The 40,656-nt window shown below is 29.0% G+C and carries 37 protein-coding genes and 1 tRNA gene; 33 read left to right on the forward strand and 5 right to left on the reverse strand.

Going from position 1 to position 40,656, the window contains the following annotated elements; genetic code table 11:
• Positions 1–1,267: ComEC/Rec2 family competence protein (locus SOR60_RS08195; protein WP_320595661.1), on the forward strand; the 1,267-nt coding region annotated here is incomplete at its 5' end.
• Positions 1,264–2,277, forward strand: a complete 1,014-nt coding sequence (gene holA, locus SOR60_RS08200; RefSeq protein ID WP_320595662.1) for a DNA polymerase III subunit delta — start codon at positions 1,264–1,266, stop codon at positions 2,275–2,277. The genes SOR60_RS08195 and holA, both read left to right, overlap by 4 nt.
• Before the next feature lie 67 nt (positions 2,278–2,344).
• On the opposite strand, the gene rpsT is transcribed toward holA, so the two are convergent.
• Positions 2,345–2,611 (reverse strand): 30S ribosomal protein S20, encoded by a 267-nt coding sequence (rpsT, locus tag SOR60_RS08205; protein ID WP_154541110.1) that lies wholly within the window; start codon positions 2,609–2,611, stop codon positions 2,345–2,347.
• Positions 2,612–2,756: 145 nt separating this feature from the next.
• Between rpsT and lepB the strand changes: the two genes are divergently transcribed.
• The 9 genes from lepB to SOR60_RS08250 all read left to right on the forward strand — a co-directional run bounded on the left by lepB (position 2,757) and on the right by SOR60_RS08250 (position 13,966).
• Complete coding sequence (gene lepB / locus SOR60_RS08210; RefSeq protein ID WP_320595663.1) at positions 2,757–3,302, forward strand: signal peptidase I; 546 nt, start codon at positions 2,757–2,759, stop codon at positions 3,300–3,302.
• A complete protein-coding gene (lepA, locus tag SOR60_RS08215) occupies positions 3,302–5,107 on the forward strand; it encodes a translation elongation factor 4 (protein ID WP_320595664.1) in 1,806 nt (601 codons plus the stop codon). The genes lepB and lepA overlap by 1 nt, the downstream gene beginning before the upstream one ends.
• Before the next feature lie 44 nt (positions 5,108–5,151).
• Positions 5,152–6,276, forward strand: coding sequence for a radical SAM family heme chaperone HemW (gene hemW / locus SOR60_RS08220; RefSeq protein WP_320595665.1), 1,125 nt, complete (start codon positions 5,152–5,154; stop codon positions 6,274–6,276).
• 74 nt (positions 6,277–6,350) lie between these two features.
• Positions 6,351–7,355: a heat-inducible transcriptional repressor HrcA gene (gene hrcA / locus SOR60_RS08225; RefSeq protein WP_154541106.1), complete on the forward strand. Its 1,005-nt coding sequence runs from the start codon at positions 6,351–6,353 to the stop codon at positions 7,353–7,355.
• Between the two features lie 15 nt (positions 7,356–7,370).
• Entirely contained in the window at positions 7,371–7,931 is a 561-nt protein-coding gene (gene grpE, locus SOR60_RS08230) for a nucleotide exchange factor GrpE (protein ID WP_176269985.1), read from the forward strand.
• Positions 7,932–7,943: 12 nt separating this feature from the next.
• Positions 7,944–9,758: a molecular chaperone DnaK gene (dnaK, locus tag SOR60_RS08235; protein ID WP_154541105.1), complete on the forward strand. Its 1,815-nt coding sequence runs from the start codon at positions 7,944–7,946 to the stop codon at positions 9,756–9,758.
• Between the two features lie 185 nt (positions 9,759–9,943).
• The gene (dnaJ, locus tag SOR60_RS08240) at positions 9,944–11,056 is read left to right on the forward strand and encodes a molecular chaperone DnaJ (RefSeq protein ID WP_176269984.1); all 1,113 of its coding nucleotides are present in this window, start codon (positions 9,944–9,946) and stop codon (positions 11,054–11,056) included.
• The gene (mtaB, locus tag SOR60_RS08245) at positions 11,056–12,351 is read left to right on the forward strand and encodes a tRNA (N(6)-L-threonylcarbamoyladenosine(37)-C(2))-methylthiotransferase MtaB (protein WP_320595666.1); all 1,296 of its coding nucleotides are present in this window, start codon (positions 11,056–11,058) and stop codon (positions 12,349–12,351) included. Before dnaJ ends, mtaB begins: the two co-directional genes overlap by 1 nt.
• A 160-nt stretch (positions 12,352–12,511) precedes the next feature.
• Entirely contained in the window at positions 12,512–13,966 is a 1,455-nt protein-coding gene (locus tag SOR60_RS08250; RefSeq protein ID WP_320595667.1) for a carbon starvation CstA family protein, read from the forward strand.
• 51 nt (positions 13,967–14,017) lie between these two features.
• Here SOR60_RS08250 and SOR60_RS08255 read toward each other — a convergent pair.
• Positions 14,018–14,092, reverse strand: a tRNA-Thr gene (locus tag SOR60_RS08255).
• A gap of 94 nt (positions 14,093–14,186) precedes the next feature.
• On the opposite strand from SOR60_RS08255, the gene SOR60_RS08260 reads away from it, so the two are divergent.
• The 17 genes from SOR60_RS08260 to SOR60_RS08340 all read left to right on the forward strand — a co-directional run bounded on the left by SOR60_RS08260 (position 14,187) and on the right by SOR60_RS08340 (position 31,995).
• Positions 14,187–15,341: a hypothetical protein gene (locus SOR60_RS08260; RefSeq protein WP_320595668.1), complete on the forward strand. Its 1,155-nt coding sequence runs from the start codon at positions 14,187–14,189 to the stop codon at positions 15,339–15,341.
• Between the two features lie 138 nt (positions 15,342–15,479).
• A complete protein-coding gene (locus SOR60_RS08265) occupies positions 15,480–17,567 on the forward strand; it encodes a Tex family protein (protein ID WP_320595669.1) in 2,088 nt (695 codons plus the stop codon).
• Between the two features lie 3 nt (positions 17,568–17,570).
• The gene (locus tag SOR60_RS08270; RefSeq protein ID WP_154541099.1) at positions 17,571–18,059 is read left to right on the forward strand and encodes a PTS sugar transporter subunit IIA; all 489 of its coding nucleotides are present in this window, start codon (positions 17,571–17,573) and stop codon (positions 18,057–18,059) included.
• 75 nt (positions 18,060–18,134) lie between these two features.
• Positions 18,135–19,853 carry a proline--tRNA ligase gene (locus tag SOR60_RS08275; protein ID WP_320595670.1) on the forward strand — a complete coding sequence of 573 codons (1,719 nt, stop codon included), beginning with the start codon at positions 18,135–18,137 and terminating at the stop codon, positions 19,851–19,853.
• Positions 19,844–20,140, forward strand: coding sequence for a thioredoxin domain-containing protein (locus SOR60_RS08280; RefSeq protein ID WP_154541097.1), 297 nt, complete (start codon positions 19,844–19,846; stop codon positions 20,138–20,140). Before SOR60_RS08275 ends, SOR60_RS08280 begins: the two co-directional genes overlap by 10 nt.
• A gap of 9 nt (positions 20,141–20,149) precedes the next feature.
• On the forward strand, positions 20,150–21,019 hold the full coding sequence (fba, locus tag SOR60_RS08285) for a class II fructose-1,6-bisphosphate aldolase (protein WP_320595671.1): 870 nt from the start codon (positions 20,150–20,152) through the stop codon (positions 21,017–21,019).
• Positions 21,020–21,069: 50 nt separating this feature from the next.
• A complete protein-coding gene (gene rho / locus SOR60_RS08290) occupies positions 21,070–22,413 on the forward strand; it encodes a transcription termination factor Rho (protein ID WP_154541093.1) in 1,344 nt (447 codons plus the stop codon).
• A gap of 64 nt (positions 22,414–22,477) precedes the next feature.
• A complete protein-coding gene (locus SOR60_RS08295; protein ID WP_154541091.1) occupies positions 22,478–23,068 on the forward strand; it encodes a TVP38/TMEM64 family protein in 591 nt (196 codons plus the stop codon).
• 64 nt (positions 23,069–23,132) lie between these two features.
• Positions 23,133–23,339, forward strand: coding sequence for a 50S ribosomal protein L31 (gene rpmE, locus SOR60_RS08300; protein ID WP_154541089.1), 207 nt, complete (start codon positions 23,133–23,135; stop codon positions 23,337–23,339).
• A 56-nt stretch (positions 23,340–23,395) separates the two neighbouring features.
• Positions 23,396–24,187, forward strand: coding sequence for a peptide chain release factor N(5)-glutamine methyltransferase (prmC, locus tag SOR60_RS08305; protein WP_320595672.1), 792 nt, complete (start codon positions 23,396–23,398; stop codon positions 24,185–24,187).
• A 9-nt stretch (positions 24,188–24,196) separates the two neighbouring features.
• Positions 24,197–25,270 carry a peptide chain release factor 1 gene (gene prfA / locus SOR60_RS08310; protein ID WP_154541085.1) on the forward strand — a complete coding sequence of 358 codons (1,074 nt, stop codon included), beginning with the start codon at positions 24,197–24,199 and terminating at the stop codon, positions 25,268–25,270.
• A complete protein-coding gene (locus SOR60_RS08315; RefSeq protein ID WP_320595673.1) occupies positions 25,271–26,275 on the forward strand; it encodes a cation diffusion facilitator family transporter in 1,005 nt (334 codons plus the stop codon). It abuts the gene before it with no gap.
• Entirely contained in the window at positions 26,247–27,284 is a 1,038-nt protein-coding gene (locus tag SOR60_RS08320; protein ID WP_154541081.1) for an L-threonylcarbamoyladenylate synthase, read from the forward strand. The genes SOR60_RS08315 and SOR60_RS08320 overlap by 29 nt, the downstream gene beginning before the upstream one ends.
• A 10-nt stretch (positions 27,285–27,294) precedes the next feature.
• On the forward strand, positions 27,295–27,924 hold the full coding sequence (gene upp, locus SOR60_RS08325) for a uracil phosphoribosyltransferase (protein WP_154541079.1): 630 nt from the start codon (positions 27,295–27,297) through the stop codon (positions 27,922–27,924).
• A gap of 9 nt (positions 27,925–27,933) precedes the next feature.
• Positions 27,934–29,211: a UDP-N-acetylglucosamine 1-carboxyvinyltransferase gene (gene murA / locus SOR60_RS08330; RefSeq protein WP_154541077.1), complete on the forward strand. Its 1,278-nt coding sequence runs from the start codon at positions 27,934–27,936 to the stop codon at positions 29,209–29,211.
• A 1-nt stretch (position 29,212) separates the two neighbouring features.
• The gene (recD2, locus tag SOR60_RS08335; protein WP_320595674.1) at positions 29,213–31,366 is read left to right on the forward strand and encodes an SF1B family DNA helicase RecD2; all 2,154 of its coding nucleotides are present in this window, start codon (positions 29,213–29,215) and stop codon (positions 31,364–31,366) included.
• Positions 31,363–31,995, forward strand: a complete 633-nt coding sequence (locus tag SOR60_RS08340; RefSeq protein WP_154541073.1) for a ComF family protein — start codon at positions 31,363–31,365, stop codon at positions 31,993–31,995. Before recD2 ends, SOR60_RS08340 begins: the two co-directional genes overlap by 4 nt.
• 36 nt (positions 31,996–32,031) lie before the next feature.
• Here the strand turns inward: SOR60_RS08340 and scfB are convergent, their stop codons facing one another.
• From scfB to SOR60_RS08355, 3 genes are all read right to left on the reverse strand, one after another.
• Positions 32,032–33,417, reverse strand: a complete 1,386-nt coding sequence (gene scfB / locus SOR60_RS08345) for a thioether cross-link-forming SCIFF peptide maturase (RefSeq protein WP_154541071.1) — start codon at positions 33,415–33,417, stop codon at positions 32,032–32,034.
• Between the two features lie 65 nt (positions 33,418–33,482).
• Positions 33,483–33,632: a six-cysteine ranthipeptide SCIFF gene (scfA, locus tag SOR60_RS08350; protein WP_154541069.1), complete on the reverse strand. Its 150-nt coding sequence runs from the start codon at positions 33,630–33,632 to the stop codon at positions 33,483–33,485.
• A 61-nt stretch (positions 33,633–33,693) separates the two neighbouring features.
• A complete protein-coding gene (locus tag SOR60_RS08355; protein WP_320595675.1) occupies positions 33,694–35,025 on the reverse strand; it encodes an Orn/Lys/Arg family decarboxylase in 1,332 nt (443 codons plus the stop codon).
• 225 nt (positions 35,026–35,250) lie between these two features.
• Between SOR60_RS08355 and SOR60_RS08360 the strand changes: the two genes are divergently transcribed.
• The 5 genes from SOR60_RS08360 to SOR60_RS08380 form a co-directional block, all read left to right on the forward strand.
• A complete protein-coding gene (locus SOR60_RS08360; RefSeq protein WP_320595676.1) occupies positions 35,251–37,746 on the forward strand; it encodes a sulfatase-like hydrolase/transferase in 2,496 nt (831 codons plus the stop codon).
• Between the two features lie 118 nt (positions 37,747–37,864).
• Positions 37,865–38,338 (forward strand): COG2426 family protein, encoded by a 474-nt coding sequence (locus SOR60_RS08365; RefSeq protein ID WP_154541063.1) that lies wholly within the window; start codon positions 37,865–37,867, stop codon positions 38,336–38,338.
• A gap of 9 nt (positions 38,339–38,347) precedes the next feature.
• On the forward strand, positions 38,348–39,256 hold the full coding sequence (locus SOR60_RS08370; protein ID WP_154541061.1) for an LCP family protein: 909 nt from the start codon (positions 38,348–38,350) through the stop codon (positions 39,254–39,256).
• An 11-nt stretch (positions 39,257–39,267) separates the two neighbouring features.
• A complete protein-coding gene (locus SOR60_RS08375) occupies positions 39,268–39,786 on the forward strand; it encodes an adenine phosphoribosyltransferase (RefSeq protein WP_320595677.1) in 519 nt (172 codons plus the stop codon).
• A gap of 43 nt (positions 39,787–39,829) precedes the next feature.
• The coding region (locus SOR60_RS08380; RefSeq protein ID WP_320595678.1) for a glycosyltransferase family 2 protein at positions 39,830–40,656 on the forward strand (827 nt) is incomplete at its 3' end.

Genomic DNA, 40,656 nt, shown 5'->3' on the forward strand with positions numbered 1-40,656 from the left:
AATTATTTTTATAAATCCATTTGCTATATTTCATGCATCCCTAATACTTTCATATTTGGCAGGTTTCGCCATATATATAATTTATCCAAAATATAAGAATAAAGGTTCATTTATAAAGAAAAATTTGGTTTTTATAGGCTCAATTCAACTTGTTATGTTCCCGTTTTTAGTCTATTATTTCCAAAGTTTTAATTTTCTATCAATAATTACAAACTTTTTAATTGTACCTATATTTCAAATATCAGCCTATCTTATTTTTATAATAATTTTGGCATATCCATTTTTGGGAAAGTTTTTATTCATTGTATTTTGGAGTTTGGATTTTTTGATAAAATCAATAATAAATATGGCTTTATTTTTAAATTCTATAGATGTATTTAAAATTAGTTTTCCAAAAGAATCAATTCTTATATCGATTTATTTTCTAATAATTATATATCTATTTCTGGAACTTAAAAGCAAAAGACTTAAAAATTTAAGAAAATATTTAATATATTCAATTCTAATAATAGTTTTTTCTATTACTTGTGATTTAAATAGGCCTATAAGTTTTTCGATGATAGATATTGGACAAGGCGATTCCTTTATCTTAGAGACTGGAAAAGATATATATCTTTTTGATTGTGGTGAGATTTCTTTTGGTAATTATAACTCTACTGATAATATTCTCATTCCTCTTTTAAAAGCAAAGGGAATTAGAAAAATAAAGGGGGTTTTTATCTCTCATGAAGATAGTGATCATTATGGAGCTTTAGGTAAATTAAATAATGAATTTAATATAGAAAAAATCTATGTAAATAAGTATAATGTGAATTCATTTAAAAATTACAACATAGAAATATTACATGACTATGATAGACTTACTAAAAAAGATATAATAATAGATGTTCTTGAAAATTATGATGGGGAAGAAAATGAGGACTCAATGCCACTTTTACTTACAATAAAAGGAGTAAGAATACTTACTATGGGTGATTTACCTAGCAACAGGGAAGAAGTAGTTAAAAGAAAAGCCGATATTTTAAAAGTATCACACCATGGCTCTAAATCTTCTACATCAAAAGATTTTATTAATTATGTAAGGCCCGAAGTTGCTTTAATATCTGCAGGACGAAATAATGTATATAAACATCCTAGTAAGGAAGTATTAGAGAATTTAAAAGATATCAAAACTTATAATACTCAAACAGATGGATATGTAGAAATCCAATTTGTGAATGGTGGTTTTAAAGTTGAAAAATATATGAAGGGGGGATTTTTTAGATGAATTATAAGGAATTTATGAAAGCTTTCTTATCAAGTAATACAAATGGAATATATTTGATTGATTCTGAAGAAGAATACCTAAAAGAGACAATTATAGATGCAGCAAAGGATATACTAAGATATCCTGACTTTAATTACATAGAAATTAAGGGAAAAACAAGTATAGAAGAGATTCAAACAGCTATGGACACATATCCTATTATGGAAGATAAAAAAGTGATTATATGGAGAAATGTAGACTTTTCTCAAAAAAACATTAAAGAATATGAGGAAGTTAATAATAGCCTTATAAAAACAATTAATAATGTCGGAGATTTTTTAACTCTTTTAATAATACCTGATTCAAAGATTTTTAAGGGAAAATTTTATAAAAATGTCAAAAAAAATGGTCAAATAGTAGAAGTAAAAAGGCTTACTAATAATGAATTAATATATTTTATTGGAAAAAGATTCTTAAAATTTGGTAAAAAAATCAAAAAATCTCAAATAAATGATATTATAGCTAGATTTTCATATTTAAATAAAAACTCAGAGGTAGACCTTTATGAAGTTGTAAATACTATAGATAAAATTATTTCAAACTCTGATCAGATGGAAGTAAAAGACATAGATGTATCAGAACAATTAGATCAAATTCTTGATTTAAATATTTTTAATTTTACTGATGCCTTATCTATGAAAAATAGTAAAAAAGCACTTGATACATACTTTTATATGGCAAGGGATATAGATGAAATATTTAAGATTTATCATATGCTAGTAAGACATATTAGAAATCTTATAGGTATAAAGGTTTTAAGTAATAATTCTTTTAATGATTCATATATAATGAAGACACTTTCAATTTCTTTTTATGAGTTAAATAAAGATAAATCTTTCGTGAGAAATTTTACTCTTGATGAATTATTTAATATACATGATTTTTTATATAATATGGAGAGAAAACAAAAGAGCTTAGACTTTGATATGAATTTGAATATGGAAATGTTAATAAGTTCTTTTTCAAAATAAAAAAATCGACTCATTCTATTCTTTGCGACTTGTCTTAAGTCGCAAGTTTGAATGAACCGACTAAAAATTAAGCATTTAATAAATTTAATTTTTTAGCTAATCTTGAACTAGTTCTACTAGCTTGATTTTTATGAATAATGTTTTTTGCTGCTGCTTGTTTTACTTTTTTATCAACAGTTTTGAAAAGTTCATTAGCTTTGTCAGCTTCATTATTTTCTATAGCTTGTTCAAATTTTTTAACATATGTTTTAATTTCTGATTTTACAGATTTATTTCTAGCAGTTTGTCTTCTAGCTATGTCAATCCTTTTAATTGCTGATTTGATATTTGCCATTTTTTCACCCCCAATTTACTTCGACTGATTTATTTTACCATAAACTTAAGTTTTTTACAAATATTTAAGTTTTATTATATGATTTTAAAATATTTTGAACTTTTGCAATATTCGTTTATAATATTTTAGTAAGAGAGGTGTATATATGAGTGAAGAAAATTCATTAGAATTTCTTGATTGGATTAAGACAATACTGCTTGCTTTAATTTTAGCGTTTTTTATAAAAATATTTTTGCTTGATGCTACCAAGGTAGAGGGAAATTCAATGCTTAACACATTACATAGTGGTGATATGTTATTTGTAGATAAATTATCGAAGCATTTTAAAGGTTTTGATGTAGGAGATATAGTTATAATTGAAGCTCCTGACCAAGAATCTACTCTTTATATAAAAAGAATTGTTGGACTTCCAGGGGATACTGTATATATAAGTAATGGGAATGTATATATTAATGGAGAAATTTATTCAGAGCATTATATAAATACGAACGAAACTCTAACAACAAATAATAATAGTGAATGGACTTTAAATGAAGGAGAATACTTTGTTATGGGGGATAATAGACTTCCAAATGCAAGTAATGATTCAAGAAATTTTGGCCCTATTAGTGAGAATTCTATAGTTGGTCATGCTTTCTTAAGATTTTACCCTTTATATGATATTGGTTTTGTAGATAAGGAAAATAGATAATGAAGAAAAAAGAAAATATAAGAAATTTTTCTATTATAGCCCATATAGATCATGGCAAATCAACTTTAGCGGATAGATTAATTGAGGAAACTAATTCTGTTTCAAAAAGAGATATTGAAGAACAAATGCTTGATAGCATGGATCTTGAGCAAGAAAGAGGAATTACTATTAAATTAAAATCAGTAAAGTTAAATTATAGGGCTAAGGATGGAAAAGATTATGTTCTAAATCTCATAGATACTCCTGGTCATGTAGACTTTACTTATGAAGTTTCAAGATCTCTTAAGGCATGCGAAGGAGCAATTCTTGTTGTGGATGCATCACAAGGTGTAGAGGCTCAAACTTTGGCTAATACCTATCTAGCTTTAGAACAGAATCTTGAGATTTTACCAGTTTTAAATAAGATTGATTTGCCAAGTGCTAGGGTTGATGAGACAAAAGAAGAGATAGAAAATCAAATAGGTCTTGATACCGAAGGAATTCCTCTAGTTTCAGCTAAAACTGGATTAAATATTACTGATGTACTAGAAGATATAATCGAAAATATTCCAGCACCAGAAGATCATGATGATAAGCCTCTTAAGGCTTTAATTTTTGACTCTTATTATGATTCTTATAGGGGAGTAATATGCTATGTGAGAATCTTTGAAGGTTCAGTTAAGCCTGGTGATGAAATTTACATGATGGCAAGCGGAAAATCATACGAAGTTACAGCAGTTGGCTATACTATGAAAGATAGGATAGAGACAAAAGATTTAAGAAGTGGGGATGTTGGTTTTATAGAAGCCAGTATTAAAGACATAAGAAATGCAAGAGTTGGAGATACTATAACTTTAAAGAACAATAAAACAGATAAACCATTATCAGGATATAAGGAAGTTCTACCAATGGTGTATTCTGGTATTTATCCTGCAGAAGGAGAATCTTTTGCAAAACTTAGAGATTCTCTTGAAAAACTCCAAGTTAATGATGCATCTCTTGTATTTGAACAAGAAAACTCTCAAGCCTTGGGTGTAGGTCTAAGATGTGGATTTTTGGGACTTTTGCATATGGATATTATTACAGAAAGACTTGAAAGAGAGTATGACCTTGATATTATAGCTACTGCACCTTCTGTAATCTATAGGGTAAAGACTAAGGGTCATGATGAGAAAAAGTTGGAAAATCCTAATGATTTTCCATCAACTTCAGAAATTGAATATGTAAAAGAACCAATTACAATATCTGAAATTATGACTCCAAAGGATTATATAGGTCCTATAATGGAGCTTGCCCAATCAAGGCGTGGAGAGCTTATAGATATGTCCTATATTGATGAAAATAGGGTTTTAATCAAGTATAAGCTACCTTTAAATGAGGTTATATACAATTTCTTTGATTCACTTAAGTCAAGGTCAAAGGGTTATGCATCTCTTGATTATGAAGTAGCAGACTATGTAAAAAGTGATTTAATAAAACTTGATATTAAGATAAACGAAGATAGGGTAGATGCACTTTCGACCATAGTACATAAGGATTTTGCATATGAAAGAGGAAGGTCAATTGTTGAAAAACTCAAGGAACAAATACCAAGACAACAATTCGCAATTCCAATTCAAGCTACTATAGACTCTAAGGTTATAGCAAGAGAAACTGTAAAAGCACTAAGAAAAGATGTAATTGCAAAATGTTATGGTGGAGATATATCTAGAAAGAAAAAATTACTAGAAAAACAAAAAGAAGGTAAGAAGAGGATGAGACAGTTAGGAAGTGTTCAAATCCCTCAGGATGCATTCCTTGCTGTATTAAAATATGAAGATGATTAAAAAGTTAGGCTTGTCCTAGCTTTTTTTATGTAAAAGGAGGAAAAATGGAAAAAATTGGACTTTATGTACATATCCCTTTTTGCAAGAAAAAATGTTTTTATTGTGATTTCGTAGCTTATCCCAATTTGGAAAATAGGATTGATTCATACTTTGATAATTTATATAAGGAAATTGATTTATATCAAAAAAATATAAGTGTAGATATAGATTCTATATATATTGGAGGAGGAACACCTTCATATGTTGATTATAAATATATAGAGAAACTTGTAGAAAAACTTAAAAATTTTAAGGTTAAAAATCTTAAGGAATTTACTATAGAGTCAAATCCAAATTCCCTAACACTTGATAAGCTAAAAAAATATAGGGAACTTGGTATAGATAGGATATCTCTAGGAGTTCAATCATTTGATGATAAGGTATTAAAAAATGTTGGTCGTGATCATAGTAAAGAAATTATATTAAATGACATTAAAAATATAAGAAAAGTTGGATTTAAAAATCTTTCCTTAGATATGATTTTAAATCTACCAGGAGGAGACTTTAATGTAGTAAAAAAAGATTTAGAACTTATAAAAGAAATTAAGCCAGAACATATATCTTATTATTCTCTAATTTTAGAGAAGGGTTCATATTTTTATACTCTTTATAAAAAAAGAAAATTAAAGTTAATGGATGATGATCTAGAAAGGGAAATTTTTTTATATATAGAAAAGCAATTAAAAGATTTAGGATTATTTAGGTATGAAATTTCTAATTTTTCAAAAAAAGGTTTCGAATCTTACCACAATAAAAAATATTGGTCTGAGGGTGGATATCTTGCCTTAGGTCTTGGTGCATCAGGATTTTTATCGAATATTAGATACAGTAATGTAAGAAATTTTATTAAATATGAAAACTTAATAAATAGTGGAAAGTTTCCCATAGAAACTAAAGAGTTTATCTCAAAAAGTGAAAGGGAGAAAGAATATATAATCTTTAAGCTAAGGGAATGTGAAGGAATTAATTTAAAAGAATTTGAAGAAATTTTTGGTTATAGTCTTTTAAACAAGTATAGTAAAATTGTTGATAAATATTATAATCTTGGCTTTTTTAATATAGGGAAAAGCCTGAGTTTTACCCATAAAGGTTTCGACTTATCTAATGAATTTTATCTTGAAATAATCTAACTTGCAAATATAAATTTACCAAGTATACTAATATTAGCAGTCAGATATTAGGAGTGCTAAATGAGGTGAAGATAATGAACGAGAGAAAGAAAATGATACTCTTTTCCATTATAAACTCATACGTTAATCTTGGAGAGCCTATTGGTTCAAATTCATTACTTAATGAATATTCTCTAGATATATCTTCTGCAACTATTAGAAATGAGATGAGCACTCTTGAGAAGATGGGACTTCTTGAAAAGGCCCATACTTCTAGTGGTAGGTACCCATCAGATAAGGGTTACAGATTATATGTCAATTATATATTAGAAAATACACTGGATTCTAATAAAGAAGATGAAGAAAAATTAGAAAAAATTCTTGATAAAAGATATGGGAATGTTTCAAAAATTATAGATACAGCAACCTTATTACTTTCTAAGATGACTAATCTTACAGCTATATCTTACACTATAAGAAATAATATCAATAAAGTTTTAAACCTCGAACTTATTAAACTTGATTCTAATATGCTCTTATTTGTCATAGTTTATGACAATGCAAGTATTATTAGTGATAGGATTTATACCAATGTTGAAGTAAGTGAAGAGGATATAAAATACTTGTCTATAGAACTTAAAAAAAATATAGAAGGAGTCAATATTAAAGATATTTCTAAGGTGTTTAAGAGGCTTAAAGATAAAAATCTTAAAAAGTATGAATCCTTATTAGAAATTTTGGAGAATAAAATTAATAATGATTCTTTAACAGATCTTAGTAAGGAAGTAATTATAAAAGGAATTGGAAATATTTTTAATTTTAAAGAATTTGAGGATCCAATAAAGGCTAAAGAGTTTATTAAAATTTTAGATAGTAAAGATAGGATATGGGATTTGATTGAAAATTCCAATAGCAATCTTAAAATTACTATTGGAGATGAAAATGAGATAAATGAATTAAAAGACAATACAATAATAACTTCGCATTTTAATTATGATAAGGACATTGTAGGCCAAATTGGAATTATAGGAATTACAAGAATTGATTATAAGGAAGTTATTTCTGATATAAAGCTAATTTCAGATTTACTCAGTAAATAAAGGTAGGTGTTTAAGGTGGACAATGAAAAAAAGCATGATGAGAATGTTGAAAATACAGAAGAATTAGAAGAAATCGAAGCTGAAATTGTTGATGAAGATGGAGAAGTTAATGAAGCTTCAGGAGAAGATGAAGAAACTCCAAAAGAAGTCGAAGAAGAATTAATTGAAAATGAATATAAAGATAAGTATCAAAGATTATTAGCAGAGTTTTCAAATTATAAAAAAAGGGAAGAAAAGGCTAGAATAGAATTTAAAAAGTTTGCTTCATCAAAGTTAATTGAAGAGTTATTACCAGTTTTAGATAACTTTGATAGGGCACTTAAAGATACAGACAAAAATGATTCTTTTGTTAAAGGAATAGTAATGACAAGAGATTCATTATGGAAAGTTTTAGAAAAAGAAGGACTTGCGGAAATTGAATCAGATAATGTTGAATTTGATCCAAATTTCCACCACGCATTTCAAACAGAAGAAAACGAAAATTTCAAATCAAATTATATTATAGAGACATATCAAAAAGGATATACCCTTAATGATAAAGTTTTAAGACCAAGTATGGTAAAAGTTGCAAAATAGGAGGATTTATTTATGGCAAAAATTATAGGAATTGACTTAGGAACCACAAACTCAGCGGTTGCAGTACTTGAAGGTGGAGATTCAACAATAATCCCTAACTCAGAAGGTAATAGAACAACACCATCAGTTGTAGCATTTACAAAAGATGGAGAAAGACTTGTGGGAGAAACTGCTAAAAGACAAGCAATAACAAACCCAGATAGAACAATTTCATCAATAAAAAGACAAATGGGTACAGATTATAAGACAAATGAAATAGATGGAAAATCATATACTCCAGAAGAAGTTTCAGCTATGATTTTACAAAAACTTAAGGCTGATGCAGAAAGTTACTTAAATGATAAAGTTACAGATGCAGTAATTACAGTACCTGCATATTTCTCAGACTCACAAAGACAAGCTACAAAAGATGCTGGCAAGATTGCAGGACTTAATGTTCAAAGAATTATAAATGAACCAACTGCAGCAGCCCTAGCTTATGGTATGGATAAAGAAACAGATCAAGCTAAGATAATGGTTTATGACTTAGGTGGTGGTACATTTGATGTATCAGTGCTAGAAGTTGGTGATGGAGTATTTGAAGTATTAGCTACAAGAGGAAACAACAAACTAGGTGGAGATGATTTTGATAATAAATTAGTTGAATACCTAGCAGGTGAATTTAAAAAAGAAACTGGTGTTGATTTAACAAAAGATCTTACAGCTATGCAAAGACTAAAAGATGCAGCTGAAAAGGCTAAAAAAGAATTATCTTCAACAAAGACAACTAATGTAAACTTACCTTTTATCACAGCTGTAGATGGTCAACCTGTTCACTTAGATATAACAGTAACAAGAGCTAAATTTGAAGAAATAACAAGAGACTTAGTTGAAGCTACAAGAGGACCAGTAGAAGAAGCTTTAAAGGATGCATCAGTATCTGCATCTGAAATCCAAAAGGTACTAATGGTTGGTGGTTCATCAAGAATTCCAGCAGTACAAGAATTAGTAAAAGATATTATTGGAAAAGACCCACAAAAAGATATTAATCCAGATGAATGTGTTGCTTTAGGTGCAGCTATTCAAGGTGGAGTTTTATCAGGAGATGTAAAGGATATACTATTAGTTGATGTTACACCACTTTCATTAGGGATTGAAACTTTAGGTGGAGTTACAACAAAGCTTATAGAAAGAAATACATCAATACCTACAAAGAAATCTCAAATATTTACAACTGCAGCAGATGGACAAACTGATGTAGATATCCATGTATTACAAGGTGAAAGAGAAATGGCAGCGGACAATACTACATTAGGTAGATTCCAACTTACAGGAATACCAGCTGCAAGACGTGGGGTTCCACAAATAGAAGTTACATTTGATATAGATGCCAATGGTATTGTAAATGTGTCTGCAAAAGACCAAGGAAGTGGAAAAGAACAAAAAATTACAATCACATCATCAACAAATCTTACAGATGAAGAAATTGATAAAAAGGTAAAAGAAGCAGAGAAATTTGCTGAAGAAGATAAGAAGAAAAAAGAAGCTATTGAAATTAAAAATAATGGTGAATCATTAGCTTACCAAGCTAGAAAAACCCTAGAAGACGCTAAAATTGAAGGCGAAGAAAAAGAAAGAATTGAAGGAAAAATTAAAGACCTTGAAGATAGCTTGAAAACTGATGATACAAATAATATCAAGGCTAAAACAGAAGCTCTTCAAGAAGAAATATACGCTATGAGTGAAAAAATGTACAAAAACACTCAAGGAACAAATTCTAACGAAAATTCAGGAAATGATGATAATGTAGTAGATGCTGACTATGAAGTTGTAGATGATGAAGAGTAATAAACAAAAAAATAAAGAATAGGGGATAAATGTCCCTTATTCTTTATTATTATTTTTAAGATATAATTTAATTTTTTTATCAAATAAGGTATAATAGATAAGCTTAAGATAAAAGTATAAAATTATAAATTAAAAGATTAAAAAATAAATTAGTGATAATTTATTTTTTTTGTATTGGAGGATAAATGAAAAACCCATATGAAGTACTGGAGATAGGTCAAGATGCAAGCTCGGCAGATATAAAAAAAGCATATAGAAAGCTTGCAAAAAAATACCATCCAGACTTAAATCCAGATGATGAGACTGCTACAGTAAAATTTCAAGAAATAAATGAGGCTTATGAAATTCTATCAGATCCTCAAAAGAAAAGACGCTATGATACTTATGGTTCTGCTGCATTTGAAAATGGAGCGGCGGGAAGTGGAGGATTTTCTTCGCAAGGATTTGGAGGATTCGACATATTTGGAGATTTTTTTGGAGATATATTTAATCAAGGAAGAAGCCAAAATATAAAAAGACCAAGAAAAGGTGGAGATATCCAACAAGTTTTAAACCTATCTTTCAAAGAAGCTTGTTTTGGAATAAAAAAAGAAGTTCAAGTAAGAAGAGAAGTAGAGTGTGAAACTTGTCATGGCTCTGGTGCAAAAGATTCTAGTAAAAAACACACATGTGATAAATGTCATGGTACTGGAGTTATAAATAATATAAGTCAAACCCCTTTTGGAACAGTATCAAGACAAACTACTTGTGATAAGTGTCATGGTGAAGGTGAAATAATCGAAGAAAAATGTGATGTTTGTCATGGTCAAGGAAGAGTTTATAAGAGTGAGAAAATAAAGGTAGATGTACCAAGTGGTGTTGAAAATGATTCTGTAATAAGAATAGTTGGCAAGGGTCATGCTGGTGTTAATGGTGGCCCATTTGGAGATCTTTATATTATATTAAAGGTTGAGGACCATGAAATATTTAAAAGAGATGGACTTGATATTTACTATGAGATGCCAATTTCATTCCAAACAGCTACCTTAGGTGGAAATATAGATATACCAACACTTACAACTACTCAAGAATATCATATACCTGAAGGAACTCAAACTGGCACTAGGTTTAAACTTAAAAATGAAGGAATAAAATCCAACAAAAGACAAGGGGATCTTTATTTTTATGTAAAAGTTATAACGCCAACAAATCTTTCTAAAGAACAAAAAGAAAAGCTTAAAGAATTTGCAAAAGTTTCTGGAGATGTAGTAAAAGAAGATAAGAACTTTTTCGAAAAATTAAAGGATTTATTTGACTGATGAATAAAACATTTAATATTAAAACTCTAGGTTGCAAGGTTAATCAATACGAATCAGAAGCTATAGAAGAAATATTTAAAAAACGAGGCTTTGAAAAACGTGAAGAAAACGCAGATATCTACGTTATAAACACCTGTACTGTAACCAATATGAGTGATAGAAAATCAAGACAAACAATATCAAGGGCAAGACGTGAAAATAAGGATGCTATCATTGCAGTCATTGGATGTTATTCCCAAGTTAAGGCTGATGAGGTCAAAGAAATTGAGGGAGTAGATATAATTCTTGGTTCAAGAAATAAAGAAGAAGTAGTTGATCTTTGTGTAAAATTTATAGAAGATCAGATAAAAACTGAAAATGTAGAGGATTTTACCAAGAAAGAGTCAATAGAAGATTTAGAAATTTCGAAGCAATCAGATATGACTCGTGCATATATAAAAATTCAAGATGGATGTAATATGTATTGTTCATATTGCTTAATTCCTTATGCAAGGGGAAATATAGCATCGAGAGATTTAGTTTCCATAATAAATGAAGCTAAAAGGTTAAGAGATAATGGATATAAGGAAATAGTCCTAACTGGAATACATGTTGCAAGCTATGGTAAAGATTTTGATATAAAGATTTCATTAATAGATGTTATAGAGCATATTGCAAAGATTGATGGAATAGAAAGAATTAGGCTTTCATCGATGGAGCCAAGACATATTACGAAAGATTTCTTAGAAAGAATGAAGGCTTGTAAAAAAGCTTGTGATCATTTTCATCTTTCCCTACAGTCAGGATCTGATGAAATATTAAAATTAATGAATAGAAAGTATGATACAAAATTATACAAAAAAAAGGTTGACCTAATTAGAGAAGTTTTTCCAAATGCAGGCATAACAACAGATATCATAGTTGGCTTTCCTAACGAGACTGAAAAAAATCATGAAGAAACCAAAGAATTTATAAAAGATATTAAATTTTCTAAAATTCATCTTTTTAAATATTCTAAAAGAGATGGTACAAAGGCTTCAACTATGAAAAATCAAGTAAATGGAAATGTCAAAAAGAGAAGATCAAAAGAGCTTTCTGAAATTGAAAAAGAAAATACAAAAGATTTCCTTAAAAAACAAATAGGAAAAACTTTATCAGTTCTTTTTGAAACAAAAACAGAGCTTAAAGGATTTAAATCTGGTTATTCTACAAACTATTTAAGAGTCCATACAAAGGATGATGTAAAAGTAAATGATATAAGGAATGTGAAAATTATATCTTATAAGGAAGATTATCTTATAGGTGAAGTTTTTTAAAAAACCTAGTCAATTTAGATTTTTTTATTCTAAATATGACTAGGTTAATTTTTTTGTCAACAAATAACGATAATTTTCTATTTGTGTGTAAAAAGATTGAAATTATCAATTAAAAGTTTTATAATAAAAATGAATTATTAATACTAATATAGGAGGTAAAATGTTATTATTTTTTATAGGACTTATAATCCTTTTTGTAGGTGGAGTTTTATATTCTAAACTAGTAGAGAATCAATTCCAACCTGATGATAGAGAAACTCCAGCCATTAAAAAGGCTGATGGAGTCGATTATGTTACGATGAGTAAGAAGAAAAATTGGCTAATAAATTTATTAAATATAGCAGGGACAGGACCAATTCTTGGACCTATTCAAGGTATATTATTTGGACCAATTGCTTTTTTAGCTATTCCTTTGGGTTGTGTATTTGCAGGTGCAGTTCATGATTATTTTACAGGAATGATTTCAATGAGAAATGGTGGAAGCCAAGTTCCAAAGCTTGTAGGAAAATATTTAGGAAGTAATATTAGAAGAGTTTATAATGTAATTATTGCGGTTTTGTTACTACTTACAGGAACAGTTTTTGTATATACACCAGGAGATCTAATAGCAAACGATATACTAGGACTTGATCCTAATTCAAATGTTATATGGATTATCTATGGTATCATTTTCTTATACTACATATTATCAACTGTTCTCCCAATAGATAAGCTTATCGGTAGAATTTATCCAATATTTGGAGCTTTTTTACTAATTTCATCTATTGGAGTATTTATAGGTATACTAATAAAAGGTCTTCCTCATTTACAATTCGAAGGATATGGACTACTATATAATCATCCTCAAGGACAAAAATTCATACCTTCATTTTTTATTACTGTAGCTTGTGGTATACTCTCAGGATTTCACGGTTCTCAAGTAACTCTTGTTTCAAGAACTATATCAAGTGAGAAAGAGGGAACTAGCGTATTTTATTCAGCTATGATAACTGAAGGTTTTATAGCTATGATTTGGGCTGCGGGTGCTCTAGTATTATTTTCTACAGGTGCTGCTGCTCTTGATACAGCTGGAACACTAATGGTTGGACAAATCTCAAGAAACTTTATGGGAAATATTGGAGGTTATCTTGCTATTATAGGTGTAATAGCTCTTCCAATTACAAGTGGGGATACCGCTTTTAGATCGCTAAGACTTATAATATCTGAAGAATTAAATATCAATCAAAAATCAAATTCAAAAAGAGCCATGGTTGCAGCTACACTATTTATACCAGCCATAGCTATATTATTCTTTGCAAAGTCAAATCCTAATGGATTTAATATTCTTTGGAGATATTTTGGATTTACCAATCAATTTGTTGCAATCTTTGCTTTAGGTGTGGCAACATCTTATTTAATAACTAAAAATAAAAACTACCTAATGACACTTATTCCTGGAATATTCTATACATTTATAGTATTTTCATTTATAACTAATGCAAAGGGAATTGGTTTTGGTTTAGATATTAAAATATCTTATATTATAGGTGCAGTCTTAGCCATACTTTATGCTGTATTTATAGTAAGAAATTCAAGAAAAAATAGAGATAGAATAAATAGTATAGTATTAGAATAATTCAAAAATAGAGACTGTTGCATTTGCAATAGTCTTTTTTTTATAAAAAAATGGTGCTGGAAACAGGACTTGAACCCGCAACCTTTTGTTTACGATACAATTGCTCTACCATTGAGCTATTCCAGCATAATTATATTATACGAAAATATTTAAAATATTCAATAAATATAGATTTAGACTTTTTATTTAATTTTGGTATAATTATTTCAAAGGTGGTTTTATGAATAATTTAAATTATGATGAAATATTAAATTTCTTAAATCAAAGAAATATAGCTATTATTTTAATAACTGCCCTAGTTTTAATAGTGGTATTATTACTACTTACAAGGTTATTTGTTAAACTAGGTTTGTTTTTGTTGGTCTTTACTTTTGTAATTGACAATATAATAAAGCTAATTCCAATAGATATATATGAGATTTACCCTATTACTTTTATTACAATAAAGATTTTATATATTGTGGGATTTATAATATTTTTATTAAAAGTAATAAAAAATATAAGAAAAAATAAGGCTAAGAAAGAGTACTATGAGGATAAGAATTTAAAACTTACAAAAAAAGATAATCCTATAAAAAGATTTTTTAGATATACGGGATCTCTTCCATTCTTACTAATGCTAATTTTAAATATTCTTATAAATACAGAAAATAATACCTACCAAAACATAATCACTGCTCTTACTTCACTTTCATTTCTATTTATGGTATTTACTAGTCTATTTAATACCTACAAAAGGATTGATATGAAAAAGTATAATGATAATAGAATGAGATTTGATGACTTGAAAGGTTTTTTTAAAAAAAATAAAAAATCTAATAAAAATGCTGACAGAAAAATTTTAAAAACTGATAAAGCTAATATAAATAAGGATGAAACTATAAGACTTGATAAAGAAGAAATAAGAAAAGAGGTAGAAAACTCTGACAAAAGAATTAATACTTATTTAAATGATTTGGAAAAAGATTTATATGATATAGATTTGGTTTCTATGATAAACCTAGAAAACACCACTAATATTAGTCTTATAACTTTGACAAATCTTAAAACTGGGCAGAAGAAATCTTATGAGTCTAATAAGGCAAAAGTAGTTATAAAAGAAGATATAGAATATAAGGTAGACTTAGAATTTGAAAATTACAATGATTATGATTATGGAAGATTTATTGACTTACTTATAGAATATTCTCAAAATAAAAGTAAGTTTAAATTTCAACTTGACCTAATTCCACAAAATATGACAAATTCTAAAATAGTCCTATACGACCCATCAAACCTTTATGAACTTGATAAAAAATTTAATAGACAGTTTCAAGGAAAGACAATCTCTATGAATTTCCCAAAATATAAGATTAATTTCATACAAGAAAACTAGTAAGCTCCCCAAATCCTAAGATTTGGGGTATTTTAATTTAAAAAAAGGAGTATAGTAATAGTATAAATACATAATTAATTTTGAAATATAGGATTTAATTTTCCTATATTTTTGTAATTTAAGGATAAGGAGAGCTTAATGGATATTTCAAAGATTCTTTCGAAAGAATTAAATATAGACAAAAAAAGAATAGATTCTGCTATAAGACTTTTAGATGAAGGATCTACTGTAGCTTTTATAGCAAGATATAGAAAAGAGGAAACTAAATCACTAAAAGATACTGAAATAAGAGAGATAGAAAAGGGATTATTAAGACTTAGGAACTTTGAAAAAAGAAAAGAAGAGATAATACAATCTTTAAGAAACCAAGAAAAACTTAATGATGAACTTAAAGATAAAATCGAGGATTCAAAAACTATAACTGAGCTTGAAGATATATATGCCCCATTTAAGAAAAAAAGGAAAACAAGAGCTGATAGAGCAAAAGAACTTGGTTTAAATGAACTTATAGATAAGATTTTTACTAAGGCAAAGCAAGAACAAGATGCAATAGAGTTTGCCAAAGATTATTTAAAAGAAGGAATAGATTCTACTGAAGATGCTATAAAAATGTCTTTAGATATTTTAGCGGAAGATATAGCAAATAATATTGATGTTAAAAATATAATAAGGCGTGATGGTTTCATTAGAGCAAGGATTGAGGCTGAAAAGAAAGAAGATGACAAAGCTTTATATGAAAATTATTATAATTTTTCTGAAAAAATAAAAAATATTAAGCCTTTTCAAATTCTCGCCTTAAATAGAGCTGAAAAAAATGACAACTTATCGGTGAAATTTGCTTTCACAGATACTTATAATAAGACTTTAATTAAAAATTTATATGAGGCTAAAAATCCTTATTTGGAAGGATTGTTAAGTGATACCATAGATGATTCCTATAAAAGACTATTACTACCATCTATTACAACAGAGATTAGAAATAAGTTGATAGAAGAAGCAGAAGATGAGTCTATAAAGATTTTTTCCAAGAATTTAAAACCTTACATACTTCAAAGACCCATAAAAGATAAAAATATAATAGGGCTTGATCCTGGTTTTAGGACAGGTTGCAAGGTTGCAGTTATAGATAAGAATGGAAAATATCTTGATCAGGCTGTAATTTATCCAGTAAAACCAAAAGAAGAGGTAAGAAAGTCTATAAACACATTAAAAAAACTTATTGAAAAATATAAGGTAAGTCTTATAGCATTAGGTAATGCAACAGCAAGCAGGGAAACGGAAAAGGTAGTAAATGAGCTTTTAAAAGAAGTTAACGGTGTAAGCTATGCCATAGTAAATGAGGCTGGTGCAAGTGTTTATTCTGCATCAAAACTAGGTGAAGAAGAGTTTCCTGAGCTTGATGTAACTATAAGAGGAGCAGTTTCTATGGCAAGAAGACTACAAGATCCAATGGCAGAACTTGTAAAAATTGACCCAAAGCATATTGGAGTTGGTCAATATCAACATGACATAAATCAAAAAAAACTTGACGATGAACTTGAAAAAGTAGTAGAAGATAGTGTAAATGAAGTCGGGGTTAATATGACCAATGCCTCCTATAAACTTTTATCATATGTATCTGGTCTTAATTTAAATCTAGCCAAAAGAATTGAGAAAGCATTTAAAAATGGAGAACTAAAAGAAAGACGTGATTTAAAAAATATAAAAGGACTTGGAGAAAAGACATACAAAATGGCAGCAGGATTCTTAAGATTTCCTGACTCACCAAATTTTTTAGATAATACCGCAGTTCATCCTGAAAGTTATAAAATAGCCGAAAAAATTAAAGATATAGATTTAAATGATGTAAACTTAGAAAATTTAAGTAAAGAACTTAAAGTTGGGGTATTAACATTAAAAGATATAATAGAGGAGTTAAAAAAGCCAGGACGTGATCCTAGGGATGAACTTCCAGAAGTAATTACTAAAGGTGAAGTTTTATCAATTGATGACTTGAAAATTGGAGATGAACTTACAGGAACTGTAAGAAATATCACAGAGTTTGGATCCTTTGTAGATATAGGTGTTGGAATAGATGGCCTTGTTCATATATCAAATATGAGTGATAAGTTTATAAAAGATCCAAATGATATTGTTAAAAACTCTGATATAATTAAGGTAAGAGTAATTGAAATAGATAAGAAAAGAGAAAGAATTGGCTTATCAATGAAAAATATAAAGGAGTAAAAGATGTTTGATTTTTTAAAAAGAAAAAAAGAAAAAAAGGAATTATCTATAATAAAACCAGTAAATGGAGAAATTATAGAGTTAAAAGAAGTTCCAGATCCAGTATTTGCTGAGAAAATGGTGGGTGATGGTTTTGCAATTAAACCTGTTGATGGTGAAGTTTATGCACCGGTTACAGGTGAGGTTACACTTCAGCCAGAAGGATACCATGCAATAGGTATAAAAACTGAAGAAGGTATAGAAGTGCTTGTTCATTTTGGTCTTGAAACAGTTGAACTTAAGGGAGAGGGATTTACTCCACATGTAAAAGTTGGTGATAAGGTAAAAGCAGGAGAGAAAGTTTTATCTGTAGATATAGAAACTATCAAAGATAAGGTTCCATCAATCATAACACCATGTATTGTAGCAAATTTAGAAGATAATAGTTTATCAGAGATTAATTTTGATGCAGGTCTTAATGAAGAGGTTCAAAAGGTTATAATAGAAGATTAATTGAAAAAACTTCTTGTATGTGATAATATTTTTTAAGGAATTATAATAATAATAAATATATACTTTGGAGGATAAATGAGATTATCGAACTATTATATGCCTACATTAAGAGATGATCCTCAAGATGCAGAAACGCAAAGCCATAAACTGTTGGTAAGGGGGGCTTTTATAAGAAAAAGCTCATCAGGAGTTTATTCCTACTTGCCATTAGGTATGAAAGTTATAAATAAAATAGAAAGTATAGTAAGAAAATCTATGGAAAAATATGATTCTATAGAAGTTACTACGTCTGTACTTCAATCAAGGGATATATGGGAGAAGTCTGGTAGGTGGCAAAATTTTGGACCTGAAATGTTTAAACTTATAGACAGACATGATAGAGAGTATTGTTTAGGACCTACTGCCGAGGAGCAATTTACTACACTTGTAAAAGATGAATTAAATTCATACAAGCAATTGCCACTAAATCTTTTTCAAATAGTGTCTAAATTTAGAGATGAAAAAAGACCTAGATTTGGTATTAATAGATCAAGAGATTTTATTATGAAAGATGCCTATTCTTTTGATAAGGATATGCAAGGACTTGAAAAATCATATCAAAAAATGTGGGATGCTTATGTAGATGTATTTGATCAATTTGACCTTGACTATAAGATAGTTGAAGGTGATTCAGGTGCTATGGGTGGAAATAAGTCTCATGAGTTCATGGCTCTTGCAGAAACTGGAGAAGGTGAAATCTTCTATACAGAAAATTCAGATTATGCGGCTACAGATGAATCAGCTAAATTTTTCTTGGAAATTGATGAAAATGAAGAACTAAAGGAAATAGAATTAGTTGAAACAAAGGATGCTAAAACCATAGAAGAAGTTTCAAACTTTCTAAGTGCAAATAAAGAAAAATGTGCTAAGGCTGTTGACCTATTAGTTAGAGAAGAACCGGTTCTTGTTATAGTTCCTGGAGATAGGGAATTAAATATGGCAAAACTTATAGCCTATCTTCAAGTTCCAGAACATGAAATCGAAATGATGGATGATATAACTATCAAAAAAATCACAGGAGCAGAACCTGGATTTACAGGTCCTAAAGATTTAAAAGAAAATGTTAGAGTAATTATAGATAGATCCATAACAAGGTATAAAAACTTGGTTATAGGAGCAAATAAAACCGACCACCACTTTATAAATGCAAACTATAAAAGAGATTTTGATGGAGAAGTTGCAGAAGATTTATTAACAGCCAAAGAAGGAGATTTATCACTTGACTCTAAGGAAAAGCTTAAGAAAGCTCGAGGAATAGAAGTTGGTAATATCTTTCAGCTAGGAACAAAATATTCTGAAAGTCTTGAGGCTTACTTCTTAGATGAAAATGGTAAGCAAAAGCCATTTAGTATGGGTTCTTATGGTATAGGTATAACAAGGTCTATTTCGGCAATTATTGAACAACATTATGATGAATATGGAATAATATGGCCAACTAAAGTTGCACCTTTTCATGTGTGGATTACACTTGTAAATAATAATAATGAAGAACAAAGAAATCTTGCAGAAAAAATTTATCAAAACCTTTTAAATGAGGGGATAGAGGTTATGCTAGATGATAGAAAAGAAAGAGCTGGAGTTAAGTTTAACGACAGAGACTTAGTTGGAGTTCCTTATAGAATTACTGTAGGTAAAGATAGTAAGGATGATATTGTTGAATATTCAAAAAGAAGTGATATGAAAAATAAAAAAATATCTTCAAAGGAAGCAATTTCAGAAATTATAGAAGCAGTAAGAGAAGATTTATGCAAATAATTAAAGATAAATTGTCAAACGATTTGATTTTTAGTCTTATTAAGGATAATAAGGAGGTGACAGCTTTATTTCATGCAAATTGGTCATCTTTTTCAAATAAAATTAAGGAAGAATTTTTAAAAGAAAATGAAGATCAATATAAAGATAAGGCAAAAATTATTATAGATATTGACAAAAATAGAGAATTAATGCAAAAATTGGGTATTAATCAAATACCATCCTTGGTTATATTTACCAAGGATAGTCTAAAGAAAAATGATTTCAATATAAAGACTATAAATTTATAAGGAGTTAATATGTTAGTAAATGCAAAAGAAATGTTAAACAAAGCTTATGAGGGTGGATACGGAATTGGTCAATTTAATATAAACAACCTAGAATGGACCAAGGCTATACTTGAGGCTTGTCAAGAAAAAAATACTGCTGTAATTCTTGGTGTATCTGAAGGTGCTATGAAATATATGGGTGGCTTTAATACAGTTGCAAAAATGGTAGAAGGACTCGATAAGGATTTAAATATAACAATTCCAGTGGCTCTACACTTAGATCATGGTTCATATGATGGAGCAAAAAAAGCACTTGAAGCTGGATTTACTTCTATAATGTTTGATGGTTCACATTTTCCAATTGAAGAAAATATAGAAAAAACCAAAGAAATTGTAGAACTTGCTCATGCTAAAAATATTTCAGTTGAAGCTGAAGTAGGTGGAATTGGAGGCGAAGAAGACGGAGTTATATCAAATGGTGAACTTGCTGATCCAAAAGAATGTAAGCAAGTTGCAGATCTCGGAGTTGATTTTTTAGCAGCAGGTATTGGTAATATTCACGGAGTTTATCCTGAAGATTGGAAAGGACTTAACTTCGAAAGACTTGAAGAAATCAAAGAAGCGGTTGGAAAACTTCCACTAGTACTTCATGGCGGTACAGGAATTCCTGAAGAACAAGTTAAAAAAGCTATTGAAAGAGGAGTTTCAAAAATCAATATAAATACAGAATGTCAAATTGTATTTACTGAGGCTACTAGAAAATACTTTGAAGAGAACAAGGATAAAGAGAAAAAAGGATTTGATCCTAGAAAAGTCTTAAAACCTGGTTTTGAAGCAATCAAAGACAAGGTACGTGAAAAAGTAGATTTCTTTGGAGGAGAAAATTCTGCAGATAAATAAAAAGTTTCGGAGCCTAAGGCTCCGGATATTTTTTATTAAGAAGGAAATATATGGAAATAGATATTAATAATTTAGAACATTTAAAACTTGATGAGCTTAAAAAAATTGGAAAGTCATTAGATATAAAAGCTATAAGCTCATTTAGAAAAAACGAACTTATAGAAAAAATTAGGGATATATACAATGAAGATGGCAAAAAGAATGGAGAAAATTCATCTGATGATAATGACTCTTCATTTGATCTTGGAGAAAAATTTAATTGTGAAGGGCTTTTAGATCTTCATGAAGATGGCTTTGGTTTTTTAAGAACAGCCCTTTATGAATCAAGCAATGATGATATATATGTTTCCCCAAAACAAGTAAAAATGTTTAGACTTAAAACTGGAGATTTCATCAAGGGAATAGCCAGAGAAAAAAGAGATAGAGATAAATTTTCACCCTTAATTTTCGTTTCAGATGTTAATGGCCTTAAGGCTGCCGACGCTTTTAATAGATCAAATTTTGAATTACTTACACCAATTTATCCAAATCAAAAACTAAAACTCGAAACAAATAAAAATAATATTTCTCAAAGAATTATTGATATAATATCACCTATAGGTAGGGGACAAAGAGGACTTATAGTTGCTCAACCTAAGGCTGGCAAAACTACCTTAATAAAGGATATTGAGTATGCTCTTGAAAAAAATTTTGATGATTTAAAAATTCTAGTTCTTCTTATAGATGAAAGACCAGAAGAGGTAACGGATTTTAAGAGATTTGTAAACCAATATAGGGATAAAAATAATGAATTAATGAGAACTGAAGTTGCTGCATCAACCTTTGATAAACCACCTCAAAACCATATTTATATGCAAGAGATGGTATTAGAAAGGGCAAAAAGATTGGTAGAAGATAATAAAGATGTGGTAATTTTACTTGATTCAATTACAAGGCTTGCGAGAGCTTATAACATTATGACTCCACAATCTGGAAGAACTCTTTCAGGGGGATTAGATCCACTTGCTTTAGTAGGACCTAAAAAATTTTTCGGGGCAGCAAGAAATATAGAAAATGGAGGATCTTTAACAATAATAGCCACTGCTCTTATTGATACAGGTTCTAGGATGGATGATATGGTTTATGAAGAATTTAAAGGAACGGGTAATATGGAATTACACCTTGATAGAAAACTTGCTCAAAGGAGAATTTTTCCAGCCATTGATATAGAAAAATCATCTACTAGAAAAGACAATTTATTATTGTCTGAAAAAGAAGAAGAAGCTGCTTATAAACTTAGAAATTCTGATATGAGAGATAAAATTGAATTTACAAATGAATTCTTAAGCCTATTGTCAAAAACATCAACTAACGATGAATTTATAGAACTTATAAATAAAACTTACAAAAATTAAGCACATTTTTCTTGTATAACAAAATATAGCAGAAGGTGAAATTAAATTTTGATTAGGAGTTTTTATGAAAATAAAAACAAAAAGCATAATTAATATAATTAGTATTTTAATAATACTCATATCTATATATTTAGGGTATAGGGGATATAAGATGAATATATTTACATCTGTTGAAAGCCTACAAAAGCTTCTTAAGTCATATGGTATTTGGGCTCCTATGATTTTTATGCTTTTACAGATTATACAAATTGTTATTCCTGTTATACCAGGAGGGATTACTACAGCCTTTGGAGTAGTAATGTTTGGTCCTTTGTGGGGCTTTATCTATAATTATATTTCTATATGTATAGGTTCAATGATTGTCTTTTTTATATCAAGATTTTTCGGTAAAGAAATAGTCTTATCAATATTTGGAGAAGAAAGTTTCGAAAAGTATGGAAAATGGCTAAATCATGATAAATATGATAGGTTTTTTGCTTGGGCTATACTTTTACCTGTAGCACCTGATGATTTTCTATGCTATTTTTCAGGTTTAACTAATATGAAATTTTCGACTTTTGCAAAAATAATTCTATTTTGTAAACCACCATCAATCTTTATCTATTCTATGGGTCTTGTTTTGGGAATAAAAACTATATTTAAAAATTTTGCTTGAAAGATATAGATCCTTATGGTATAATAACTATTGCTTATTGAAAGAGACAAGAAGAGGTGTTTATATGAAAAAAGAACTACATCCAGAATACCACCAAGCAAAAGTTACTTGTACATCATGTGGTAATGAATTCACTGTTGGTTCAACAGAAGAAGAGATAAAAGTTGAAGTATGTTCACAATGTCACCCATTTTATACAGGAAAACAAAGATTTTCTGATCGTGGTGGTAATGTAGAGAAGTTCAATAGAAAATATGGAAGAAATAAATAAGGTTAGATTCTCTAACCTTATTTTTTATATACTTAAGAAAATATTAGAGAATACTTATGAAAGTAAGATGTTTTTTAGAAAAATATGGAAATGATGCAGCACTTATTCTTTCATATTTGCTAGATACAAATAAAAACAATCTATATCTTTATCCTGAAAAGGAATTAAGTAAAGAGATAGAAAATGAACTAATAAAAATATTAAAAAAGATACAAAAGGGATATCCACTCCAATATGCAATTGGTAAGTGGAATTTTTATGGTCTAGATCTTTATGTAGATAAAAGAGCTCTTATACCAAGATTTGAAACGGAAATTCTAGTTGAAGAAATTCTAAAAGAACCATTTAAAAAGGAAAAAATACTTGATATTGGTTGTGGAAGTGGGGCTATAAGTCTAGCTTTGGCAAAAAAATTAGAAAAATCAAAGATTATAGGATGTGATATTTCAAAAGATGCTCTTGAATTATCGAATTTAAATAAATCTAAACTTAAATTAAACAATGTAGAATTTATCTATAGTGACTTATTTTCAAATATAGATGAAAAGTTTGACTTAATAGTGTCAAATCCACCTTACATAAATAAAGATGATTATGAAAATTTGGAGGAGAAATTATATTATGAGCCTAAAAACGCTCTTTACGGTGGAGAAGATGGTTTATATTTTTATAGGCAGATAATTTCTAAAGCCAAGTATTTTCTCAATAAAAATGGTAAAATATACTTAGAGATAGGATATAACCAAAAAAATCCTCTTATCCAGCTTTTAAAAGATGAGGGATATAAAAATATAAAAGCAATAAAAGATTATAATGATTTTGATAGGATTTTATCATCAAATATCTAAGGAGGATATATGTTAGAAAATCTAGAACATATGAAAGAAAATTTTAAACAATTGGAGAAAAAACTTGCAGATCCAGAAGTTTTATCAGACTCTGATAAGTTTAAAAAAGTTTCAAGAGAATACAATCAATTAAAACCTATAGTAGAAAAATACAATCAAATTAGAGAAGCTGAGAATATGATTGAAGAAAACAGTGAGCTTTTAAAAGAGGCTGAAGATAAAGAAATGATTGATCTACTTAAGGCTGAGATCGATGAAAACAAGAATAAACTAGAAGTATATAAAGAAGACTTAAAAGTCTTATTAATACCGAAAGATCCTAACGACCACAAGGATGTAATTGTTGAAATTAGAGCAGGAGCTGGTGGAGATGAAGCTGGTCTTTTTGCTGGTAATCTTTATAGGATGTATCATATGTACTCTGATAAGCAAGGTTACAAAACAGAAGATATCAATGTATCAAGCCAAGGAATTGGTGGAGTTAAAGAAGCGACTTTTCTAGTTAGAGGAGAGGGAGCTTATTCAAAGCTTAAGTATGAATCTGGAGTTCATAGGGTTCAAAGGGTTCCAGAAACTGAATCTGGTGGTAGAATCCACACATCTACTGCAACTGTTGCAGTTTTGCCTGAAGCTGATGAGGTAGATGTTAAGATAGATCCTAATGATATAAGAGTTGATGTATATAGGTCTAGTGGTAATGGAGGTCAAAGTGTAAACACAACAGATTCAGCAGTAAGACTTACCCATATACCTTCAGGTCTTGTAGTAACTTGCCAAGACGAAAAATCTCAGATTAAGAACAAAGACAAGGCTATGAGAGTTTTAAGATCTAGATTATATGAGCTTGAAGAACAAAAACGTCAAAAGGAAATATCAGATAATAGAAAATCTCAAGTAGGTACTGGAGATCGTTCAGAAAGAATTAGAACCTATAATTATCCACAAGGAAGAATTACAGATCACAGAATTAATAAGACAATCTATCAACTAGATGACTTTTTAAATGGAAATATAGAAGAGATGATAGAATCTCTGATAACTGAAGATCAAGCAAGAAAACTTGAAACAATGGGAGAAGAATAATTGTTTAAATTCCTTAGCAAAATTTATGTTAAAGACTATAAGAATTATAAGAATGGGAGTGTTAGGCTTAAACTTATATCACTTTCAGGTCTTGTAGGTGTTCTGATAAATGCTCTATTATTTATTATAAAAATTACTATAGGCTTATTATCATCATCTCAAGCTATAATTGGTGATGCCTTTAATAATATGTCTGATTCGCTTACTAGCTTTATAACCTTAATAGGTGCAAAGGCAAGTAATAAGCCAGCAGATAGTGGACATCCTTATGGTCATGGTAGGAGTGAATATATAGCAAGTTTTCTTGTATCAATTTTTATAATGTTTATAGGATTTGTTCTTTTTATAAATTCTATAAAGAGTTTCTATAAAGGAGATATACCTAGGCTTAGTTTTATAGCACTTATAATATTAATTTTTTCTTTAACTTTTAAAATCTATATATACTTATTAAATAAAAAATTAAATAAAATGCTTGATTCACAACTCAATTATGCTGTAATGATAGATGCAAGGAATGATATTTTATCTACTATATCTATTATTATTTCAGTAATTGTACAAAGATATATAGATTTCAACTTAGATTCAATAATTGGTATTATACTTGCTGTAATTGTATTTAAGCCGGGTTTAGATCTTTCCTTAGAAACTATGGATAAGCTATTAGGAAGGGGAGTAAGCCCTGAACTTCATAAAAAAATAGAAACAATAATTTTAGAAGGCGATTTAATAGAAGGATATCATGATTTAAATATTCACGAATATGGTAGGGGTAAACTAACTGGCTCATGTGATGTAGAAGTTCCATCTAATATAAGTGTAGGTATTATGCATCAGGCTGTTACAGACGTTGAAGTAAGGCTAAAAAATGAGTTAAATATATCTATAACCATACACATGGATCCAACTTATTGTTTAACAGAAAACGAAGAAAATAAAAAGATAATTGAAAGATTAAGAAAGTCAGTGGAAAATGGAAACAAAGATATTGAAGATAGATAGGAATAATGTTGACTATTCCTATCTTAAAAAAGCAGGAAATTTAATAAAAATGGGAGAATTGGTTGCCTTTCCTACAGAAACAGTATATGGTTTAGGAGCTGATGGACTAAATGAAAAGGCCGCAGCTAAAATATTTAAGGCAAAAAATAGACCAGCTGATAATCCTTTAATTTTACATATATCAGAAAATGAAGAACTTATTGACTTGGTTGAGAAAGTTGATGATAAGACTAAATATCTTATTAACAATCTTTGGCCAGGGCCACTGACTGTTATACTCAAAAAGAGTTCAAAAATACCTGCTATAATAACAGGTGGAGGCGATACTGTTGCTGTAAGAAGGCCAAAAGATGAGCTTGCAAGATTATTTATAAAAGAGTGCAATACACCTATAGCAGCTCCTTCGGCAAATATATCAGGAAGACCATCACCAACAAATGCAAGTGATGTATACTATGATATGAATGGAAGAATTTCTTTGATACTCGATGGAGGAGAAAGTGATATAGGTATAGAATCTACAGTAATAGACATGAGTTTAGATAAGCCTTGTATACTAAGGCCTGGTTTTTATACTTATGAATATATAAAAGAATTTATACCTGAAGTTTGCTTGGATGATTCTTTAGTTGATGATTCGAAAGTTCCTAGATCTCCTGGTCAAAAATATAAACACTATGCCCCAAAAGCTAGGATGGAAGTTTATGTTGGAGATAAGAGTATAAGTTTAATAAAAGATTTAGCGAAAAAAGAAAGTGAGAAGGGGAACAAGGTAGGAATTTTAGTATTTAATGATTATCTAGATGAGTTTTCAGATTATTATACCTTATCATTAGGGAATAAGGATAGGCTTATCGAGATGAGCCATGTATTATTTCAGGCACTAAGAGATCTTGATAGAAATTCTTGTGATATAATATTAGCCCAAGGTGTTGAAGATATAGGTTTGGGTAAAAGTATAATGAATAGAATGAAAAAATCAGCGTCAGGAAATGTGAATTATTTATAAAGGAGAAATGATGGGCAAAGTTACAGTACTAGATCATCCAGTGATCAAACATAAAATTTCGATACTAAGAGATAAAAATACAGGGAGTAATGAATTTAGGTCTATTATTAGGGAAATTACAATCCTTCTTGCATATGAGGCAAGTAAGGACTTTACAGTTGAAGAATATGACTTAAATACACCAATCTGCGCTACTAAAGGATATAGGCTTTCAGGCAAAAAACTTGGCATTATACCAATACTTCGTGCTGGACTTGGAATGGTTGATGGACTTATTGAAGTCTTTCCAGCTGCAAGAATTGGACATATTGGTATGTATAGAGACGAAGAGAGTTTGAAACCTGTAGAATACTATTTAAAAATACCTAAAGATTCCAATAAAAGGGATATGTTAGTTATAGATCCTATGCTTGCAACAGGAGGCTCTGCTTGTGATGCTATTCAAAGATTAAAAGAAAAGGGGTGCACATCATTAAAATTACTTAATATTATTGCTGCACCTGAAGGAATTAAAAAAGTTCAAAAGGAACATCCAGATGTAGATATTTATATAGCACAATTAGATGAGAAATTAAATAAGGATGGTTATATAGTGCCAGGACTAGGTGATGCTGGAGATAGGCTTTTTGGAACAAAGTAGGGGTATTATATGGTGAACAAAGAAATATTATTAGTTAGGGATAATGGACCTTTAAGGGGAGAGGTCTCAATTTCAGGAGCGAAAAACTCAGCTCTACCAATACTTGCTGCAAGTATCTTGGCTACAGAAGAAGTCATTTTGGATGAAGTTCCAAAGCTTAAAGATATTGAAGTAATGGTAGAAATATTAAGGAGTTTAAATGCAAAAGTTGAATATATATCAGATACTTCCTTAAAAATCGATGCTTCAAAGGTAGATAAATATGAAACACCATTTGAATTAATGGATAAGATGAGGGCATCTTTTATAGTAATGGGTCCACTACTTGCAAGATTTGGACATGCTATTACAAAGGCACCAGGCGGATGCAATATTGGAAAAAGACCAATAGATCTTCACCTTAAAGGTTTTGAATCTTTAGGAGCCAATACAACAATGAATCATGAAGAAATATCTTCATTGGCAAAATGTGGGCTAAAAGGAGATGTGATCTATCTAGATTTTCCATCAGTTGGAGCTACAGAAAACATAATGATGGCAGCATGTCTTGCTGAAGGTGAAACTGTAATAGAAAATGCAGCGAAAGAGCCTGAAATAGTAGATTTGGCTTCATTTTTATCAAAAATGGGGGCTGATATTATTGGAGCAGGTACATCTAATATTATTATTAAAGGTGTAGAAAAACTTAAAGGAACAAGACATACCATAGTTCCTGATAGGATAGAAGCGGCAACTTATATGTTAGCAGCAGCTATTACTAAGGGTGATATCCTAGTTAAGAATGTCATAGGGAGCCATATCAGGCCAGTTATAGCAAAGCTTATAGAGATGGGAACTCATGTAGAAGAGATTGATGATGAAGATATGATTAGGGTAAGAACTGATAAAAGGCTTAAACCAACTACAATCAAAACTTTACCATATCCTGGATTTCCTACAGATGTCCAATCACAATTTATGGCATTAATGACAGTGTGTAATGGAGAATCATCAGTAGTTGAAACTGTTTTTGAAAATAGGTTTATGCATGTAGATGAACTTAAAAAAATGGGAGCAGTAATAGTAACTGAAGGTAATAGAGCAGCAATAGTTGGTGTAGATAAGCTTCACGGAGCAGAAGTAAAGGCAACAGACCTAAGAGCAGGAGCAGCTTTAATTTTAGCAGGACTTGTAGCAGAAGGTGAAACAATGATATCTGATATTTATCATATAGATAGAGGATATAGCGACTTAATTAAAAAATTCACTAATCTTGGAGCTAAAATTGAAAGAAAACAGGTAATATAAAATGAAATTTGAAGGCATAGTTAAAAGTATTATTTATAGAAATGAAGAAAACGGATACACAGTATTATCTTTAGAAACTTTTGATTCTCCTATAATATGTACTGGAACTATGCCTTTTTTTAATGAAGAAGACAATATAGAGATTATTGGTGATATTATTTATCATGAAAAATATGGCGAGCAAATTAATGTAAAAGAAGCAAGGTTAAAAAAGCCCTCAGGTAAAAAAGCTATAATTAATTTCCTATCAAATGGTAGTATTGAATCTATAGGTAAAAAAACAGCCGAGCTTATCTATGATAAGTTTAAGGATGAGTCCATAGATATAGTTTTTAATAATCCTGATAAACTCTTATCTATTAATGGTATAGGTAAAAAAAAGCTTCAAAAGATAAAAGATTCAAGTGAAGCGGCAAGAGAGAGTAGAGAGGTACTTTTATATCTACAGTCCTTAGATATATCATATAATCTTTCAAATAAAATTTATAAAAACTATGGTGATGATACCATTAGCCTTATAAAAACTAATCCTTATAAGCTAAGTGAAGATATAAGAGGGATAGGTTTTCTTATGGCTGATAAGATTGCTTTAAATATGAAAATGGAAAGGGACTCTGATTTTAGGATATCTGCTGCTATTAACTATATACTTAAAAATGATGCTGATATGAGTGGTAATTGTACCATGCTTTTAGAAAAACTTATAGATGACGTATATGAATTAATAAAGGTAGATAAAGATATCATTAAAAAACAAATTTTATCGGATCAGCTAAATTCTAAAATTTTAATAATGGAATTTCAAGGAAATAAATATGTATATGAAAAAGAACTTTATAAGGCAGAAAAATCTTGTGCCATTCACCTATCAAGACTTAAAAATGAAGATTTTATATTTGATATTGATATAGATGAAAACTTTGAAGGCTTTTCGAAAGAACAAGAAGATGCCATAGATCAAGCCTTTAGAAATATGCTTTTAGTAGTAACTGGAGGACCAGGTACTGGAAAAACCACAATAATAAGAGCAATTACAAGGATACTTGAAAAAAACAATCTTAAATTTTTACTTGCAGCTCCTACAGGAAGAGCTGCAAAAAGAATGCAAGAATCAACTGATAAAAAAGCTCTTACAATTCATAGACTCGTGGGCATAAAACCTGATAGCCCAATTCCAGAATATAACGAAGAAAACCCTCTAATAACAGACTATATTATCTTAGACGAGGTATCTATGATTGATATAAGATTAATGGACACCTTACTAAAGGCAGTAAGTGATAAAACAGCCTTAATCCTTGTTGGAGATCATAATCAGCTTCCTAGTGTTGGACCTGGAAATGTCTTAAAAGATATACTAGAAACAAATATAAAAAATGTAAAACTTAAAAAAATCTTTAGACAGGCTAAGCAAAGTAATATTGTAGTAAATGCACATAGGATAAATGAAGGAAAATATCCTTATTTAAATCAAAAAAACAAGGATTTCTTTTTTATAGATTCAGATAAAAAAAACTTTATTAATGATATATTAAACTTGGTCAAATTAAGGCTGCCAAGCTATTATAAATTTGATCCAATAAATGATATCCAAGTTCTTGCTCCTAGTAAAAAGTCTGATTGGGGTACAGTCAATTTAAACCTTATTTTCCAAAAAGAGCTTAATAAGTCTAATTCACAGATTAAGGTCAATAATAAATTATATAGGATAAATGACAAAGTCATGCAAGTTAGAAATAATTATGACCTTGAAAGTGATGATCCATCGAATTTCGATGATGGGGTATACAATGGGGATATAGGTAGGATTATTGATATTGATGTAAAAAGAGAAAAGCTAAAGGTTGAATTTTATGATGGAAATATTGTAACTTATAAAAAAGATGATATAAAAGATTTAGACCTATCATATGCTATAACTATACACAAGTCGCAAGGTTCAGAATTTGACTGTGTAATTATACCAATGATGAGTACATCCTATATGCTTTTAAATAGGAATCTTCTATATACAGCTATAACAAGAGCAAAAAAGCTCGTTATACTTTTAGGGGAGAAGAGGATTTTAAAACAAATGGTGAATAATGATAGACAGTCTAAAAGATTAACTAATCTTAGTTTTTGGATAAATGAGCTTGATAAGGTATTGAAATGATTTTAGATTTTTTATTTTTAGATGAAAATTTATGTTTATCATGTAAAAGGGAAACACATGAAATACATTTCTTATGTGAAGAATGTCTGGATAAGTTAGATTTTGTAGATAATGAATTTAAGATACTAGATTATAATACAAGAGTCTTATATTTTTACAATGATTTTATGGCAAATCTTATAGCTGATTATAAGTTTAATAGAAATACCTCACTTTATAAGGTATTTGGGTCTATGATTTATTCCTATTTAAAAGAAAAAAAACTATTTAATTTTGATTATATACTTGCAACACCTTCGTCAAAGTCAGTTTTAAATAAGAGAGGATTTGACCATATAAGATTAATTTGTGATTATTTTATAAAGGATTTAGGTATTAGTTATCTTGATTCTTTCAAAAAAATAAAAAATACCAAGGTCCAACATATTTTATCTAGAGAAGATAGGGAAGTGAACCTTAAGAATTCATTTTTTATAGATGAAGACTTAACTGGAAAATCGATATTGGTATTTGATGATATTATAACAAGTTCAAATACTATGAAGGAGATAATAAGAACTTTGGAAAAAAATAACCCAGATAGTATTGAAATAATTGCTCTTGCGTCAAGTCACAGAGTAAAAAAATAGTAGCTATTGCAAATTTAATTGCAACGGCTACTATTTTTAACTTATATCTTCTTCTTTTTCATTTTCTCTTAAGAATTCATGAATTTTTACAGCAAGAGCCATTTCTATTCTTTTCTTAAATACTTTGCATCCATAATCATAAATTTTATTGATATCGCCACCTGCATTAAAATTATTTGCAGCACAACCACCAGAACAATACATCTGTGCCCAGCAATCCCTACATTTTTTTTGGCTATAAAGGTTATTTTTCTTAAAATTAGAAATCAAGTCTTCTCTTTTTATACCATCATAAACATCTCCGATTTTGAAATTTTCGTTTCCGACAAATTGATGGCAAGGATATAAATCTCCTGTTGGAGTTACAGCCATATATTCAGAACCTGACCCACAACCAGATATTCTTTTATAAACACAAGGACCATTGTTTAAATCTATCATATAATGATAGAAGATAAACTTATTATCCTTATCTACAGCTTCAATTAGCATATCAGCAAGTTTTTCATATTCATTATATATCTTTGGAAGATGTTCTTCCTTAAGTGCATAGTCCTCTTCACTGTTTCCAACAACTGGTTCAAGGGAGGTTCTCTTAAAACCTAGATTAAGATAAGTTTTTATATCTTCTGTAAAATCAAGGTTATTGGCTGTAAAGGTGCCCCTCATGTAATATTCTTTATCACCACGTTTTTCTACAAGTTTTTGAAATTTTGGAACAATCTTATCAAATGAGCCTCTACCATCTATAGTCTTCCTAAATTCATCATGTTTCTCCTTTCTTCCATCAAGAGAAAGAACAACATTTTTCATATTTTCATTTAGATAATCAATTTTTTCATCATCTAAAAGTACTCCATTGGTAGTAAGAGTAAAATTAAAGTGTTTATTATATTCTTCTTCCTTACTCCTTGCATAGTCAATAGTTTTTTTAACCAATTCCCAATTTAAAAGTGGTTCACCACCGAAAAAATCAATATCAAGGTTAAAATGTGATCCAGAATTTTTTAAAAGAAAATCTATAGCACTCTTTGCTACATCCCATGTCATTATTGCTTCAGGACCATGGTATCTTCCGCCTTTAGCAAAGCAATACTCACAAGATAGGTTACAAGTATGGCTTACATTAAGGCACATAGCTTTAAGATAAGTTTTCTTATTATCTATATCAATAGTAATATCTTTAAAATCATCCTTTGAAAATAAAAGATTTTGATTTTTAAGGCTTTCTACTTCAGACAAGCTCTCTTCAAATTCCTCGTTTGATATATTATGTAGTTTTTGAATTTCTTTTTTTATGTATTTTTTATCCTTATCAAAAAGTTCTATAATATCATAAGTTATATCATCTACTAAATGAACAGAACCTGAATATACATCTAGAACTATATTATAGCCCTTTGCTCTATATTGATGAATCATAATTTCTCCTTAAATTATAGTGAAATAGTCTAGATTAAGACCATAAAAAAATAAGGGTCATGCCCTTATTTATTTTTTGAGTTTACACATTCTTGATTTGCAACACCACAAGATGTTTTACAAGCTGATTGGCAAGATGTTTGACATTCTCCACATCCACCATCTTTTTTGCTTTTGTGAAGATTTCTTGTATTTAAAGTAATAATTCTTTTCATTTTTATCTCCTTAAATTATGTAGTATTATTATCTATATTCTAACAAAATAGTCTACACTTGTCAATCTAGTATAATAAAACCACCCTTTTCTATATTAAGCTGTACAGATTGTTCTAGTAGATTTTTAATATTTGAAATTATATCTATATCAAAAATTTCTCCAGGAACTATTAGAGGTATCCCTGGGGGATAGGCATAGATAAAAGATCCAGAAATCTTCTTATCAGCATTATTAAAATCAACAATCTTTTTCTTTCTTCTTAAGGCATCATTTATAGATAGGGCCCTTTTAGGTATCTTATAAGAAAAATCAAAACTATCTTTCTTATAAGAAAGATTCTTATCCATATTTATTATTGTTTGTTTAAGCTTGTTAAAGTCTTTCTTTTGATTAAAAATAGAGCTTAATAATAAAACATAGGAATAAGATACCATTTCTACTTCTATTTTTTTCTTATATAAAAAATTCGAAAAATCATTTCCATTTATATTAGTATTTTTACAAGATATTAGAATCTTTGACTTATCTTTATTTTTATTATTAATGAATTTAAGATTTGAAAGTTTAATATTATATAAGTCATCTAAATTCTCATTTAAGCTATTATACAGCATATAAAACTTTTGAAAATTATCTATCATATCATCTATGGATTGACAAATTATATATGATGGAGAAGATGTTTGAAAAATAGCCATATTTCGTCTTACTTCTTTTTTGTCTATAGATTTATTATTTATTATAACTCCACCAGCAGGAGTTAGAGCAGATAGATTCTTATGAAAAGAAGTAATTGCAATATCAAAATCTAATTCATCATATAATTTATCAAGAATTAGGTGAGATCCATGTGCCATATCTAATATAATCTTGGTATTTTTTGAGATTTTTCTTATTCTTTTTAAATTAAGCATAAATCCTTCATAAGAGGGTGATGTCAAAACTATGGCACTATAATCCTTATTTTTCAACTTGTTTTCTAAATCATCATAATCTATATCATAAGCTATATCACAATCTATAAGTAAATCTATAAAATCTGCATCTAAATTAAAAATTTCTATGGCATTATAGACTGACTTGTGGGAATTTCTTTGGACAAGTATATTTTTATTTTTTCTTGTTAGTGTCCTAATGGATGAAAGTATTCCACAAGTAGATCCATTTGTAGAAATGATAAAGTCAAAGGACTTATATATTTCTTTAAGCTTATCTTCCATATCCTTAAATATAGTTTTGGGGTCATTTAGGTTATCAAATCCTCTAATTTCTGTTATATCCCTATCATAAGGTAATGCTTTATTTAATATATTCTTATTTCTCTTATGTCCTGGCATAGCAAATGAATAATAATTATCTTCTATATATTGGTCTAATTTATCTATTAACATATAACTCCTTTATGTCACTAAATCCATATAGATAGGATTTCTTATTATAAAAACATTATATTTACATAATTTGTCATATAATATATAATTATATCACGAAGTTTACACAAAATTTATAATTAACATATATTTATTTAACAGACAAGAAAAGAGGGGATTAATATTAGTAGAGAAAGAAAGATAAAATTTTTTTCATTTATAATTTCATTAATTGTAATTCTATTTTTGCAATCTTTTATTAAAGATTTTTCCTTTAAAGCGTTTACAAATGAAGAAATCATAATTGAACAAACTTCAAATATTACAAAAGATTCGGATAATTTTAAAATCTATTCGATTTATATAGGAGATAAATTACTTAACCTTGATAATATGGATATTAAGGGGTGGGAAAAGTCAAATACTGAAACAGGTTATCCAATAAAAACAAATGGATATAGTGAAGGAAACCATATTAAATTTAAACCACCATTAAAGCTTTTATTTGATGACTTAACAGTAAACTTTGCTACAAATCCAGCTTATTCCCAAGCTGTTATGACTTATCTCACAGACCATACAATGACCATGTATGCAAACTCATCAGATAATCAATCATATGTAGATATCTCTTATACAGGTCTTGTATCTGTATTGATACAAACTTTAATTGCAATACTTGCTATAGGATTTTTCTATATATTCTTATATAGTTTAATAAATAAGTTAATAGCATCCAAAAATCCAATTAAAAAATTAGCTTATGGATTAAAAGATTATATTATAGATTTTGTGATTTTAGCTATATCTATATTTGGAATGTATAAGATAAAAGATCATATATCAAATACTGGCACATTTACAGTCTTTAGTACACCTTATACATTCAATGACATGATTGCTCTTATACTCATGGTATTTTTATTAAGTCTTGGGATAAGAAGTGTATATAAGAATAGGAAGGATGATAAAAAATATTCCATAGTTAATTGGATACTTTTTGTTATAAATCCATTTGTATCTTTTTATATATTAGAGTCAGCCTATAATCCAGAATTTATGTCTATGGAGATTGTTTATATACTTATAAATGCTCTTATACTTTTCTTAATTCAAGTACTACTTTATATAGTATCTAGAAAGAAAAGACTATCCATGGTACTTGTACTCTTAATTTCTATTGCATTTGGTATAGCCAATGATGCCTTATTTATATTAAGAGACTCACCACTCATACCTGCTTTTTTAAGCTCGCTAGGGGTTGCAGCCGATGTTGCTAAAGAAACTACAATTGCTCTAAATCCTATGTCTTTAATGGCGTATCTTTTAGCTTCAATGTGGCTTTTGATTATAATTTCAATAAAAGAAGCTAAGATTAATATAAGTAAGCTTTCATACTTAAAGCAATTTATCGCATATTCTACAGTATTTGCCATAATACTTGTTACAAGCATAAATTATTTTATAAAACAAAATGGAGTAGGAGTAAATTTATGGAGACCATCCATAACTTATTATGTTGAAGGTTCACCTTATAGTTTCTATAGGATTTTTGCTAATCAAATAATAACTGCTCCTAAAGGATATGATGAAAAAGAAGTTGAAAATACCCTAGAAGAATATTACAACAAGGATATAGGAGAAAAAGATAATAAAAAACCTAATATAATAATAATTCAATCGGAAGCTCTTGCTGACTACTATGGGAAAGGGAATTTAGAAATTAGTGAAAACCCTATAGGATTTCAGAGGTCTTTAGATGAAAATGCTATACAAGGAAATGTTTATGTATCGGTTTTAGGCGGGGGTACTGTTAACTCAGAATATGAAGCTTTGACTTCTATTCCTTTAACTTTTTTCCCTTTAGGTGCTTATCCGTTCCAACAATATGTGAAAGATGGTCATACATCCGTTGCAAGAGTTCTTGAAGACCAAGGATATGAAACCTTTATAACTCACCCAAATAAGCCGACAAACTATTCTAGACAAGAAGTTTGGCCAAACCTAGGCTTTAAAAATATAGCTTTTATAGACGATTATAATAATGAATCTGATAGTTTTATGCCATTAAGTGGTTTTATGAAAGATTCTGTTGCCTATGATATGATAATTGATAAGTATGAAAATAAGTCAGAAAAGCCACTTTTTTATTATTTGGTGTCCATGCAAAACCATGGTGGCTATGTATCAAACTATGAAGGAGATGTAAAAGTTGAAAATCCAACAGGTATAGATGATCAAGGTGTTAACCAATATGTGAATTTAGTTAAAGAGTCAGATAAGGATTTAGAAAGGTTAGTAGAATATTTTAAAAATTATGATGAGCCTACAATCATAGCCATATTTGGAGATCACCAACCACAAAACTATGACGCTTTCATGAATTTGATTAAAGATGGTGGAGATTATACAAATGCAGATGTTTTCGATACACCTTTAACTATATGGGCAAATTATGATATAGAAGAAGAAAAGGATGTAAATATATCACTTAACTACCTTACACCATATCTATTAGAAAAAGCAGGTGGTATCAAGCTTTCAGCCTACCAAAAATATATGCTTGATATGAAAGATGATTATCCAATAATTAGTACAAAGCAAATATATGATAAAAATGGTCAAGAGGTTAATGATGATAGTGAATTTGAAGAAAGAAATAATAAGCTCAATTCATTAATTTACTATGAGATGAAACAAGATACTAAATCATCTAAATACTTTAATGAAGCTTCAAAATAAAAATACCCCGAAATCATTTCTAGATTTCGGGGTTTTTTCTTGATAAATGCTATATTCTTATAAATTATGATATAATAAGATTGTTAAAATATGATATTAAAATAAAAAAGGAGAATATATGCAGAGTATAATAGATTTAATTAGAACATCATTTTCTAATGAAATAGCTCTATTAATTATATCTATGCTTCCTTTAATTGAACTTAAAGGCTCTATTCCTATAGGTCTTGCCATGGATTTTACTCCATTTGAAGCATATGGATTATCATTAATGGGTTCAACTATACCTGCAATTTTTATACTATTGTGGATTAAGCCAGTCTTTGATTGGATGAAAGAAAGAAAAGAGTTAAAAAAAATTGCAGATTGGGCTGAAGGAAAAGCCTTTAAGAGAAAGGATAATATAGAAAAATATGAGTATCTAGGTTTGTTCTTATTTGTAGCCATACCACTTCCAGGTACAGGAGTTTGGATGGGCTCTCTAATTGCATCACTTCTTGGACTAAGAAGAATTAAATCTTTTCTTGTAATAGCTTGTGGAAATACTATAGCTGGCTTAATTATATATATTTTTTCAAGTTTTTTCTTTTAAGGGGATTTTATGAAAAACATTAAAAAAACTATTATAAAATTAATCCTTATTATATTAATGGCTATTACTCTATTTTTAGCTATTTTTGTAATAAAGGGTCTTATATCATCAAGTATTGTAAAAAATGAAAATAATTTTATAGGCGATGATTTATCTGATGGTAATACAATTGAACAAAGACATAAGGATGAACTCTTCTTCTTATTTGCAGGAGTAGACTCTACAGGCGAGAAGACTAATACTAGAACTGATACCCTAATGCTTGTATTGATGAATAAGTCTACAAAAACTATTGATATAATTTCTATACCAAGAGATACAAGGGTATATATTGAAGGAGAATTAGACAAAATAAATGCAGCACATTCTTATGGTGGTATGGATATGACAATAAAAACCATAAGAGATTTTCTTGGAATAGATCTCGATTATTATTGTGAAGTAAATTTTCAAGCTGTTGTAGATGGAGTAGATGCTTTAGGTGGCATTGATATAGATGTAAAAGAACCTATAGCAAATGCTCAAGATATAGAACCTGGTTTGCATAGATTTAATGGACAAGAAGCCCTTAACTATGTAAGATTTAGGAAGGGATATTCAAATGCAGATCTAGGAAGGATTGCAACCCAACAAGATTTTCTAGTTCAATTTATAAGCGAACTATCAAAACCTAGCAAGCTTTTAAGAATACCAATGGTATTTTCGAAACTTAGCTCAAATATGGATACAAATATAAATTATAAAAATCTCTTATCATTTGGATGGGCTTTTAAAAATATATCTCAAGCCCAAATCACTACATATACAATACCTGGCTATCCAGATACTATAGACGGAATTTCTTATTATATTCCAGATTCAGAAGCTACTATAGATATTCGAAACCAAGTATTGTATAATTACCTATTAGAAGAGTAAAAGGAGAAAAAATGGATATTAAAGCAACTATTAGAGTAATTGAAGACTACCCAAAAGAAGGAATATCATTTAAGGATATAACAACACTACTTAAGAATAAAAAGGCTTATAAAGAAACGCTTGACCTTATGGAAGATGCCTTAAAGGATTTAGAATTTGACTATATAGTAGGAATTGAATCTAGAGGATTTGTTTTTGGAGCACCACTAGCTGATAGACTAGGTGTTGGATTTGTACCAATAAGAAAACCAGGTAAACTCCCAGGAGATATAGAATCTATTTCATATGATTTAGAATATGGAAAAAGTGAAATAGAAATTCACAAGGATGCTATCAACAAGAAAGATAAGGTTGTTATTATTGATGATCTTATAGCAACAGGTGGATCAGCAATGGCTTCAGCTAAACTTATAGAATCCCTAGGAGGAGAGATAGTAGCTTTTGAGTTTTTAATAGAACTAACAGAACTTGGAGGTAGAGAAGTTTTAAAAGATTATAAGGTAATATCGTTTATAGAATATGATCATTAATAAGCTTTCATCAATTTGAAAGTTTTAATTTTTTGGAGGAATTATGGAAGATAAACTTACTGTAATAATACCACTATATAATAGGGAAGATAAGGTTAAAGATACAATTCTATCTATTGAAAATCAAACCTGTAAAGATTTTGAGATTCTGGTAATTGATGATGGTTCAACTGATAATTCCAAAAAAGTTATAGAATCTTTAATGAAAGACTATGATAATATAAGATATATATATAAGGAAAATGGTGGAGTATCATCAGCTAGAAACCTTGGGATTAAGAAATCTACAACAAAGTATATTTCATTTTTAGATTCTGATGATTTATACGAGGTGGATTTTGTAGAAAAAATGCTTTGCATTATAAGAGAAAATGATGGTGATATAGCTATATGCGGATATTATATTGAAGATGATTATGAAAAAAGAGAAAGTAAGACTAAATTTATTAGTAAGGATATCCTTTATAACTACATACTAGGAAAAAATAATTTTCATACTTCTACTTTTGTATTTAAAAAAGAGTTTATTAGAAAAAACAATATTTACTTTTATGAAGATCTTTCATGGGGAGAAGACATTTCTTTTTTTATAAAAGCTATGTCAAAGACAAAAAATATAAATCTTGTTCAATATTTTCTTACTACTTACATAAATAAGATTGATGAAAAAGCCTTATCTAATTTTGAAATAGAAAAAATTGACAAGGACTTTAATTTCGTTAATAGAATAATAAATGATAAAGATATAAACTTAAGTAAAAAACATAGAGAGGTCTTGGTAAATTATAAGCTTATAGGCTTAATTGTATATAGATTGCTTGAGTGCCTCGATAGAGGATATGATATTAATTTAGTTAAAAAATATTATAA

It is taken from the genome of Anaerococcus porci, from assembly GCF_034090325.1.
Classification (GTDB): Bacteria; Bacillota; Clostridia; order Tissierellales; family Peptoniphilaceae; genus Anaerococcus; species Anaerococcus porci.

Bases quoted from the DNA above. Each gene is read 5' to 3' on its own strand.
- lepA (WP_320595664.1), top strand. From the start codon at position 3,302: ATGAAGAAAAAAGAAAATATAAGAAATTTTTCTATTATAGCCCATATA.
- lepB (WP_320595663.1), top strand. From the start codon at position 2,757: ATGAGTGAAGAAAATTCATTAGAATTTCTTGATTGGATTAAGACAATA.
- prfA (WP_154541085.1), top strand. From the start codon at position 24,197: ATGTTAGAAAATCTAGAACATATGAAAGAAAATTTTAAACAATTGGAG.
- prmC (WP_320595672.1), top strand. From the start codon at position 23,396: ATGAAAGTAAGATGTTTTTTAGAAAAATATGGAAATGATGCAGCACTT.
- SOR60_RS08280 (WP_154541097.1), top strand. From the start codon at position 19,844: ATGCAAATAATTAAAGATAAATTGTCAAACGATTTGATTTTTAGTCTT.
- SOR60_RS08260 (WP_320595668.1), top strand. From the start codon at position 14,187: ATGAATAATTTAAATTATGATGAAATATTAAATTTCTTAAATCAAAGA.
- SOR60_RS08365 (WP_154541063.1), top strand. From the start codon at position 37,865: ATGCAGAGTATAATAGATTTAATTAGAACATCATTTTCTAATGAAATA.
- SOR60_RS08295 (WP_154541091.1), top strand. From the start codon at position 22,478: ATGAAAATAAAAACAAAAAGCATAATTAATATAATTAGTATTTTAATA.
- SOR60_RS08340 (WP_154541073.1), top strand. From the start codon at position 31,363: ATGATTTTAGATTTTTTATTTTTAGATGAAAATTTATGTTTATCATGT.
- scfB (WP_154541071.1), bottom strand. From the start codon at position 33,417: ATGATTCATCAATATAGAGCAAAGGGCTATAATATAGTTCTAGATGTA.
- hemW (WP_320595665.1), top strand. From the start codon at position 5,152: ATGGAAAAAATTGGACTTTATGTACATATCCCTTTTTGCAAGAAAAAA.
- rpsT (WP_154541110.1), bottom strand. From the start codon at position 2,611: ATGGCAAATATCAAATCAGCAATTAAAAGGATTGACATAGCTAGAAGA.
- rpmE (WP_154541089.1), top strand. From the start codon at position 23,133: ATGAAAAAAGAACTACATCCAGAATACCACCAAGCAAAAGTTACTTGT.
- SOR60_RS08370 (WP_154541061.1), top strand. From the start codon at position 38,348: ATGAAAAACATTAAAAAAACTATTATAAAATTAATCCTTATTATATTA.
- scfA (WP_154541069.1), bottom strand. From the start codon at position 33,632: ATGAAAAGAATTATTACTTTAAATACAAGAAATCTTCACAAAAGCAAA.
- rho (WP_154541093.1), top strand. From the start codon at position 21,070: ATGGAAATAGATATTAATAATTTAGAACATTTAAAACTTGATGAGCTT.
- hrcA (WP_154541106.1), top strand. From the start codon at position 6,351: ATGAACGAGAGAAAGAAAATGATACTCTTTTCCATTATAAACTCATAC.
- SOR60_RS08355 (WP_320595675.1), bottom strand. From the start codon at position 35,025: ATGTTAATAGATAAATTAGACCAATATATAGAAGATAATTATTATTCA.
- holA (WP_320595662.1), top strand. From the start codon at position 1,264: ATGAATTATAAGGAATTTATGAAAGCTTTCTTATCAAGTAATACAAAT.
- SOR60_RS08265 (WP_320595669.1), top strand. From the start codon at position 15,480: ATGGATATTTCAAAGATTCTTTCGAAAGAATTAAATATAGACAAAAAA.
- upp (WP_154541079.1), top strand. From the start codon at position 27,295: ATGGGCAAAGTTACAGTACTAGATCATCCAGTGATCAAACATAAAATT.
- dnaK (WP_154541105.1), top strand. From the start codon at position 7,944: ATGGCAAAAATTATAGGAATTGACTTAGGAACCACAAACTCAGCGGTT.
- SOR60_RS08250 (WP_320595667.1), top strand. From the start codon at position 12,512: ATGTTATTATTTTTTATAGGACTTATAATCCTTTTTGTAGGTGGAGTT.
- mtaB (WP_320595666.1), top strand. From the start codon at position 11,056: ATGAATAAAACATTTAATATTAAAACTCTAGGTTGCAAGGTTAATCAA.
- fba (WP_320595671.1), top strand. From the start codon at position 20,150: ATGTTAGTAAATGCAAAAGAAATGTTAAACAAAGCTTATGAGGGTGGA.
- dnaJ (WP_176269984.1), top strand. From the start codon at position 9,944: ATGAAAAACCCATATGAAGTACTGGAGATAGGTCAAGATGCAAGCTCG.
- recD2 (WP_320595674.1), top strand. From the start codon at position 29,213: ATGAAATTTGAAGGCATAGTTAAAAGTATTATTTATAGAAATGAAGAA.
- SOR60_RS08375 (WP_320595677.1), top strand. From the start codon at position 39,268: ATGGATATTAAAGCAACTATTAGAGTAATTGAAGACTACCCAAAAGAA.
- murA (WP_154541077.1), top strand. From the start codon at position 27,934: ATGGTGAACAAAGAAATATTATTAGTTAGGGATAATGGACCTTTAAGG.
- SOR60_RS08270 (WP_154541099.1), top strand. From the start codon at position 17,571: ATGTTTGATTTTTTAAAAAGAAAAAAAGAAAAAAAGGAATTATCTATA.
- SOR60_RS08320 (WP_154541081.1), top strand. From the start codon at position 26,247: ATGGAAACAAAGATATTGAAGATAGATAGGAATAATGTTGACTATTCC.
- SOR60_RS08275 (WP_320595670.1), top strand. From the start codon at position 18,135: ATGAGATTATCGAACTATTATATGCCTACATTAAGAGATGATCCTCAA.